The sequence below is a fragment of the Streptomyces sp. S.PNR 29 genome (genome assembly GCF_030386795.1).
Taxonomy (GTDB): domain Bacteria; phylum Actinomycetota; class Actinomycetes; order Streptomycetales; family Streptomycetaceae; genus Streptomyces.
This window is the reverse complement of the sequence record NZ_JANUQM010000003.1, coordinates 512660-570330: the sequence shown is the minus strand read 5'-3', so window position 1 is coordinate 570330 and position 57671 is coordinate 512660. Positions and strand designations below refer to the sequence as shown.

Sequence of the window (57671 nt, the reverse complement as noted above, 5' to 3'; positions counted from 1 at the left end):
CCGTCCGCCGGTGCCACCGCGAGCGGGGACTTCTCGGCCTCGGTCGTGATCACGGAGCAGGTCACCCACCAGGCCTGCGGATGGTCGTCCGGCAGGGTCCTGTCCCGCCAGAACTCGTACAGCCCCGCCATCGCGAACACCGACCCGTCGGCCGGCGTCACGAAGTAGGGCTGCTTCCGGGGCCGCTTCTTCTTCCCCTCGACCTCCAGCTCCCGCTCCTGCGTGCCGGTGACCCACTCGAAGTAGCCGTCGGCGGGCAGGATGCAGCGCCGGGCGGCGAAGGCGCGCCGGTACGACGGCTTCTCGTGCACGGTCTCCGCCCGCGCGTTGATCATCCGGGCGCCGCCCTCCGGGGTCTTGGCCCAGGACGGCACCAGCCCCCACTTCAGCTTCCGCAGCTGCCGAACCGGCCGCGGGTCGTCCGCGTCCTTCAGAGGGCGGTCGAGGACGGCGTAGACCTCCTTGGTGGGGGCCACGTTGTAGTCGGGCGCCAGGGTCTCCTTCGGGTCCCACTTCTCGATCTCAAAGATTCCTGCGAGATCCTCGGGCCTACGACTCGCTGCATACCGTCCGCACATACGTGCCACACTGCCAGACTCCGCGCGACCACGAGGAGCCCTCACTGAACATGGACCACCTCGCATCGGCCTCCCTCGCCTCCCTCTGGGACGAGGTCTCCGGCACCCAGCCCGACCCCGACCTGTGGGTGGTGATCGCGACCCTGGTCGCCGCACTCGCCGTCGTCGTACCGCACGGCCTGTGGCGCATAGCGCGCAACGCCATCACCATCGCCCACGAGGGCGGCCACGGGCTCGTGGCGCTGCTCACCGGCCGCACCCTGACCGGCATCCGCCTCCACTCGGACACCAGCGGCCTGACCGTCAGCCGCGGCAAGCCGTACGGCATCGGCATGATCCTCACCGCGGCCTCCGGCTACACCGCGCCGCCCCTGCTGGGCCTGGGCGGCGCCGCCCTGCTGGCGGCGGGCCGCATCACCCTGCTGCTGTGGGTGGCCACGTTCCTGCTGGTGGCGATGCTGGTGATGATCCGGAACGCGTACGGGGCGCTGACCGTGATCGTCACCGGCGGCACGTTCGTCCTGGTGTCCTGGCTGGCCGGGCCCCAGGTGCAGGCGGCGTTCGCCTACGCGGTGGTGTGGTTCCTGCTGCTGGGCGGGGTGCGCCCGGCGTTCGAGCTGCAGGCGAAGCGGTCACGGGGAGGGGCCGGGGACTCGGACGCGGACCAGTTGTCGCGGCTCACCCATGTCCCGGCGGGGTTGTGGCTGTTCCTGTTCCATGCCGTGTCGCTGTGTTCGCTGATCGGTGGAGGCAGGTGGCTGCTGGAGATATGACGCGCCCGCAGCGGCGCAGTCGCGGGGCGCGGGGCAGTATCGATATGCGGCTTCGCCGGGTGGCGCGACCAGCTCCGAAGGCGCCGCACCCGAACGACGGCCGGCACACCCCCCTCCTTATAAAGTGGGGCCATGGCCCCGAACGACGCACACACCGCCCTCTGGCCCGCCCCGCACGCGAGCGGAGCCGTCGACGCGACGGTCCACGTGCCCGGGTCCAAGTCGGTCACCAACCGCGCCCTGGTTCTCGCCGCCCTCGCGTCCGAGCCCGGTTGGCTGCGCCGTCCGCTGCGCTCCCGCGACACCCTGCTGATGGCCGGCGCCCTGCGTGCGATGGGCGTCGAGATCGAGGAAGGGGTCGGCCCGGACGGCACCGGCGAAGCCTGGCGGGTGTTCCCCACGGACCTGCGCGGCCCCGCCACGGTCGACGTCGGCAACGCCGGCACGGTGATGCGCTTCCTGCCGCCGGTCGCCGCGCTCGCCGACGGCCCCGTCCGCTTCGACGGGGACCCGCGCTCCTACGAGCGTCCCCTGCACGGCGTGATCGACGCGCTGCGCCGGCTCGGCGCCCGCATCGACGACGACGGGCGCGGCGCGCTGCCGATGACCGTGCACGGCGGCGGCGCCCTGGAGGGCGGGCCGGTCGCGATCGACGCGTCCTCGTCGTCGCAGTTCGTCAGCGCCCTGCTGCTGTCCGGTCCGCGCTTCAACCAGGGCGTCGAGGTGCGCCACACCGGTTCGGCGCTGCCCTCCATGCCGCACATCCGCATGACCGTCGACATGCTGCGCGCGGTCGGCGCCCAGGTGGACACCCCGGAGTCGGGCGGCGAGCCCAACGTCTGGCGGGTCACGCCGGGCGCCCTGCTCGGCCGGGACCTGACCATCGAGCCGGACCTGTCCAACGCCCAGCCGTTCCTGGCGGCGGCGCTGGTGACCGGCGGCAAGGTCGTCATCCCGGACTGGCCGGCCCGTACCACCCAGCCGGGTGACCGGCTGCGCGAGATCTTCACCGAGATGGGCGGTTCCTGCGAGCTCACCGACTACGGCCTGGTCTTCACCGGTTCCGGCTCGATCCACGGCATCGACGTCGACCTGGGCGAGGTCGGCGAGCTCACCCCGGGCATCGCGGCCGTCGCCGCCCTCGCGGACTCCCCCTCGACCCTGCGCGGGGTGGCGCATCTGCGCCTGCACGAGACGGACCGCCTGGCCGCGCTCACCAAGGAGATCAACGAGCTCGGCGGCGACGTCACCGAGACCGCGGACGGCCTGCACATCCGCCCGCGCCCGCTGCACGGCGGGACCTTCCACACCTACGAGGACCACCGCATGGCCACGGCGGGCGCGATCATCGGCCTCGCGGTCGACGGGGTGCGGATCGAGAACGTGGCGACGACGGCGAAGACCCTGCCGGACTTCCCCGAGCTGTGGGCCGGGATGCTCGGGGCATAGGGGTCTCGCCATGCGCCGCTACGGCAAGCACACCGACGAGGACGACATCCGCACGCGCCCCAACCGCAAGGGCAACCGGCCCCGGACGAACATCCGGCCGAAGCACGAGGACGCCGCCGAGGGCATGGTCCTCACCGTGGACCGGGGCCGGCTGACCTGCCTCGTCGACGGCCGGGTCGTCATGGCGATGAAGGCACGGGAACTGGGCCGCAAGGCGGCGGTCGTCGGCGACCAGGTGGCGCTGGTCGGCGATCTGTCCGGCACGAAGGACACGCTCGCGAGGATCGTCCGCATCGAGGAGCGCACATCGGTACTGCGCCGGACGGCGGACGACGACGATCCGTACGAGCGTGTGGTCGTCGCCAACGCCGACCAACTCGCCATCGTCACCGCCCTCGCCGACCCCGAGCCGCGCCCCCGCCTGATCGACCGCTGTCTGGTCGCGGCGTACGACGGCGGTCTGGAACCGCTGCTGGTGATGACGAAGTCGGACCTCGCCCCGCCGGACAAACTCCTGGAGCTGTACGGGGACTTGGACATCCCGTATGTCGTCACCAGCCGCGGGGAGCTGGAGAACGGCGACGCGGCGGACCGGGTGCGCGAGCATCTGGACGGCAAGATCACGGCCTTCGTGGGCCACTCCGGCGTCGGCAAGACGACCCTGGTCAACGCACTGGTTCCGGAGGACCGCCGCCGACTGACCGGCCATGTGAACGCGGTGACGGGCCGCGGCCGCCACACGACGACCTCGGCTCTCGCGCTGCCCCTGGCCGGCGACGACGGGTGGGTCATCGACACCCCGGGCATCCGGTCGTTCGGCCTCAACCACGTCGACCCGTCCCGAGTGATCCACGCCTTCCCCGACCTGGAACCCGGCACCGAGGGCTGCCCGCGCGCGTGCAGTCACGACGAGCCGGACTGCGCGCTGGACGAGTGGGTGGCCGAGGGGCACGCCGATCCGGCGCGGCTGTACTCGCTGCGCAGACTGCTGGCGACCCGGGAGCGCCGCGAAGGCGACTGACCTCCGCGTTGTTTGTCTCCGCGTGAGATCGGTAAGTGCATAATCGCACCGAGCCGGAGCCCGACGACGCGGTCACAGAACGTGGGGACACAGGAGGACGACACATGGCGTGGCTGCTGGTCATCGTGGCCGGGTTCCTCGAAACCGGCTTCGCCGTGTGCCTGAAGCTGTCACACGGCTTCACCCGCCTCTGGCCGACCGTGGCCTTCTGCATATTCGCGCTCGGCAGCTTCGGCCTGCTGACCCTGTCCCTGAAGAAGCTCGACGTCGGCCCCGCCTACGCCGTGTGGACCGGCATCGGTGCGGCGGGCACGGCGGTCTACGGCATGGTGTTCCTCGGCGACCTTGTGTCGACCCTGAAGATCGTCTCGATCAGCCTGGTGATCATCGGCGTGATCGGGCTGCAGCTGTCGGGGTCGGCGCACTAGGGTCTGTCAGACAGGCCCTAGGACGCGCGGGCCTGGTTCTGGGTCGCGTGCGGCTGTCCCGGCGTCAGCTGGCGGTGCAGGGCATTGCGTACGAGGTCCGCCACGCCGCCCTCACCCGGGGGTGCCGCCACGCAGGACAGGGCGAGACGGACCGCCAGTTCGCAGGAGCGGGCCAGGTCGGCGGTGTCCGACTTGGGCGTGCCGGACCCGGACAGGACGGCCACGGCGCGGTCGCGAACGAGGGCCACGAGGTCGCCGGGCGAGGGCAGCGGGCCGTCGGCCCGGCGTTGTGCCGGTACGGCGCTCGACGACGGGACCGCCTTCAGTGTCGGGGAGGGCAGCCGTTCGCTCCAGCAGCCGGTGAGCATGGCGCGCACTAACACGTTCTCGCGGGCCGCCGACGTGGTCCACTCCGCGGTCGCGGTCAGCCGTTCTCGGGGGTCGCTGTGGGTGGCGAGCGCCCGCTCGACGCCGGCGAGGTAACCGTCGGCCTCCCTCCGCACCAGCGCCCGAGCAAGCCCGTCCTTGCTTCCGAACTCGTTGTACAGCGTCTGCCGGGACACTCCGGCCGTCGCGGCCACGTCCACCATCCGCACAGCGGACCACGGCCGACGCGCCAGCGCCGCGTAGGCGGCGTCGAGCAGGGACTCCCGCGCTGCAGGCATCATCGCCTCCCTCGGGGCGAGCGGCTCTGCGCCCAGATTTGACGCGCTCGGAAGCACTGTCAAGGGTTCGCGAGCGCACGCGTGGGCTCCCTTCACCCACCATGAGCCACTCAGCCGACTGCGGTCGTGTATCCCGAGTGACTGCTGGCAGTCATGGGACGCCTGTGGCTGCTGCTGAGATGGTGCGCCGACATGGAGCGTCGCGGGTGGCTGCGCGGGGTCGGCACATGCGGGACGAGGCGGCCGGCCTGCCACCGTGACTGCGGCCGGCGGTGCCCATGGGCGGCGTCGCGGGTGGCAGCGGCGATCGCAGCGTGCACAGCAGCCGACCTCGGCACCCCGAAGGCGGTGCCGACGCAGTGGGCGGTACTCGCACCCGCGTGCCCGGCCGCGGGCAGTGTCGCCGCTGAGGCGGCGGGCACAGCGGCACCGTGTCGCGCCGGGACGCGCAACCCGCGCGGCCACCGCCGCGCCGTGCACGGCGTGCCGGGGCGCGGACGGACTCGCACCGTGCACGCCACAGGCGCCGCGCCGCACGCCCACGCCCCGGCACGCCGTGCACTCCGCAGGCGCCGCCCCCGTACGCCTCGCCCCCCACCACGCGCCCCCGGGGCGCCTACTGATCACAGCCCCCCATAGCCCCACCCCGACCACGGCAGATACCGTTCCTTGCATGCCCGACTACCTCGACGACCTCCGCTTCGCCCACGTCCTCGCGGACGCCGCCGACGCGGCGACGATGGACCGCTTCAAGGCCCTCGACCTCAAGGTGGAGACCAAGCCGGACATGACCCCGGTGAGCGAGGCGGACAAGGCCGCCGAAGAACTCATCCGCGGCCACCTCCAGCGCGCCCGCCCCCGCGACGCGATCCTCGGCGAGGAGTACGGCATCGAGGGCACCGGCCCCCGCCGCTGGGTGATCGACCCGATCGACGGCACCAAGAACTACGTACGGGGCGTCCCCGTCTGGGCCACCCTCATCGCCCTGATGGAGGCCGGCGAGGGCGGCTACCAGCCCGTCGTGGGCGTCGTCTCCGCCCCCGCCCTCGGCCGCCGCTGGTGGGCCGCGAAGGACCACGGCGCCTTCTCCGGCCGCAATCTGACCTCTGCCTCCCGGCTGCACGTCTCCCGCGTCTCGAAGCTCTCCGACGCCTCCTTCGCGTACTCCTCGCTCAGCGGCTGGGAGGAGCAGGGCCGCCTGGACGGTTTCCTGGATCTGACCCGCGAAGTGTGGCGCACGCGCGCGTACGGCGACTTCTGGCCGTACATGATGGTCGCCGAGGGCTCGGTCGACTTCTGCGCCGAGCCGGAGCTGTCCCTGTGGGACATGGCCGCGAACGCGATCATCGTGACGGAGGCCGGCGGCACCTTCACCGGCCTCGACGGCCGCCCCGGCCCGCACAGCGGCAACGCGGCGGCGTCCAACGGCCTGCTGCACGACGAGTTGCTGGGGTATCTCAACCAGCGCTACTGAAAAGCCCAGGGCGTAGGGATACGCCCCCTCCCGGCCGCAGGCGCCCCCTTGTTGACCCGCGCTTTACCTGCCACCCTGAGGGTCCGCCCACTTGTGAATTTGTGAATCCCTGAACGAACCGAACGACCGGAGTTCGGTGAGCCGCGGGGATTCCGAGGAGGTGGCTCCACCCATGCTCGTCCGTGACGCCATGAGCACCGTGGTCCTCACCATCGGCCCCGCCCACACCCTCCGCCAGGCCGCCGCGCTGATGTCCGCCCGCCGTGTCGGCGCGGCCGTGGTCCTCGACCCCGACGCCGGCGGCATCGGCATCCTCACCGAACGCGACATCCTCAACTCCGTCGGCCTGGGCCAGGACCCCGACTCCGAGCACGCCCACGCCCACACCACCACGGACGTCGTGTTCGCCGCCCCGTCCTGGACCCTGGAGGAGGCGGCCCACGCCATGGCGCACGGCGGCTTCCGCCACCTCATCGTCCTGGACCGGGGCGGGCCCGCCGGCATCGTCTCGGTCCGCGACATCATCCGCTGCTGGGTCCCCGTACGGCCGGAGGTCCGGCAGGCCCAGCAGGTACCCGCCTGAGCAGCCGACGTACGGGCCGAGCACGCGAAACGAACGGGCCGGACCCCCTTGTCCGGGGAGTCCGGCCCGCCGCTACCTCGCGATCAGCCGCTTCGTCGTGATCAGACGAGGTCGAACCGGTCGAGGTTCATGACCTTGACCCAGGCCTCGACGAAGTCGGTCACGAACTTCTCCTTCGCGTCGTCGCTCGCGTAGACCTCCGCGAGCGCGCGCAGCTCGGAGTTCGAGCCGAAGACCAGGTCGGCACGGCTGCCGGCCCACTTGACCTCGCCCGTGGCGGCGTCGCGGCCCTCGAAGGCGGTCTGGTCCTCGGAGGTCGCCTTCCACGTCGTGCCCAGGTCGAGCAGGTTGACGAAGAAGTCGTTGGTCAGCACACCCGGGGTCCTGGTGAAGACGCCGAGCTGCGACTGCTGGTGGTTCGCGCCCAGGACCCGCAGGCCACCGACGAGAACCGTCATCTCGGGAGCGCTCAGGGTCAGCAGGTTCGCCCTGTCGAGCAGCAGGTACTCGGCGGGCAGACGGTTGCCCTTGCCGAGGTAGTTGCGGAACCCGTCGGCGGCCGGCTCCAGCGCGGCGAACGACTCGGCGTCGGTGTGCTCCTCCGTCGCGTCCACACGACCCGGGGTGAAGGGAACCTCGATCTCGAAGCCCGCTTCCTTGGCGGCCTTCTCGACGGCGGCGGCGCCACCGAGCACGATCAGGTCGGCCAGGGAGACCTTCTTGGCGCCGGAGTTGAACTCCTGCTGGATGCCCTCCAGGACCCGCAGCACCTGAGCCAGCTGGTCCGGGTCGTTGACCTCCCAGCTGCGCTGCGGCTCCAGGCGGATACGGGCGCCGTTGGCGCCGCCGCGCTTGTCGCTGCCGCGGAAGGTGGAGGCCGAGGCCCACGCGGTGGACACGAGCTGCGAGACGCTCAGACCCGACTCCAGGACCTTGGTCTTGAGGGTCGCGATGTCCTCGGCGTCGATGACCTCGCCCTCGGCCTCCGGCAGCGGGTCCTGCCACAGCAGGGTCTCCTCCGGGACCTCAGGACCGAGGTACAGCGACTTCGGGCCCATGTCGCGGTGGGTCAGCTTGTACCAGGCACGGGCGAAGGCGTCCGCGAACTGGTCGGGGTTCTCGTAGAAGCGACGCGAGATCTGCTCGTAGATCGGGTCGAAGCGCAGCGACAGGTCGGTGGTGAGCATCGTCGGGCGGTGCTTCTTCGACGGGTCGTGCGCGTCCGGGATGATCTCCGGGGCGTCCTTCGCCACCCACTGGTGGGCGCCGGCCGGGCTCTTGGTGAGCTCGTACTCGTACTCGAAGAGGTTCTTGAAGAACCCGTTGCTCCACTGGGTCGGGGTCGTGGTCCAGGTGACCTCCAGGCCGGACGTGATGGCGTCCGCGCCCTTGCCCGTGCCGTAGGTGCTCTTCCAGCCCAGGCCCTGCTCCTCCATGGAGGCGGCCTCGGGGTCGGGGCCCACGTGATCGGCCGGGCCGGCACCGTGGGTCTTGCCGAAGGTGTGACCACCGGCGATCAGGGCGACGGTCTCCTCGTCGTTCATCGCCATGCGGCGGAACGTCTCACGGATGTCGCGGGCCGCGGCGATCGGGTCCGGGTTGCCGTTCGGACCCTCCGGGTTGACGTAGATCAGACCCATCTGGACCGCGCCGAGCGGGTTCTCCAGCTCGCGGTCGCCGGTGTAGCGCTGGTCGTCGAGCCAGGTGGTCTCGGGACCCCAGTAGACGTCCTCCTCGGGCTCCCAGACGTCCTCGCGGCCGCCGCCGAAGCCGAAGGTCTGGAAGCCCATCTGCTCCAGTGCGACGTTGCCGGTGAGGATCAGGAGGTCGGCCCAGGAGATGCTCTGGCCGTACTTCTTCTTGACCGGCCACAGCAGACGGCGGGCCTTGTCGAGGTTGCCGTTGTCGGGCCAGCTGTTGAGCGGGGCGAAGCGCTGCTGGCCGGCGCCGGCGCCGCCACGGCCGTCGCTGATCCGGTAGGTACCGGCGCTGTGCCAGGCCATGCGGACCATCAGCGGGCCGTAGTGGCCGAAGTCGGCGGGCCACCAGTCCTGCGAGGTGGTCAGCACCTCGGCGATGTCCCGTTTCACGGCCGCGAGGTCGAGGTTCTTGAAGGCCTCGGCGTAGTCGAACTCCTCGCCGAGCGGGTTGGCCACGGCCGGGTTCTTGGCGAGGATCTTCAGGTTGAGCCGTTCCGGCCACCACTGGCGGTTTCCGCCGCCCTGAGTCGGGTGCGGGGCGCGCCCGTGCGCGACCGGGCAGCCACCTGCGCCCTCCGTCTTCGCGTCAGTGACGATTGCGTCGTGGTTCTCGGACATGGAAATCCTTCCAGACTGGGCGGATCACGGTGCTCAGGAACTGCGGGCGGGGAAACAGTCGCGGCGCAGGCCACGAGCGCGGCCGGCACCGGCGACGACACCGGACGACCAGCGCACGACGGCCTCATCCACGGAGGGACGGAAGACACTGCCCAGGCGATCACGCATCACCGCCACCCCCGGGCCGGTCCACCGCGAGCCTTCGGTGTTGGTCGGGGTTCCGGGATGCGGTCATGGCGTCAACGTCACTTCTGCCTGTTCCTGTGGCTTGGCCAACGGCGATGCCGATCCTACAATGGACATTGTCTAAGTCAAGTGACGCTCCAAAGTCACACCCACTCGGGACCTGGTCCCCATGCTGTTAGGCTGATTTGTATGAGTGACCTTCTGGAACGGCTGCGCGGACGCGGATGGCGGATGACCGCGCAGCGGCGCGTCGTGGCAGAGGTCCTCGACGGCGAACACGTCCACCTGACAGCCGACGAGGTCCATGCGCGGGCCGTCGCCAAGCTGCCCGAGATCTCCCGGGCGACCGTCTACAACACGCTGGGCGAGCTGGTCTCGCTCGGCGAGGTGCTGGAGGTCGCCACGGACAAGCGCGCCAAGCGGTACGACCCGAACGCGCACCGTCCGCACCACCACCTGGTCTGCGCCCAGTGCGGCGCGATCCGCGACGTCCACCCGATGGGCAACCCGCTGGCCGATCTCCCCGACTCGGAGCGCTTCGGCTTCACGGTCTCGGACGTCGAGGTGACGTACCGCGGCATCTGCCCGAACTGCGCATCGGCGTAGCAGCGCATGCGAAGGCCCCGGCACCGATGCGGTGCCGGGGCCTTCCGCTGCCCGCGCTTGCTGCCACCGTCAGATACGACGCCGTTCGGGCCTCGACGCCCGAACGCACCGAGGGCCGGAGTCCTTTCGGACTCCGGCCCTCGGCCTTCAGTAGCGGGGACAGGATTTGAACCTGCGACCTCTGGGTTATGAGCCCAGCGAGCTACCGAGCTGCTCCACCCCGCGTCGGTGAATGCAACGTTACGTCAAGGACGCGGACAGAAGCAAATCAATGGGCGACCGCCTGTCCGGGCAGGTCAGCACGCTCAGCCCGGCGCGCCCATCGACGCCGGTCCGATCGTCGGCCCGTCCGAAGCCGGCCCCGACGGCAACGTCGGCGGCGGGGCAGTCCCGCGCCCGGCCCCCGCACAGCCCCCGTCAAGCCGTCAGCTCCTGCCGCAGCGCGTCCCGCAGCCGAGCCGCCCGCTCCGCCACCTCCTTCGGCCCGAGCGACACCGCCCGGTCGGCCCACCGCTGCCCTTCCGCCAGCTCACCCCGACGCGCGTAGACGAGAGCCAGCCGCAAGGCTGCCCGTCCATGCCCCGCGTCAGCCGCCCGCCGCCACCACACGACGGCCTCCGGCTCGCTCCCCTCACGAGCCAGCAGCAGCCCCAGATTGAACGCCCCGTTCCGCGAGCCGGACTCGGCCGCCTCCCGGTACCACCGCGCGGCCTCGACGACATCGCCCCGCGCGGCGGCCAGCATCCCGACCCGCACCTGCGCCCGCCGGTGCCCCTGAGAGGCCGCCCGCTCGTACCACTCCTCGCACTCAGTCTTCGCATGCACCGGCTCCCCCAGTTCATGCGTGGGCGCCGGCGGCCGGCGCGCGTCGAGCACCGTCGCCAGCCGGTACGCGGCCTCGGCGCTCCCGCCACCCGCCGCACACCGCAGATACCGCTCCGCCTCCTGCTCGTCCCCGTCCCGCAGCCGCGCCATCCCGACCTGCAGTGCCGCCTCCGTGTGCCCGGCACCCGCAGCCCGCTCGTACCACCGCAGTGCGGACGCCTCCTCCCCCCGTCCGGCGTACAGGATCCCGAGGTTGAACGCGGCGTCCACGCTCCCCGCCTCGGCGGCCTTGGAGAACCACGGCTCCGCACCCGTCTCGTCCCCGCCCTGCAGCAGCAGGATCGCCAGTGCGTTCGCCGCCTCCCGGTGCCCGGCGTACGCCGCGCGCCGGTACCACTGCTCGGCCTGCGCCGTCCGCCCCTGCTCGGCACAGAGCAGTCCGAGGTTGTACGCGCCGTTCACATCGCCCGCGTCCATCGCCGCCCGGTACCAGCGCTCGGCGGTCTGCGTCTCGCCGCGCTCGGCGTGCAGCGCGCCCAGGGCGTTGGCGGCGTTGCCGTCCCCGTCCTGCGCGGCTCTGAGCCACCACACGGCGGCGCTCTCGGTGTCACCGGCGTCCCGCAGCAGGAACCCGAGCGCGCAGGCGGCCCGCGCCTCTCCGTCCTTGGCGGACGTCAGGTACCAGCGCCCGGCCTCCTTGAGCTCGCCCCGCTTCTCCAGGATCGCCCCGAGGTGCAGCGCCGCACGCCGGTGCCCCCGCGCGGCGGCCTGCCGGTACCACTGCTCGGCCTCCTCGACGGCGCCACTGTCGTCCTCGGTCTCGCCCTCACGCCCGGCCTTGAGGTCGAGCGAGCGCGCCAGCCGGTAGGCGGCCTCCCGGTGCCCCCGCTCCGCCGCGGCCCGCATCCACCGCTCGGCCGCGTCGTCGCCGCGGTGCTCCAGCAGGTCGGCGAGTGCGTACGCACCGAGGGCGTGGCCCTGTTCTGCGGCCTGGCGCAGCCAGTACTCGGCGGCGGGCTCGTCGCCCCGCTCGCGGTGATGACGGCCCAGCGCGTGCGCGGCCGCGGCGGATCCGGCGACGGCGGCGATCCGCCACCACCCGGCGGCCTCCTCGGCGTACCCGCGCTGATGCAGCAGCACGCCCAGGTTGTTGGCGGCGGCCCGGTCACCGGCTGCGGTGGCGGCACGCAGATGGGGCTCGGCTCCGTCGAGATCTCCGCGGCGCAGCAGCATGGCGCCGAGGACGCTCATCGCTTCGACGTCACCGGCTTCGGCGGCGAGCCGCCGACGCATCTCCTCGGCGACCTCGCCGGCCTCCTCGACCTCGTCTCCGGTCTCGTTCCGACCGGAAGACTGCACAAAACGCCCTGTCTCGAACAGAGATGCCTTGTCCCCCATAACGTCCATCGTCGCACCACCTGCAACCTGGGTACACCTGGTATACCGCAGCCATTGAGGTCACTTCAGCGTTTTGTCGACATGCCCACAGAGAGACAAGTCAAACACAGAATCCCCAACTGCCCACATCGGCGCGTCCAACACCCGTATCGGCACATGCGTTCGCACAGCACGAAGGCCCGAATCCCTTTCGGGATCCGGGCCTTCGCCGTCGTTCGCCTCAGTGGCGTGACTCCAGTAGCGGGGACAGGATTTGAACCTGCGACCTCTGGGTTATGAGCCCAGCGAGCTACCGAGCTGCTCCACCCCGCGCCGTTGCGTCAGTAACCGTATCACGGCGCGGGGCGGACCACTTGAGCCGGCTGTCAGCCGCTGTCCGTGTTCCCGCCGGGACTGCTGCTCGGACTTGGGCTGGGACTGCCGCCGTTCTTGCCGCCACTGCTCTGATCGGCCTTGGCCTGCGCTTCCTCGGCCCGCTGCAACGCGTCCTCAAGGTCCTGCTGCGCCTTGCCGTAGGCCTCCCAGTCGTTCTTCTTCAGGGCTTCCTGTCCGGCCTCGAAGGCCTTCTGGGCATCGCTCAGCGCCTCTTGGACCGTTGCGTCACCGGACGTCGGCGGCGGGGTGGTCGTGCCCTCGTCCGGCGGCTCGGTGGTCGTCCCCTTCGTGCCGAAGACCTTGTCGAGGGCCTCGCCGAGCGTGTTCTCGAAGGCGGTCTGACCTCCGTAGGTCACCAGAACCTTCCGCAGCAGCGGGTACTTGAGTCCACCACCGCGTACGTAGACCGGCTCCACGTAAAGCAGTCCTCCGTCGAGCGGCACCGTCAGCAGGTTGCCGTACTCGACCTCGGAGTCGCCGCCTCTCAGCAGCCTGATGGACTCGGCGATGTCCTGTTCGGAGTTGAACTGGCTCTGGACCTGTTTCGGTCCGTCGACCGTCGTGCTCGTCGGCAGCTTCAGGATTCTGATCTTGCCGTAGTCCGGTGTGCCCGCCTCGGCGTCGACCGACATGAACGCGCTCAGGTTGTCCCGTCCGTTGGGCGTGAAGGTCGTCGTCAGCGAGAACGCCTGGGCCTGCTGGTCGGGCATCTTCATGCTCAGGTAGTACGGCGGTACCGCGTTGCCCGACTTGTTGGTCGGGTCGTCCGGCACCTGCCACACCTCGCTGCCGCTGAGGAACGTCGTCGCGTCCTTGACGTGGTAGCGGGTGAGCAGCTCGCGCTGGACCTTGAACAGGTCCTGCGGGTACCGGAGATGGGCCATCAGCGAGTCCGAGATGTCGGCCCTCGGCTCCACCGTGCCCGGGAACGCCTTCATCCAGGTCTTCAGGACCGGGTCCTTGGTGTCCCACTGGTAGAGCTTGACCTCGCCGGTGTACGCGTCGACGGTCGCCTTCACCGAGTTGCGGATGTAGTTGACCTGGTTCTGCTGGGCCACCACCGTGCGCGAGTTGTTGGTCGCGGTCAGCGAGTCGGCCGTCGTGTCGCCGAGCGTCGTACGCGAGGAGTACGGGTATCCGTTCGTCGTCGTGTACGCGTCGACGATCCACTGGATACGGCCGTCCACCACCGCGGGGTAGGCGTCGCCGTCGATGGTCAGCCATGGGGCGACCGCCTCGACGCGATCCTTCGGTGTGCGGTTGTACAGGATCCGCGAACCCTCGCCGATCGCGCCCGAGTACAGGATCTGCGGCTCGCTGAACGCCGCCGCGTACGCGGCCCGGTTGACCGGGTTGGAGAGGCTGACCCCGCTGTCGCCCTTGTAGCTGGTGGTCTTCTCGCCGTTGTCGTCGGAGTAGTCGATCTCCTTCTGCGGACCGCCGACGATCGAGTACGTGTCGGTCTTCTCGCCGTAGTAGATCCGCTGCTCGTACGTCCCGAGGTCGCCCTTGGACGGCAGGTCGGACTCGGTGAACTCCGGGCGGCCCTCGGAGTCGGCGCTGGTGCCCTCGGCGGCGACCACGCCGTAGCCGTGGGTGTAGCGGAAGTGGTTGTTGATCCAGTTCTTCTTCGGAATGCCGGCCAGGTTCAGCTCGCGCAGACCGATGACCGTGTCCTGGTCCTTGCCGTCCTTGGAGTAGCGGTCGACGTCCAGGTTGTTCGGGAACGCGTAGTAGTTCCGCATCTGCTGGAGCTGCTGGAACGTCGGCGAGACGATGTTCGGGTCCATGATCCGGATGCTCGCCGCGGAGTCGACGTCGTCGCGCAGCTTGGTCTTGTCCTCGGTGGTGCTGCGGCCCGCGTAGTCGCTGACCTTGGCGCCGTCGATGCCGTACGCCTCACGCGTCGCCTTGAGGTTCTTCTCGACGTACGGCGCCTCCTTGGCCTGCTCGTTCGGCTGGACCTGGAACTTCTGCACGATCGCCGGGTACAGCCCGCCGATGAGGATCGCCGACAGCACCATGAGGCCGAAGCCGATCACGGGCAGCTGCCAGGTGCGCCGCCACAGGGTGGCGAAGAACAGCAACGCGCAGATCACGGCGATGCAGAACAGGATCGTCTTGGCCGGCAGGTAGGCGTTGGCGTCGACGTACCTCAGGCCCGTCCAGTTGTCGGTCGCCTTGAAGTCGCTGGACTTGACCGCGAGTCCGTACCGGTCGAGCCAGTACGCGACCGCCTTCAGGGCCACGAAGATACCGATGAGCACCGACAGATGCCCGGTGGCAGCGGCCGTGGCACGAGCGCCCGGGCTGGTGATGCGCAGCCCGCCGTACAGGTAGTGGGTGAGCGCGGCGGCGATCAGGGAGAGGATCGCCGCGGCGAAGCCGAAGCCGAGCAGGAAGCGGTACCAGGGCAGGTCGAAGGCGTAGAAGGAGACGTCCAGATGGAACTGGGGGTCCTTCTCCCCGAAGGGCACGCCGTTGACCCACATCAGCCAGGTCCGCCACTGGCCGGACGCCGAGGCGCCGGCGACCAGGCCCACCAGGGCGGTGATCCCGAGCAGCAGCCACTTCTTGTACGGGGCGATGCCCATCCGGTAGCGGTCGAGGTTCTGCTGCTCCATCGACATGGCGCTCAGTGGCGGCCGCAGCCGGTGCGCCAGCCAGATGTTGAGGCCGACCGCGAGAGCCATCAGCAGACCGAAGACGAAGAAGAGCCCGATCTTGGTCCACAGAGTGGTGGTGAAGACGGACGAGTAGTTCACCGACCGGTACCAGAGCCAGTCCGTCCAGAAGCCCGCGAACATGGTGAACGCCATGCCGAGGACAGCCAGGACGCCCAGTGTCATGAGCAGGGTCCGGACACGCCGGGACGGGCGGCCGACTCTGATCCGTGGCCCCGTCGGGCCTCCGCCGCGGTCCGGCATCTGGAAAGCCAAGGTGCGCACCTCGAAGTTCGCTGTTGATTCGTCAGGCCCCCGGGTCGGTGGGCCCTCCGTGGCCCCCGGTGATCGCGGGCCCCCATCTATGCAACTTACTCATCGTTTACTCGGTTCCCGATCCGGGCCAGGAACGAGGCAGGATTGTGACCATGTCCAACACTCCCATGGCGGCGAGCCCGCTCACCCGGGCCGTGCTAGAGATCGACGAGTACGTCTCCGGCCTCGGCTGGGATCAGCCCGCCCGCCTTTTCGCCCTCGTAGACACCGCACAGCTGCGGGCCGAACAACCCTCGCTCGCGGACCGGCTCGGTCTGGAGGGCGGGCAGGAGACCTCCGGCCTCACCCCGATCGAGCAGGACGAGATTCCAACGGACAAGCCGCTCGACGAGTTCCTGGGCAGGATCGCCTGGCCCGACGCGGTGGTCGGCTGCGCGCTCAGCGTGGAGCGGCTGATGCTGCCGCCGTCCGCCGAGGCCCAGGTGCCCCAGGGCCTCGACGAGGCGAAGTTGTCGAAGTGGGTGGCGGAGCACCCGGAGCGCCAGGAGGTCCGTATGACGGTCGCCGTCCTGCGCGACGGCGCCCGTGAGTCGGCGCTCCGTCTGCGGGAGAAGGACTCCCCCACGGAGGTCCTCACCGGCTCGGACCTGGTGCCGGGCCTGGCGGAGGCGCTGGCGGCGACCTTCGAGGAGTAGAACGCAGGGCTAGGCCCTGTCGTGTGGATCAGGCCGGCCGTGAGGTGCGGTGCGTTGCAGCCGAGCCGAGCGGGGTCCGGTGCGTGCAGCTGCAAGGCGGAGGAGGGCGCCAACGCGGAGCGTCGGCAACCGACGACAACGCCGCAGATGTGCGTGCCGGACCCCGCGACGCCGGGATGATCCACACGACAGGGCCTAGCCTGCCGCGCACTTCGGCAGGTCGGCGGTGTCGCCGCTGCGGATGTCCTTGAGGGCGCCGAGGGCGTCGTCGATGGTGCCCACCTTGACGAGGGTGAGGCCCTTCGGGGTGTCCTTGGTGGCCGCCGAGCAGTTGTCGGCGGGCGTCAGGAAGTACTTGGCGCCCTTGCTGCTCGCTCCGACGATCTTCATCTCGATGCCGCCGATGGGTCCGACCTTGCCGTCGTCGTCGATGGTTCCCGTCCCGGCGACGAACTTGCCGCCGGTGAGACTGCCCGGGGTGAGCTTGTCGTAGATGCCGAGCGCGAACATCAGACCCGCGCTCGGCCCGCCGACGTCGGCCAGCTTGATGTCGATGGTGAACGGGAAGGTGTGATCGGTCCCGGCGGAGATGCCGACGATGGCGCGCTTGGCCCCGCTGTCGTCGGAGGTCGTGGTGGTGATCGTGACCTTCTCGGTCCTGGTGGCCGTCCGCTTCTCCTTCTCCGCGGCGGCCTGCTCCTTGGCGGGCACGATCGTGAAGACGACATCCTGACCGGGCTTGTGCTTGGTCACCAGTTCCGCGACGTCGGCCGGCTGCTTCACCGCCGTCCCGTCGACCGCCTTGATCACGTCCCCGGCGTGCAGCTTGCCCTCCGCCGGGGCCCCCTTCGCCACCGTGGAGACGATCACCCAGGACCTCACCGGGATGTCCAGCTCCTTCAGGGCGGCGACCTTGGCGCTCTCCTGGGACTGGCTGAACTCCTCGGCGTTCTCCTGGCTGGACTGCTCCTCGGTCTTGCCGTCCGGGTAGAGGGTGTCGTGCGGCAGGACCTTGTTGTCATGCGCCAGCCAGCCGTAGACGGCCTCGACGAGGTTCATCCTGTATTCGGCGCTGGTGACCCGCACGGTGGTCATGTTCAGATGCCCGCTCGTGGCGTACGTCTTGCGCCCTGCGATGTGCAGCACCGGCTCGCCGTCGTGATCGCCGAGGGTGTTCACCGTCGGTCCCGGGTACATCTCCGAGTACGGCACGGGGATGAACACTCCCGCGCACAGGAGCGCGATCAGCATCAGGGTGGAAGCGAGCATCGTCGCGGTGCGGCGTGGCATGCCACGACAGTACGTGACGTGTCTGTCAGCGCACCGTCAGGGCCGCCCGTCCGGGGCGGCCCCGTGGTGCCAGGCGCCGGTGACCTGCTGTTTCGTGAGCGTCAGCTGCTCGACCGGCTCTTCTCCATGGCCTCGCAGAAGCGGGCGTAACCGATGAGCTCGGGGCCGTCACCTCGGACCTTGCGGGTCCGGTTGGCCCAACTGCCCCATACCCCCGCGCCGATCGCAGCCACCAGCGGAATCAGCAACCAGGCGAGCGCCGCCATGCCGACCTCCAACCCCAATGAGCGTCCGCGACTGAACGAACTGGCTGATCAGCAGATTAACCATCAGCACTGACAACGCTCACGCCAGGGGTGCGGTTACGCAACCGGACGGCCGCAGAAGGACGCACCGGCGTTTCAGCAGGCGCCGACCCATTCCTCGGTCCCGTCGGAGAACCGCTGGTGCTTCCAGATCGGCACCTCGTGCTTGAGGTCGTCGATCAGCTTCCGGCAGGCGGCGAAGGCGTCTCCCCGATGCGGGCAGGACACCCCCACGACGACGGCGAGGTCCCCGACCTTCAGGTCCCCCACCCGATGCACGGCCGCCAGCGCCCGCACCGGAAACTCCGCGACGACCTTCTCGGCGATCCGCCGCATCTCGGCCTCGGCACTGGGGTGGCAGGAATACCCGAGCTCGTCGACGTCCGCACCACCGTCATGATTCCGCACGGTCCCCACGAACAGCGCGGTCCCTCCGGCCGCGTCGTCCCCGACGGCCCGGAAAACCTCGTCCACGGACAGAGGCGTCTCCCGGATCCCGATCACCTTGATGGGATCCTGCGCCGCCTGCTCACCGGGGTGATCGTTCGTGACTGCCATGCGTCCATCGTGCCCCACACCACGGACAACACGGAACACCGTTCCGCAGGAGCACGCACGCGTGCCTGTCGGGGGGCTTCTGTGGACGGGCCTGCTCGGTGGGGGGCTGGCGGTTACGGATGGGCCTGCCCGGAGAGGGTCCGGGGGGTCACGGACGGGCCTGCCCGGAGGGGGTCCGGGGGGTCACGGACGGGCCTGCCCGGTGGGGGCACAGGGCTACGGACCGGCCTGCTCGGAGGGACCCGGGGCACGGACGGACCTGCTCGAAGGAGGCCCGGCGGCACGGACGAGCCTGGTCGGAGGGGCGCAGGGGCGAAGCCCTGCCTGTGCGGAGAGACACAGCAGCCCAGGGGGCGTAGCACGGCTCCCGGGGGGAGGGTGCAGTCCCTGCCATGGGTGCCGGGGCGCAGTTCAGTCCCGGCCAGGGGCGGTCCCACCCAGGGTGCAGCCCCGCAGCGGGTGCAGGGCACGCACGCCCAGGGACGTAGCCCCCGCCGGGTTCAGAGGCGCAGCCCCCGCCGGGGCCAGGGGCGCAAGGGAGGCAAGTCCCCGCCGAGGCCCAAAGCCCGAGCAACCCCACCAGGGGCGGAGGGGACGCAGTCCCCGCCGGGGTCCCAGGGGCGGAGCCCCTGGTGGGGTCGAAGGGGCGGAGCCCCTGGGGATGGGACGGGTAGGGGCGGCGGGGGCGAGAAAACCCCGCCGTACGCGGCCGGCACGGGGCACCCCTCCGGCCCCCCTCAGATCCGCCGCCGAGCCTTCCGAGCCCGCCGCACGACCGCCGCCGCACCCAGCAGAGCCACCGTCGCCCCCGCGGCCCCCGCCGCAGTCGCGTCCTTCCGCCCCAGCCGCCGCCCGGCGACGGTGTGCCTCCCGGAAACCTCCTCCAGCAGCTCGGCCAGCACCTCCTCGTTGGTGTACTTCGGCCGCCACCCCGCGTCATGCAGCCGGCTCCCACTCACCACCCAGGGGTACATCGTGTACGCCAGATCCCCAGCCGGAGACGGCGTCAGCCCGATCCGGTGCAACCGCGCCGCAGCCCCCAACGCCACCGCGGACGGCAACTCCATCCGCCGAATCCCGCTGAGCTCCTCGACCTCCTCCTGCTCCAGCCATCCGTCACACCCGACGGCCAGCTCCCCCTCCACCTTCTCCAGCACCGCGTACTCCAGCGCACTGCACAGATCCTCGACGTGACAGAACTGCCAGGCCGGCCGCGACCCGGCGACGACCAACAGCCGAGGTGACTCGAAGTACCTGGTCAGCGCGGTATCCGTACCCCCGACCAGCACAGCCGGCCGCACCACGGTGACATTGAGCCCCGGATGCGCCCGCGGAGCCCTCCGCGCCAGCCGCTCGATCTCCAGCAGATCCCCCACCCCGGTGGCCTCCGCCGTCGCCCGCAACTCGGCGTCCTCGGACAACGGCAGCTCGTTGTCCGGCAGCGCCCCGTAGACCATCGACGAGGTGCACAGCACCACCCGATGCACCCCGGCCGCCGCGGCCGCGGTCAGCACGGTCTGCGTCCCCCGGACGTTGTAGGCCGTACGGGCGGCGGCATCGGTCTCCAGGTCGAGGTCGAGCGCCAGATGCACGACCACGTCCGCCCCGCGCAGCTTGTCGGCGATGGCCGGATCCCGCACATCCAGAATCTGCCACCGCGCCGCCGCGCACTCACCACGCCGCTCGTCGATGGCGACGACCTGCTTGACCTCCTCCGAGGCGGCAAGCCGTTCGGTGAGCAGCGCGCCTACGCCGGACGCGGCACCGGTGACCGCGACGACGGGCCCGCGCCCTGCCGAACTGGTTGACTGGTTTCGCGCTGCGCGAACCTGCGGATCTGGGGAACTCACCGGGCGTCTCCAGCGGTTGTCTTCAGTACGAGCGCGAGTGACGCGTGCGTACCAGGTGGCATCCATCCTGCCGCAGGCCGTCAGTCGGCGAAGCACCGAGGCCCGAACCGCCCCAGGTGTCTACGCTGGGTGGTGTTGTCGGGCAGCCGTGCCGTCGGAGAAGACCGGCGGCCTAACCAGCCGAGGAATCCCGTGAGTGACACCCCATTCGGATTCGGCCTTCCGCCGGAGGAGCCGGACGACGGCGACGAGGGCAAGAAGAAGGACCAGCAGAGCGGTGGTGGCGGTCAGGGACCGGCCAACCCGTTCGGTTTCGGCAGCCTGCCCGGAGCCGGAGGCTTTGGTGGCGGCCCCGGTGCGGACAATCCGTTCGCTGCCATGTTCGGTTCACTGGACCCCACCGACCTGGGCGCCGCGTTCCAGCAGCTTGGCCAGATGCTCTCCTACGAGGGCGGCCCGGTGAACTGGGACATGGCCAAGCAGATCGCCCGCCAGACCGTCTCCCAGGGCACCCCTGACGGCACGAAGGACACCAGCATCGGCCCCGCCGAGCGCAATGCCGTCCAGGAGGCCGTCCGCCTCGCCGACCTGTGGCTGGACGACGCGACCGCCCTGCCCTCCGGCGCGGGCTCCGCTGTGGCCTGGAGCCGCGCGGAGTGGGTCGAGGCGACGCTGCCGGCCTGGCAGGAGCTCGTCGACCCGGTCGCCGAGCGCGTCGGCACCGCCATGGGCGACGTCCTGCCGGAGGAGATGCAGGCCATGGCCGGCCCGCTGATCGGCATGATGCGCTCCATGGGCGGCGCCATGTTCGGCACGCAGATCGGTCAGGCCGTCGGCGTGCTCGCCGGCGAGGTCGTCGGCTCGTCCGACATCGGCCTGCCGCTCGGCCCGGCCGGCAAGGCCGCGCTGCTGCCGGTGAACATCGAGACGTTCGGCAAGGACCTGAGCGTGCCGCAGGAGGAGGTGCGGCTGTATCTCGCCCTGCGCGAGGCCGCCCACCAGCGCCTCTTCGCGCACGTGCCCTGGCTGCGCTCCCACCTGTTCGGCGCAGTCGACGGCTACGCGCGCGGCATCAAGGTCGACACGGCCAAGCTGGAGGACGTGGTCGGCCAGTTCGACCCGCAGAACCCCGAGCAGCTGCAGGAGGCACTCCAGCAGGGCATGTTCCAGCCGGAGGACACGCCGGAGCAGAAGGCCGCCCTGGCCCGTCTGGAGACGGCTCTGGCGCTCGTCGAGGGCTGGGTGGACGCGGTGGTCCACGCGGCCGCCAAGCCGCGCCTGGGCTCTGCGGACGCGCTGCGTGAGACGCTGCGCCGCCGCCGTGCCTCGGGTGGCCCGGCGGAGCAGACGTTCGCCACGCTGATCGGCCTGGAGCTGCGCCCGCGCCGTCTGCGCGACGCCTCCCGCCTGTGGGCGTCCCTGACGGACGCGCGCGGGGTCGACGGCCGGGACGCCCTGTGGGCCCACCCGGACATGCTGCCGACGGCCACCGACCTGGACGACCCGGACGGCTTCGTGCACCGCGAGCAGATCGACTTCTCCGAGCTCGACAAGATGCTCGGCGAGGCGGCGGACGGGGGCTCCACCGGAAAGCCGAACCTGAAGAAGGACGACGACTCCGAGGGCGACGGCACCGAGTGAGCCTGTACGACGACACGGTTCTCGTGCTGAAGGAGTACGAGAGCCAGGGAGAGCTGCGCCAGGCCTACCTGGACCACCTGGCGTCCCACCCGGACGGGGTGTGGAAGTCCTGTCAGGCGGGCCATGTCACGGCGAGCGCCCTGGTGATCGACCCCGAGGGCGGCCGGGTGCTGCTGACCCTGCACAAGAAGTTGCGCAGGTGGCTGCAGATGGGCGGCCACTGCGAGCCGGGCGACGCGTCCCTGTCGGCCGCGGCTCTGCGTGAGGCGACGGAGGAGTCGGGCGTCGCCGGGCTGTCGTTGCTTCCGGGCGGCCCGGTGCGCCTCGACCGGCACCCGATCCCGCCACCCTGCCACTGCCACTTCGACGTCCAGTACGCGGTGCTGGCACCACCGGACGCGGCGCACGCGGTCAGCGACGAGTCCCTCGACGTGCGCTGGTTCCCGTACGACGAGGTGGCGGCCGTGGCGGACGACTCGGTCGTACGTCTGCTGGGGGCGACGCGTGCGAGGCTCGGATCCTGAGCCGTGTGTAAGGGGCGGTCGCCATGGCGGCCGCCCCTTACATCTGCCTCTGGCCGGGATCAGCTCCAGACGTTGCCCTGGTTCTGCCCGCGGGCCCCGTGCTGCCCCATGCCGTACTGCGCGGCGAGGCCCGAGCCGATCTGGGCGTTCTGCGGCGGCAGCAGCTCGCTGGGCTGGACCAGCGCGAAGCCGGAGCCCATGAAGCTGAGCTCCCAGCCCTCGCCGGTGCTGCCGCGGCGCCGCCACACCCCGGAGGAGTGCGTCTGGGCCTGCATCTGCACCCGCAGCGCGGTGGACCAGGCCACGATCGCGTCGGCGTCGCAGTTGACGTACTTGTCGGGCGTCACATGCATCAGCAGCGGCGCGCCCGAGGTCATCAGGGCGACCTTGCCGCGACCGGTGATGTTGAGCTGGTACTTCCCGGAGCCGGAGATGCCGTACAGGCTGTCGACGGCGATGACCTCGTGGTGCAGGGAGGAGTCCATCGCCAGGACGTAGCTGCTGTCGACGGTGAGACCGTCCTGCTCCACCTCCATGATGTGGACGTGCTGCTTGAGGTTGGCGAGGTAGACCGTGCCCTGCCCGTGACAGCGCATCAGGTCCAGGCCCTCGCCGGTGTGTGCACGCGCGCGTGCCTGCTGATTGCTCTGGAACTCGGCGTCGAACTCGACGAGGCCCTGGTAGGCGACCATGGTCCCCTTGCGGGCGAGGATGTCGTCGTGGCCCTCCAGGACGACACGGAGCATCTGCTTGTTCTGCAGGCTCCAGCGCTCCTGGGTCTGCTGGTCGTTGTAGGCGAAAATCGGGCTCTGCATGGCTCTCTGGCTCCCCCTCAGCCCCGGACCCGGAGACGGTCGGTGCTGTCCTCGCTGGGCTGGACGACGACGATGCCCTGACCGGAGAAGGCCATCTGGTAGGCCTCGCCGCTGCCGCGGCCGATCAGTGACTGCGCCTTGAAGCTCCGCTTGCCCTTCACCTTGAGGTTCGGGGACCAGGCGACGAGCGCGTCCGGGTCGACGTACGTCTCGTCCTCCCCGCCGCCGCAGTCGACGACGATCGGCTTGCCCCGGGAGGTCAGCGCCACCCAGCCCTGCCCGGAGATCCTGGTGTTCCACAGGCCCTGTCCGGCGAACTTCGCCAGCCCCTTGACCCGTTCGACGCCCCATGTGAGGTGTGCGTCGAAGGCGAGCAGGTTGGTGGCGTTGACGGAGATGCCGTCGCCGTTCAGGTTGATGACGACGACGTTCGCGCCGTAGTCGGCGAGGTACAGCAGTCCGTCGCCGGAGCACTTCATCAGGGGCGCGCCCTCGCCGGTGATCCAGTCCTTCGCGATCTGGCGCACGGCAGGCGGGTTGGGCTCGTACTGGACGAACCCTTCGTAGGCGACCATCGACCCCACGCGCGCGAGAAGGTCGTTTCCGGTCTGCATGGCGACCTTCAGCATGTGGTTGCCGTGGTTCTCCATGCGGGCGGTGACAGGTGCGGGGGCGAAGCCCGCGAGCGGCTGGTTCATGTCGGGCTCTCCCTCAGATCTCGTACGGCTGGACGACGATGAAGTTGCCGGGCGCTCCCCTGAACTGGAGGTTGACGCTCTCTCCGGTGTCGCCGGGGTAGGCGTTGCGGCGCATCCGCACCTGGCTGGACACGACCACCTGGGAGGCGGCCGACCACGCGACGACGGCGTTGCAGTCGGCGAACGTGGTGGGCGTGACCGGCAGCACCACGGGCGTGCCGTGCGTCTTCACCACGAGCGTGCCGGTGCCCTGGAACTGCATCGTGAACAGCGCGCCGCCGGGGATGCCGTGTCCCTCGATGCGGCGGACCTCGTACTGGAGGCTCTCGTCGAAGGCGAGGACGTTCTCGGCGGAGACACACACGGCGTCGCCCTGGAGCTCGATGGGGTGCAGCATCGTGGAGTTCTCGGCGAGGAACACCTGCCCCTGGCCCGTACAGCGCATCAGCTGCATCTCCTGGCCGGTCGCGTTGCCCACGATCCGGCCGGCGAACCCGGCGCCCTTGTAGCTGAAGTCGACCTTGCCCTGGTAGAGCACCATGCTGCCCTGCCGGGCCAGCACGGGCTGGCCGCCGATGCCGAGGTCCACGCGGACGAGCTTCTTGTTCTGCTGCGTCCAGCGCTGCCCGGTGGGCGTCTCCTTGAACTGCTGGAGTGCGGCGGAGACCCCGGGGCCCTGTGGTGCTCCCTGAGGAGCGCCCTGCGGCGCTGCGTAGGGGGCCTGCTGCTGGCCGAACGGGGGCTGCTGGCCGTAGCCCGGAGGCGGGGTCGGCTGCCCGTGGCCGGGCGGTGGGGTGGGGGCCTGTGGCTGGGGGTGGCCGGGCGGCGGAGCGGTCTGGCCGGGGGCGGCCTGGCCGTACGAGGGCTGCTGGGGCGGCTGACCGTACGGGGGCTGCTGGCCGGGCCGGCCGTAGGGCGCGGGCGCCGGTGCCGGGGGCGGCACGGTGCCGCCGGGCGGGGTGTGCATGGGCGCGACGATGGTGGGCGCGGCGTGCACCGAGGGCGCCGGAGCCGAAGGCGCAGTGGCTCCCGGAGGGGGCGCGAAGCCCTGGGCCGCGGGCTGCGGAGTGGGTTCCGGAGCAGGGGCAGGGGCCGGTTCGGGTGCCGGGGCGGCCGGGACACCGAACGCGGGCGGGGCGAAACCGGGGGCGGCGCCGGTCTGCGGCTGCTGCGGGGCGGGCGTCTCCTCCTCGGCCACCTCGCCGCCGAAGTTCTTCAGCAGTGCTTCGAGGCCGCCGTCGAAGCCCTGTCCGACCGCGGCGAACCGCCACACGTCCTTCAGGTAGAAGTCGCCCAGCATCACGGCCCGTTCGGTGGAGAACTCCGAGCCGTTGAAGGGGTAGCGGGCCACCTCCTCGCCGCCCGCGACGATGCGGATGTACCCGGGGCTGATCTGCGACATCTGACCGGCGCCGTCCAGCGTCGCCGTGAAGGACAGCTTCTGGATCTGCGGCGGGATCCTGTCCAACGTGACCCGGAAGGACTCCGTGTCGCCCGCCTGGGCGCCCAGGAGCTGAATGGCCTCCTCGGGGGACTTCGGCTGGTTGTAGAACACGAAGTACCGGTCGTCCGAGAGCCGTTCGTCGGCGTCCAGACCGAAGCAGCTGATGTCGAAGGTCAGTCCGGGGCCGGAGATCTGCACGCCTACGTACAGATCCGTGCCCGCGGTGAGGTCACTGATCCTGGCCTTGTGGCCGCGTTGGAATTCCCTGGCCATGCGTAACGACCGTCCCCCATCCAGAACGTGAGTGCGTCGCGCCAGGCTAACGGCAAACTCGGACACCGGACGAAGTCGGTACAGACCCGGTACAGAACCCGCGCTCGGGCGTATTGGCTGCTCGGTCGCGGAAAGCGGTCACTCACCCCGCGCGCCGGGCACATGGGGCAACCGGTCGGCGGCGACCACGCCTTCGAGGTAGCCCCGGGCCCGCTCGGTCCGCGGATACGCCTCCAGCAGCCGCCAGAATCGGGGCCCGTGTCCGGGTACGAGCAGATGCGCCAACTCGTGGACGAGGACGTAGTCGATGACGTACTCGGGCATGCCCTGCAGACGGTGCGACAGGCGGATGCTGCCCTCGGCCGGGGTGCACGAACCCCAGCGTGTGTTCTGGTTGGTGACCCATCGGACCGATGCCGGCCGGGCGCGTCCGTCGAAGTACTGGGCCGACAGCCGCTCGGCGCGCTCGGTCAGTTCGGCGTCGCCGAGGACTCGCTTGCTCTCCTGGGCGGCCAGTTTGTCGAGCATGACGCTCACCCAGCGCTGTTCCTCCGCCTGGGACATCCGGGCGGGGATGAGTACGACGGTGCGATCACCCTCGCGGTACGCGGAGACCGTCCTGCGTCGACGGGTGCTCCTGCGGACCTCGATCGCGCTCGGCGGCGGGCTCGTCGGCTTGCGCTGCGGCGTTCCGGCGCGGTGCAGTGGGTCGGCGGACACGCCCCGACGTTACCCGCTGCACTCGGGGAAGTCCCGACTCCTGGACGGTTCGCTGCCGATCCCCCACGAAGCGCTTGATTCATACGACTAATACCCACCACCTGTGGACAACTTTCGGCACCCGGTCGCGCCGCGAGGCATGCTGGCTGTCGTCGGCGGAGCTGTGACCGACCACCGCCGCACATGGGGACGTTCCACGAGGGCTACGGGGGCCTGTCATGCATCCGATGGTGAAGCCCGCGCTCAGGCGCGGCTGGCGCGATCTGAACACCGTGCAGTTCGGGATGACGCCGGCGCACGCGATGACGCTCGGCCCGATGGACCTGGCGACGGGCAGCTTCCTCGACCTGCTCAACGGCACCCGCGGGCTCACGCTCCTGCGCGAGGAGGGACGCCGTACGGGCCTGCCGGACGGCCATGTCGACGGGCTGGTGGAGCGGCTGGCCGGGGCGGGACTGCTCGACGACGCCAAGGGCGGCGGGCCGGCGGCCGACGTCCTGCGCGGGAAGAAGGACGTCCTCGACCGGCTGCGCCCCGACCTGGCCTCGCTCTCCCTGACGACGTCCGCACCGGGCGACGCGATCAGGCACCTGGCCGCCCGCCGCTCCCTGCGCGTGCAGGTCAGGGGCGCGGGCCGGGTGGGCGCGGTCCTGGCCTCGCTGCTGTCGGGCGCGGGCGTCGGCGAGGTCGATGTGCTGGACGGCGGCTGTGTCGAGCCGTGGGACGTCGCCCCGGGGGGACTGCCCGCCGAGGCCGTCGGCGACCGCCGGGACGAGGCGGCCCGCCGGGCCGTACGCCGGGCGGCGCCGGACAGCCCCCCGCGCCGCGGCCCCACAGCACCGCCCGAGGCAGACGGCCCGGGTTTCTCCCTGGTGATCCTGGCCCCGCGCGACGACGTCGCCGTCCACGCACCCGACCCGTCCACCGCGGACTCCTTCGTGGCCTCCGGCACTCCCCATCTGTATGCCGGCGTCGTGGAGGGAACGGGTATCGTCGGCCCTCTCGTCCTGCCCGGCGAGACAGGCTGCGCGGGCTGTCTGCAGGAGGATCGCACCGACCGGGACCCGGCCTGGCCCCGCCTGGTCGCGCAGTGGCGCTCCGGCAGACCACGCCAGGTACGGGCCTGCGACCTCACGCTGGCCACGACCGTCGCCGGGCTGGCGGCCGCCCACGCGCTCGCCTTCCTGGACGGCCAGGTGCCGTCGAGCGCAGGCGCGCGCTGGGAGGTCTCGCTGCCCGGGCTGAACTGGCACGCGCGGCCGGTCTGGGCGCATCCCGCATGCCCGTGCGGAGCGGCGGAGAAAGCTATGAGGGACCACACCTCCGAGGACGGGGGGTCCCGCGAGACAATGGCGGAGCAACGGTCGTCGGACGAACGCCGTAAGGCAGACGCGGCACGGCTGGCTGGGACTTGGAGGGCGCATGTCTGATCTTCCGCGTAAGGCGGTCACCCGGACCGCCAAGCTCGCCGCGCTCCCGCTCGGCTTCGCCGGGCGGGCGACCTGGGGACTCGGCAAGCGGATCGTCGGCGAGTCCGCGGAACTCGTCGGCCGCGAGCTGCAGCAGCGCACGGCGGATCAGCTGTTCAAGGTGCTCGGTGAGCTCAAGGGCGGCGCGATGAAGTTCGGCCAGGCGCTGTCCGTGTTCGAGTCGGCGCTGCCCGAGGAGGTCGCCGGGCCGTACCGGGCGGCCCTGACGAAGCTGCAGGAGGCGGCGCCGCCGATGCCGACGCGTACGGTGCACTCCGTTCTCGCGGAGCGGCTCGGTGAGGACTGGCACGAGCTGTTCCTGGAGTTCGAGGACAAGCCCGCCGCGGCGGCCTCGATCGGCCAGGTGCACCGGGGGGTGTGGCACGACGGCCGTGAGGTGGCGGTCAAGGTGCAGTACCCGGGTGCCGGCGAGGCCCTCCTGTCTGATTTGAACCAACTCGCCCGATTTTCTCGCCTATTGGGCCCTCTGATCCCCGGCATGGACATCAAGCCGCTGATCGCGGAGCTCAAGGACCGGGTCTCGGAGGAGCTGGACTACGGCCTGGAGGCACAGGCCCAGCAGGCCCACGCCGAGGAGTTCGCGGACGACCCGGACGTCTTGGTCCCGGACGTGGTCCACCAGTGCGACCAGATCCTGATCACCGAGTGGATCGACGGCATCCCGCTGTCGGAGATCATCTCGGACGGCACCCAGGAGCAGCGCGACCGGGCCGGCCAGCTCCTGGCCCGCTTCCTCTTCTCCGGCCCGGCCCGCACCGGCCTGCTGCACGCCGACCCGCACCCCGGCAACTTCCGTCTGCTGCCCGGCGGCCCGAACGGCGAGGACGACTGGCGCCTGGGTGTCCTGGACTTCGGCACGGTCGACCGCCTGCCGGGCGGCCTGCCGACGCCCATCGGCGAGTCCCTCAGGATGACCCTGGACGGCGAGGCCGAGGCCGTCTACGAACTCCTCTGCACGGAGGGCTTCGTCAAGGAATCCATAGAGCTGGACCCCGACGCCGTCCTCGACTACCTCCTGCCGATCATCGAGCCGGCCCGGGTCGACGAGTTCACCTTCACCCGCGGCTGGATGCGCAGCCAGGCGGCCCGGATCGCCGATCCCCGCTCTCCCGCCTACCAGCTGGGCAAGCAGCTCAACCTGCCCCCGGCCTACCTGCTGATCCACCGCGTCACCCTGAGCACCATCGGCGTGCTGTGCCAGCTGGGGTCGACGGTACGGCTGCGGGACGAGTTGGAGGAGTGGCTGCCGGGGTTCGCCCTGGAGGAAACGGTGGCCGAGGTGGAAGAGGTGGACGAGGAGGAGCCGGCGGCGGAGGCCTGAGGCCTGAGCCGGCGGGAAGCGGGCGGTCAACGCACCACGGGGCCGGTCCGTTCGCAACGGACCGGCCCCGCAAGGAGCGTTCCGCCTCCCGGTCCGGGAGGCCACCGCTTGGCGGTGTGATCGGTTACTGCATGACCGCCATGGCGAGCGCGCGCCGGGCGCGCATCGAGGCACGCTCGGCTCGGCGCTGCATCCGGCGGGCCGCCACCAGGCGCACGGCCTGGCGTTCCCGCTCGGCCTCGTGCAGGCGCTCGTGCATATGCGCACGGGCCATGGCTTCTGGGATGAGTTGCATCTCTCGGGTCCTGTTCTGACGCGAGTCGTTCGCGCCGCTCGTGGAGAAGTCTTCGGTCGCGCAGCCTGCGGGCTCGTGGGTGGACGGCTTCATCGGGGCCTGCTTCTTGGGGTCGTGCGTGAGGGGGCGGTCGATCGTTCCTGCGGTGTTCATGCCGTGACCGGGTTCTTGCGCGGGCGGCCACGCGGCCGCTTCCGGGCGACGACGACACCCTGGACGAACAGCTCGCCACCCCAGACGCCCCAGGGCTCACGCCGCTCCTTGGCGCCGGCGAGGCAGGCCTCGATCAGCGGGCAGGTGCGGCAGAGGGCCTTGGCGTACTCGACGTCCGCAGGCGACTCGGCGAAGAAGACCTCCGGGTCGTTGGCACGGCAGGGGACGGGTACACCGAGGTTCTCGATGGCGTCGTCGAGCGCGGTGAGCGCGGTGAGCGGGGTCAAGGTGGGGTCCTCCGTGGGGCCGGGCTTGGGGATCGTGTCGGAAGGCGGTACGGACGGGGCGTGCGCTTCGAGTTGCACGGTTCGTCTTCCTCGTCTGGTCGTTCCGGCCTGTTGGCCGGGGGGCGGCTGGTACCGGGTTCTTTTCTTGTCCCGAGGCTCCTTCGCTCCGCCGCCCACGATCGTGGGCAAACAGAAGGGCCGCGGATCCCGGATGGGGTTCCGCGGCCCTGAAGGCGCCGGCCTGATCGGCGATCAGGCTGGATCACTCCAGGGTTCTGGCCCACGGAAGGCCCACATCAGGTGGTGCTGCGTCGTCTGCTTCCGGAATCCGGCACCGGTCGCCGCAAAGGCATAGGCCTGCGCCTGTGCCACTACCGCTTCCAGTGCCTTGGTCGGTCGCTCATTGCGCTCACGGACGGGAAGACCCGTGAGAGCAATGGAGGACGCCGGACGCGCGGCACGAATGCCGGACAGACCGGTGCCCAGGTTGGAAACGCCGAGCATGCACACGGAGACGGCCGAGCGATCGGTCATTTTGACGGTGGAGCTGCTGTTGATGCTGATCACTGGACTCGCCTCCTCTCGGCGTCTCGGGGGACTGGGGTGAACCAGTCCGCGGATATGCAAGTACAACACGGAATCAGGGCCTCTGAGAAGGCCGCTGTCCCCGTGTCCAAGAACCTATGGGGATTGCTGGGGCATGCGCAAACTATTTTTTCGACGAGTTGGCATCAGTCGCCTTCGTCAACCCCGTCGACGTCCTGGCCTGCACAGATGGCCAAAACGTCGGTTCCGTACCGGTTGAGCTTGCGTATTCCGACTCCTGGGATCCGCGCCAGTTCGTGCTCGTCCTCGGGAGCGGTCTCGGCGATCGCCATCAGCGTCTTGTCGGTGAAGACGCAGAAGGCCGGCTGTCCACTGCGCCGCGCCTGGGTCGCGCGCCAGGCGCGCAACCGCTCGTAGAGGCCCTCGTCCATGTCGGAGGGGCAGTCCTCACAGCGCATCAGCTTCATCTCGCCAGCGTCGGTCAGGGTGCGGCCACAGACCCGGCAGCGGGCCGGAGTGCGCTGCGTCCGTCGTGGAGCGGCGCCCAGGGGGCGGCTCACGCCGCCGAAGCCGCGCTCCACTCCTCCGGAGCCGGCCGCGGAGCCGCGACCGGCAGTGGCGGCCGAACCGGGGCGCAGGCCGTCCAGGAAGCGGCTGGGCCGGCGGCTCGGTCGTCCGCCGGGCGAGCGGGCGAGCGCCCAGGAGACGTACAGGCGTTCGCGCGCGCGGGTGACGCCGACGTAGAGGAGGCGGCGCTCCTCCTCGATCTGCTCGTCGGTCTTTGCGTAGGTGATCGGCATCATGCCCTCGGCGACGCCGACCAGAAAGACGGCGTCCCACTCAAGGCCCTTGGCCGAGTGCAGGGAGGCGAGGGTGACGCCCTGCACGGTCGGGGCGTGCTGCGCGCCCGCCCGTTCGTCGAGCTCCGCGACGAGATCGCTCAGCGTGGCGTCGGGTTTGACCGCGGCGAAGTCCTGCGCGAGGTTCACCAGGGCGGCCAGCGACTCCCAGCGCTCCCGGACCGCGCCGGAGCCCGCCGGGGGCTCGGGCGTCCAGCCCTCGCCCGACAGCACGGCACGCACCTGGGACGGCAGGTCGACGGCGTCGTCGAGGAGGGAGTCGTTTCCACCGAAGCGGGCCGCGCCACGCAGGGCGATGCCCGCCTTGCGCACCTCGGGGCGGTCGAAGAACCGCTCGGCGCCACGCAATTGGTAGGGAACGCCGGCGTCGGCGAGGGCCTGTTCGTAGGTCTCCGACTGGGCGTTCGTACGGAAGAGGATGGCGATCTCACCGGCCGGGACGCCCGAGTCGATGAGTTCGCGGATGCGGCGGGCGGCGCCCTCGGCCTCGGCTGGCTCGTCGGTGTACTCGGTGTAGACGGGTTCGGGTCCCGGCGGACGCTGGGAGATCAGCTCCAGCCGGTGGTCGGCGGCCCGGCCCCGGGCCTGGGCGAGCAGGCCGTTGGCGAGGTGGACGATCTGAGGGCTGGAGCGGTAGTCGCGGACCAGCTTGACGACGGTGGCGCCCGGGTGGCGGGTGCGAAAGTCGAGCAGATGGTCGGGAGTTGCTCCCGTGAACGAGTAGATCGTCTGGCTGGCGTCGCCGACCACGCACAGGCTGTCGCGGTCGCCGAGCCACAGTTCGAGCAGGCGCTGCTGGAGGGGGCTGACGTCCTGGTACTCGTCGACCACGAAGTGCTGGTACTGGGCGCGGACCTGGTCGGCGATGTCGTGCCGGTCCTGGAGGATGGCCACGGTCAGCAGCAGCACGTCTTCGAAGTCGATGACGGTGCGCTCGCGCTTGAGGTCCTCGTAGGCGGAGTAGAGCTGGGCGATCTCGGCCGGGTCGCGAGGCGCCTCACGGCCGGCCTTGGCGGCTGCGAGGGCGTAGTCGGCGGGGACGGTCTGGGTGACCTTGGACCACTCGATCTCGGCGGTGACGTCCCGCAGCTCGCCCCGGTCGAGGCGGATACGGCAGGCGGCTGCCGCGTCGGCCACGAGCTGGATCTTGCGGTCGACGAGCCGGGGCATGGAGCCACCGATCGCTTTCGGCCAGAAGTACTGGAGCTGACGCAGCGCCGCAGAGTGGAACGTGCGGGCCTGGACGCCGACGGCACCGAGCTGGCGCAGACGGCCGCGCATCTCTCCGGCGGCGCGGTTGGTGAAGGTGACGGCGAGCACGCTGGAGGGCTGAAGGACACCGGCACGCACCCCGTAGGCGATGCGGTGGGTGATCGCCCGGGTCTTGCCGGTACCGGCGCCTGCCAGCACGCACACCGGACCGTGCAGGGCGGTGGCCACTTCGCGCTGCTCGGGGTCGAGCCCTTCGAGCACCGCGTCGGCGGAGTCCGGTACCTGCGGGAAGAGTGTGGAGTGCGTTGCTGCTGTCACACGGCCATGCTGCCAGGTCGTCGGAGACGGGTGAGTCGGTTGTCCACAGGCAGGCACCGATTGTCGTACTGATGCGGCAGGCATCACCCGCGCCCGGGACCGCCCGCGGGAATGGCGGTGCCGCCAAGTACGTTCCATCCCCTGCGAGCACACATCCCCGAGCCGCCGAAGGAGCACGAGAGACATGCCGGGAACTGTGACGATGTACAGCACCACGTGGTGCGGCTACTGCCGTCGGCTGAAGAGCCAGCTGGACCGCGAGGGCATCGCGTACACCGAGATCAACATCGAGCAGGACCCGGAGTCCGCGGCTTTCGTGGAGAAGGCGAATGGCGGAAACCAGACGGTGCCGACCGTGCTCTTCCCGGACGGCTCGACGCTCACGAACCCGTCGCTGGCGCAGGTGAAGCAGAAGATCGGCGCGTAAGGCACGCTGCCGCGGCATTGCTGAAGGCGGTCCCTGGATGGTCTCAGGGGCCGCCTTCGCGCGGTCAGAGGAAGCTGCGCGTCGGCAGCGGCTTGCCGTACCAGAGTTCGATCAGGCGGGCCGCGATCGAGATGCCGTACGGCGGGAGGACCTCGCCGGATGCGAAGGCGGCGTCGAGTTCGTCGCGGGAGAACCAGCGGGCTTCGTGGATCTCGTCGCCGTCCACGTCGATGTCCGTGGAGGTGGCGCGGGCCATGAAGCCCAGCATGAGGCTGGACGGGAAGGGCCAGGGCTGGCTGGCGACATACTCGACCTGCCCGATGCTGATGCCGACCTCCTCGTGGACCTCGCGGCGCACCGACTGCTCGATGGACTCGCCGGGCTCCACGAAGCCGGCGAGCGTCGAGAAACGGCCCTCGGGCCAGTGGACCTGGCGGCCGAGCAGGATGCGGTCGTCCGCGTCGGTGACCGCCATGATCACGGCCGGGTCGGTGCGCGGGTAGTGCTCGGCGCCGCAGGCGGGGCAGCGGCGGATGTGGCCGGCCGCGGCGATGACGGTGCGCTCACCGCAGCGGGAGCAGAAGCGGTGGGTGCGCTGCCAGTTCTCCAGGCCGACCGCGTGCACCATGAGACCCACGTCCCGGGGCGACAGCAGCAGGCCCGCCTCGCGGAGGCCGGCCGGGCGCGCGGACTGGTCCATGCGGCCGGGCAAGGAGTCCTTCTGGAGGGCGAAGTAGCTCACGCCGTCCTCGTCGATGCCGAGGAAGTAGCGGTGTGCCTCGGTGAGCGGGGCCTCGAAGGAGGGGGTCATGACGAGTTCGGTGCGCCCGTCCGCCGTCTCGTCGATGAGGACCTGGCCGCCGGAGACCACGAAGCAACGCGTCGAGGGGTGGCTCCACGCCGCCGCGAGCCAGGCCTCGTCGAGCCGGTGGTGCGCGGACCGGTCGATGCCGCTCGGGGCGGTGAGTGAGATGGGGCGGTCGGCGGTGTTGTCGGTCCAGGTGGTCACGGGTGCTTCCAACTCCCCCGGTGGAACGGATTGTGTCGGCGGGCGGTTCAGCGGGACGTACGGCGGGAGGCGACCGGGGCCGGGAGGGCTCGGCGGTGCGGGGCGGCCTTTCCAGTGTGCCCCGCGCGGGATGCCGGTCCGGACGGCGTGGAACGCTCAGGGCGCATGGCGCCAGTGTGCTGCGAGGTCGCCCCACAGGTACGCGGTCGTCTCGACGCCCTTGAGGAGCAGGTCCAGCTCGACCTTCTCGTTCGGGGCGTGCCAGCCGTCGGACGGGACGGAGATGCCGAGGAAGAGCACCGGGGCGGCGAGGACGTCCTGAAGGTCGGCGGCCGGTCCCGAGCCGCCCTCGCGGGTGAAGCGGACCGGTCTTTCGAAGGCGCGGCCCATGGCGCGGACCACGGACTGCAGCGCCGGGTGGTCCAGCGGCGTCAGGCACGGGCGTGTGGCCGAGCCGAACGTGATCTCACAGCGCAGTCCCGCGGGCACCTGCTCGGCGGCCCAGTCGCGGACGGCCTTCTCGATGTGGTCGGGGTCCTGTCCCGCGACCAGCCGGAAGGACAGCTTCACCATGGCGGAGGACGGGATGATCGTCTTGCTGCCGGGGCCCTGGTAGCCACCGCCGATGCCGTTGACCTCGGCGGTGGGGCGGGCCCAGAGGCGCTCCAGGGTGGTGTACCCGCTCTCCCCATGGGGGGCGTAGGACTTGGCGGTGCTCAGCCACTGCTGCTCGTCGAAGGGGAGCTCCGCGAAGAGTGCGCGCTCGCGGTCGGTGAGCTCGATCACACCGTCGTAGAAGCCGGGGATCGCCACGCGCGCGTGGTCGTCGTGCAGAGCGGCGACCAGCCGGGCGGCCGCGGTGGCCGGGTTGGGCACGGCTCCCCCGAAGGAGCCGGAGTGGATGTCCTGGTCGGGGCCGTACAGCCGGATCTCGCACTCGGCGAGGCCGCGCATGCCCGTGCACACCGTGGGGGTGTCCTTGGACCACATGCCGGTGTCGGAGACGATCACGGCATCGGCGGCGAGCCGCTCGGCGTGCTGCTCCACGAGTGCGCGGAAGTGTGGTGAGCCGGACTCCTCCTCGCCCTCGATGAGCAGCTTGAGGTGCACGGCGGGGGCGGTGCGGCCGCTGGTGGCGAGGTGGGCGCGGACGCCGAGTGTGTGGAAGAACACCTGGCCCTTGTCGTCGGCCGCCCCGCGCGCGTAGAGGCGGTTCTCGCGGACGACGGGCTCGAAGGGGTCGCTGTCCCAGCCGTCCTCAAGGGCGGCGGGCTGCACGTCGTGGTGGCCGTAGACGAGGACCGTGGGCGCCTCCGGATCGTCGGAGGGCCACTCGGCGAAGACGGCCGGGGCGCCGGGGGTCTCCCACACTTCGGCGGCCGGGAAGCCGGTCTCCCTGAGCTTGGCAGCGAGCCAGTCGGCGCTGCGCCGTACGTCGGGCGCGTGGTCGGGCTGGGCAGACACCGACGGTATGCGCAGCCACTCGGCGAGGTCGTCGAGGAAGGCGGCGCGGTGCTGCTCGATGTACGCGCGGACGGCGCTGTCCGGGGTGTGGCTCATGGTCACGAGCCTATCGGCCGACGGTGGCGTCCTCGTCGTGCGGTTCATCACCGGCCGGCTCTTCCAGGAGCAGCCGTTCCAGTGCCGCGCGGTCCGGGAGGTCGTCCGGCCGTACGACCTCCCCGCTGCGCACGTACAGGAACGCTGCGGTGACGGACTCCAGCGGCACACCCTGTTGCTCGGCCCAGGCCAGTCTGTACACCGCGAGCTGGAGTGGGTCGGCGGTGCGGCCGCGTCCGGTCTTCCAGTCGACGATCTCGTACGTCGCCCTGTCTCCCTCGCCCTCCCGGTAGACGGCGTCGATGCGGCCCCGGACGACGCGGCCGGCGATGGCGAGCTGGAAGGGGGCTTCCACGCGGTAGGGCGTGCGGTGGGCGTAGTCGGTCCGTTCGAAGGCGTCCTTGAGGGCCTCCAGGTCGCGTTCGTCGGCGATCTCGGCCTCGCTGCCGGGCAGTTCGTCCGGTTCCAGCATGGGCAGGGTCAGCTCTTCGAAGCGGGCCTCGACCCACGCGTGGAAGCGGGTGCCGCGGCGGGCGGCGGGCTGGGGCGGGCGGGGCATGGGGCGGGCGAGCTCCTGTGCGAAGCCGTCCGGGTCGGCGGCGAGGCGCAGCAGCTGCGAGGCGGTCAGGGACGCCGGGAGGGGCACCTCGGTGACGCTCTCGCGGGTGCGCAGCAGCTCTCCGGTGAGGGCGTCGAGATCGCGGTCCCAGGAGGCGACGGTGCGGGCCTCCTCCGGGGTGAGGAGGTCCGGCCGGGCGGGACGGGGGCGGGCCTGCGGAGGTGTGGCGGGGGGTTCCGGGGCCGTCGCCTGATGCGGGACGGTCGGGCGGTTTGTGGTCCAGGAGTCCCAGTCGGCCGGGTCCTCGCCGAGAAGCAGGTCCTCTTCGAAGGGGGCTTCGCCGTAAGGGTCTTCGTCGTCCGGTGGCGGAGGCCAGTCCGGGTCGTCGTAGCGGTCCGGGTCGTGCGCTGCCGCGGGGTGACCGTCGTGGTGGGAGGCCAGGTCCTCCAGGTGGGCGAGGACCGTCTCGGCGGCCGCCCGCCGTCGGGCGAGGGCGGCCTCGTCGAGGGGCAGCGGCCACACCTGGTCGGCGGTCGCCCGGTGCAGGGCGGGGTTCTCCTCGTCCTCGGCGGGCTCGTCCGCCCACGCCTCGATCTCGCCGTACCCGGCGGCGCAGTGGTCGTACAGGGCCTGGAGGAAGTCGGACGGTCCGCGGGGCTTCTTCTGGGTGGGGCCCCACCAGTGGCCGGAGCCCAGCAGCAGGGAGCGGGGGCGGGTGAAGGTGACGTAGCCGAGGCGGAGTTCCTCGGTGTGCTGATGGTCCTTCATGGCCTCGTGGAAGGCCTTCAGGCCGCGCGAGTCCCATGACTCGACCTCGGGCAGGGTGTCGGAGTCGCCGCGCAGTTCGTGCGGCAGCACCTTGCCCTGGGCGGTCCACTTCTCGCGGCCCTGTGTGCTGGGGAAGGTCCCGGTGACCAGGCCGGGGACGGCCACGACGTCCCACTCCAGGCCCTTGGACTTGTGCGCGGTGAGCACCTTGACGGTGTTCTCGCCGCCGGGAAGGGCGTTGTCGAGGCCCTTCTCGTACTGGGCTGCGGTGCGCAGGAAGCCGAGGAAGGCGAGCAGGGTGGCCTCGCCGTCGCCCGCGGCGAAGGAGGCGGCGATGTCCAGGAAGTTGGACAGGGTCTCGCGGCGACGGGCGGCCAAGGCGTGCGGGGACGCCGACAGTTCGACTTCCAGGCCGGTGACGGCGAGGACCCGGTGCAGGACGTCCATCAGTGGGTCGGCGAGGGAGCGGCGCAGGTCGCGCAGTTCGGCGGCCAGGCGCGCGAACCGCACGCGCGCGTCCGGCGAGAACGGCAGTCCGTCGTCCTCCACCGTGCCCTCCAGCGGCGTCTCCAGGAACGTGTCGAGGGCGTCCGCGAGCGAGATCACCTCGGCCGGGTCGACTCCTTCGACGGCTTCGGCGAGCCGGCGATCGGGGTCGTCGTCGCCGTCCACGCGCGCGTGGGCCACGAGCAGCCGGGCGCGGCGGCCCAGGAGGGCGAGGTCGCGCGGCCCGATGCGCCAGCGGGGGCCGGTCAGCAGCCGGACGAGGGAGGCGTTGGCGCCGGGGTCCTGGAGGACCTCGCAGACGGCGACGAGGTCGGCCACCTCGGGCAGGTGCAGCAGCCCCGACAGGCCCACGACCTCCACCGGGACGTCCCGGGCGACCAGCGCGCCCTGGATGTCGGCGAAGTCGGTCGCCGTACGGCACAGGACGGCGATCTCGCCGGGCGCCTTTCCGGTCCGTACGAGGTGGGCGATGGAGTCGGCGACCCAGTCGATCTCCTCGGCCTGGGTGCGCAGGAGGGCGCAGCGCACCAGGCCGTCGCGTTCGGCGCCGGGGGCCGGGCGCAGGGCCTCCACGCCCGCGTGCATGGCGCGCAACGGCTCGGCGAGGCCGTTGGCGAGGTCGAGGAGGCGGCCGCCGCTGCGGCGGTTCTCGCTGAGCGCCTGGCGGGTGGCGGGGCGGCCGTCGGCGTGGGCGAAGTGCTCGGGGAAGTCGTCGAGGTTGGCGACCGATGCGCCGCGCCAGCCGTAGATCGCCTGGCAGGGGTCGCCGACGGCCGTCACCGGGTGGCCGGTGCCGCCTCCGAACAGGCCCGCCAGGAGGATGCGCTGGGCCACCGAGGTGTCCTGGTACTCGTCGAGGAGGACCACGCGGAACTCGTCGCGCAGGATGCGGCCCACGTCGGGGAGGGCGGCCAGCTGGGCCGACAGGGCGATCTGGTCACCGAAGTCCAGCAGGTCACGCTCGCGTTTGGCGGCCCGGTAGCGGACCACCAGGTCGGCGAGCTCCCTGCGCGCGGCGGCCGCCTTGGGAACCTTCCGCAGGTCGTCGTTGGTGAGCTTGGCGCCCTCCAGAGTGCGCAGCAGTTCGGCGTCCCATGCGCGCAGGTCCTCCGGCCGTACGAGGTGTTCGGCGAGCTCGGCGTCGAGGGCGAGGAGGTCGCCGACCAGGTCCGGGAAGGAGCGGATCAGCGCCGGGTAGGGGCCGGGAGCCTCGCGCAGCACCCGCGCGGCGAGCTGGTAGCGGGTGGCGTCGGCGAGCAGACGGGACGTCGGTTCGAGGCCGATGCGCAGGCCGTGGTCGGTCAGGAGACGGCCCGCGAAGGCGTGGTACGTGGAGATCACCGGCTCGCCCGGGGGGTTGTCCGGGTCGATGACGTCGGGGTCCGTGACACCGGCCTTGACCAGGGCCTTGCGGACGCGTTCGGCGAGTTCGCCGGCGGCCTTGTTGGTGAACGTGAGCCCGAGCACCTGTTCGGGGGCGACCTGACCGGTGCCGACCAGCCACACCACGCGTGCCGCCATCACCGTCGTCTTGCCCGACCCGGCTCCGGCCACGATCACCTGCGGGGCGGGCGGCGCGGTGATGCAGGCCGTCTGCTCCGGGGTGAAGGGGATGCCGAGGAGCTCTTTGAGCTGATCGGGATCGGTGATACGCGCGGACACCTCAGAGAGGCTAGCGGCGGGCACCGACAGTGGGTGCGGTGATCCCCCTACGATCCGGAAGAAGTGCAGGTCAGCACGTGTGGTTCATGAGATCACTCACGTTTACTCGACCACGTGCCGCCCCTCGGGCCGCGCGCTGCACGACGCCCGGAACGCACAGTGCGTGCAGTGCTGGCCCGCGGTCGGCGTGAACCGCTCGTCGAGGACCTTGCCGGCGGCCGTGGCCAGCAACTCGCCGACCCACTCCCCCTCCAGGGGCTCCTGGGCCTGCACCTTGGGCAGCGTCTCGCCGCCGTCCCGTTTGGCCGCGCCCTGGCGCAGCTGGACGAGCTCGGCACCACCCGGCTCGGGGCGCACCCCGTCGAAGGCCTCGTCGACGGCGCCCTCACGGACGGCGAGCTGGTAGACGGCGAGCTGGGGGTGGCGGGCCACCTCCTTGGTGCTGGGCGCCTGTTTGCCGGTCTTGAAGTCGACGACGTAGGCGCGGCCCTCCCCGTCGGCCTCCACGCGGTCCATCTGGCCGCGGATGCGCACCTCGTAGTCGCCCGCCTCCAGGGTCACGTCGAAGTCGTGCTCACTGGCGACCGGCGTGCGGCCCGCGCGGTCCATGACGTGCCACTGCAGGAAGCGTTCGAGCGCCACGCGTGCGTTGTCCTTCTCCTGCTGCGACTTCCACGGCGCGTCGAAGGCGAGGGCGTTCCACACGGAGTCGAGGCGCTCCATGAGAACGGCGAGGTCGGCCGGTGTGTGTCCGGAGGCGACCTCGTCGGCGAGGGCGTGCACCACGTTGCCGAAGCCCTGGGCGGCGGTGGCGGGTGCGTCGGCCTTCACCTCGCGGCCCAGGAACCACTGCAGGGCGCAGGTGTTGGCGAGCTGGTCGAGGGCGCTGCCGGAGAGCACGACGGGCTGGTCGCGGTTGCGCAGGGGCACCTTGCTCTCGGTCGGCTCGAACATGCCCCACCAGCGGTAGGGGTGTGCGGAGGGCACCAGCGGGCGGCCGTCCTCGTCGGCGAGTGCGGCGAGTCTGGCCAGCCGGCGGGCGGCGGCCTCCCTCAGGGCGTCGGAGACACGCGGGTCGACGGTCGTCGCGCGCAGTTCGGCGACGAGGGCGGCGACGTTCAGCGGGCGGCGGGGGCGGCCGGTGACGTCCCGGGGTTCGACCCCGAGTTCGGTCAGGAAGCGGGACGGCTGGTCGCCGTCGTCCGCGGGAGCCTTCACCGCCGTCACGACCAGGCGTTCACGCGCGCGCGTGGCGGCCACGTAGAACAGGCGGCGCTCCTCCGCGAGCAGGGCCCCGGGGGTGAGGGGTTCGGCGAGTCCGTCGCGGCCGATGCGGTCGGCCTCCAGGAGGGAGCCGCGGCGGCGCAGGTCCGGCCACAGGCCCTCCTGGACGCCCGCGACGACCACCAGGCGCCACTGCAGGCCCTTGGAGCGGTGCGCGGTCATCAGGCGCACGGCGTCGGGGCGGACGGCACGCCGTGTGAGGGTGTCGGCGGCGATGTCCTCGGCCTCGATCTGTTCCAGGAAGTTCAGGGCGCCCCGGCCGCCCGTGCGCTCCTCCGCGCGGGCCGCGGTCGCGAACAGCGCGCAGACGGCGTCCAGATCGCGGTCGGCGTTGCGCCCGGCAGCGCCGCCGCGCCGGGCTGCCCGCTCCAGCCGTGCGGGCCAGGGGGTGCCGTCCCAGAGGTCCCACAGCGCCTCCTCGGCCGTACCGCCGCCCGCGAGGCGTTCCCGGGCCTTGCGGAGCAACGCGCCGAGGCGCTGGGCGCCACGCGCGTACGTGGGGTCGTGCACGGCCAGGCGCTCCGGCTCGGCGAGCGCCCGCGCCAGCAACTCGTCCGAGGGCGCCGGCAGGGGGTTGCCCGCCGCCCGCTCCTCGTCGCGCAGGGCGCGGCCGAGGCGGCGCAGGTCGGCGGCGTCCATGCCCGCGAGGGGGGAGGCGAGCAGGGTGAGGGCGGTTTCGGTGTCGAGCCAGCAGGTGTTCTCCTCGCCGGGGACCGCTTCCGCCGTCGCCACCGCTCGCAGCGCCGTCAGCAGTGGCGCCACCGCTGGCTCGTGACGCAGGGGCAGGTCGTCGCCGTCGACGTCCAGGGGCACGCCCGCCGACGTGAGGGCGCGGCGGACCGTCGGGATGCTGCGGGATCCGGCGCGCACCAGGACGGCCATCTCGCCCCAGGGGACGCCGTCCTCCAGGTGTGCCCTGCGGAGGATGTCGGCGATGTTGTCCAGCTCGGTTCCGGGCGTCGGGTACGTGTACACCTCGACGCTGCCTCCGTCCCGTACCGGGGTGAGTTCCCGGTGGGCGCGTGCCTTGTCGGCGGGGAGGCGGGGCAGCGGCATGCGCTGGGTCAGCAGCCGGGTGGCGGCCAGCAGGGCGGCGCCGGAGCGACGGGAGGTGCGCAGCACCTCGACGGGCGCCGGGCGGCCCTCCGCGCGCGGGAAGGCGTACGGGAAGTCCAGGATGCCGTTCACGTCCGCGCCCCGGAACGCGTAGATCGACTGGTCGGGGTCGCCGAAGGCGACGAGGGTGCGGCCGTCGCCGGCCAGGGCGCGCAGCAGCCGTACCTGCGCCGGGTCGGTGTCCTGGTACTCGTCCACGTACACGGCGTCGTACCGCGCGGCGAGCCGCCCGGCGGCCTGGTGGCGGCGGGCGAGGAGTACCGCGCGGTGGACCAGTTCGGCGTAGTCGAGCACACCCTGGAGGTCGAGCACGTCGAGGTACTCGGCGAGGAAGGTGGCCGCGGCGCGCCAGTCGGGGCGGCCGATGCGCCGGGCGAAGGCCTCCAGGGCGTCGGGGCCCAGGCCCAGTTCGCGGCTGCGGGCGAGGACCGCGCGGACCTCGTCGGCGAAACCGCGAGTGGTCAGGCAGGCACGCAGTTCGTCGGGCCAGCGCACATGCGCGAGGCCGAGCCGCTCCAGGTCCACCTGGCCCGCGAGCAGCTCCCGGACGGTGACGTCCTGTTCGGGGCCGGACAGCAGCCGCAGCGGCTCCACGAACAGGTCGCTGTCCTGGTGGGCGCGGACCAGCGCGTAGCTGAACGAGTGGAAGGTGGTCGCCTGGGGGGCGCGCGCCGCCCCTATGCGCAGTGCCATGCGGTCGCGCAACTCGACGGCGGCCTTGCGGCTGAAGGTCAGTACCAGGATCCGCTCCGGGTCCCCGCCCCGGGCGATCCGCGCCGCCACGGACTCGACCAGCGTGGTGGTCTTTCCGGTACCCGGACCCGCGAGGACGAGCAGCGGACCCGTCCGGTGGTCAACCACGGCACGCTGCGCGGCGTCCAGAAGAGGAGGGTCCACCTGTGCCGGCGGGGTACGCACCAGTCGGTAAGCGCCACGGGCCCCCCGCCGCACCTGGGGGTGCGACGGGTGCCTGAGGGAGGAAGAGGAGCTCACGTGGTTCGCCGGTCCTGGTGGGTGTGCTGATGGGGGCTCCGCCACGCGGGGAGGGCGGTGGCCGCGGGGTGAGGGGGACGCGCGCAGCCGACGCTACGCCGACGGACAGGACGGAAGCAGGGCTTCCGCTTCTTCCCATCGGTAACTCATGTCACGCGAGTCCCTCATCTCACGAACGTACGTCATGCCACGCATGTGCCCGCATTCCCCCGAAGGGATCACCGGTCACACCGCGGCCCGTCCGATGGCGGAAGCTGTCAGGTGTGACCCTCCGCACGTTCGCCGCCGTCCCACCGCGCCCGCTTCATGTCGAGGCGCGGCAGGTGGCCCTCGGCGGCCCTGCTCGCCTCCTTCAGGGGTGTGCTCTCCGCCCGGTAGTGGCCGAGCGCGGCCAGCTCATGGCCGGGAAGCAGCGCTCCGTCCGCGCGGACGACCCGCCACCACGGAACGGCTCCTCCATAGAGGGCCATCACGCGGCCCACCTGACGGGGGCCGCCCTCGCCCAGCCACTCTGCGACGTCCCCGTACGTCATGACGCGCCCCGGCGGAATCAGTTCGGTGACCTCAAGGACCCGCTCGGCGTACTCCGGCAGCGCGTCCGCGTACTCCGGGTGAGCGTCATCCGGAAGGTTCTCCTGGCTCATCCGCCCCATCCTGCCGTACCCCACCGACAGCGCCACACGCTCGCGGCCGCGCGCATTTCTCGCCCGGGAGCGGGGCTTCGGGCAGACTGTGCGCCCCCGCATGTGCACCCTGATGCCCCCGTGTGTCGGTGCGGCATGCCACCATCGTGCGGGCGGTGACCGGTGATACGAGACCAAGAAGAGACGATGAAGCAGCAGGGTGTGCAACCCGAGAACGCGGAGAGTTCCTCTGCCGCTTCGTCGCGCCCGGGCACCGCGAACAGCGACAAGAGCGACAAGAGCGACAAGAAGGACACCGGCCGGCGGAGGGCCGAGCCCGTGGACGAGGCGCACATCGACGAGGTGGAGGGCGACGAACCGCTGCTCCCCGCGCGCGTGCACCGTCCGTCCGACCTGATGCGGCTCCTGGTGGGCGTGCTCGCCGTGGCCGTGCTGATCGGGATCGCCGCCTTCGCCCACGGCACCACCTCGGGCCTCGAACAGGACATCAACAAGGGCACCGGTCAGGCACCCGATCTGCTGATCAAGATCGCGGGCCTGGCCTCCAGCATCGCGATCCTGCTGGTGCCCGTGGCGTTCGCGATCGAGCGTTTGATCAAGCGGGACGGGCTGCGGATCGCCGACGGCGTACTGGCGGCGGTCCTCGCGCACGGTGTGACCCTCGCCACCGACCTGTGGGTCGCCAAAGCCGCCCCCGACTCGATCCAGGAGGCGCTCACCCAGCCGTCGCCGGGTGACATCCACGCCCTCACCGATCCCGTGCACGGGTATTTGGCGCCCGTCATCGCGTACATGACGGCCGTCGGCATGTCGCGCAGGCCGCGGTGGCGAGCGGTGCTGTGGATCGTGCTGCTTCTCGACGCCTTCTCGATGCTGGTCACCGGCTACACGACACCCTTCTCGATCATCCTCACGGTGCTGATCGGCTGGACCGTGGCCTACGGCACCCTGTACGCGGTCGGCTCGCCCAACGTCCGTCCCACCGGACGGACCCTGATGGCGGGCCTGCGCACCGTCGGGTTCCACCCGGTGACGGCGTCCCGCGAGGAGCAGGCGGAAACGCCGGAGACCGGCGACCGCGGCCGACGCTACTTCGTCACCCTGGAGGACGGTCCGCCGCTGGACGTGACGGTGGTCGACCGTGAGCAGCAGGCCCAGGGCTTCTTCTACCGCGCGTGGCGTCAGCTGACGCTGCGCGGCTTCGCCACCCGCAGCAGCCTCCAGTCGCTGCGGCAGGCCCTGGAGCAGGAGGCCCTCCTCGCGTACGCGGCCATCGCGGCCGGCGCCAACGCGCCCAAGCTGATCGCCACCTCCGAGCTGGGGCCCGACGCGGTGATACTGGTCTACGAGCACACCGGCGGGCGCACCCTCGACTCGCTGCCGGACGAGGAGATCACCGACGAGCTGCTGCGCGACACCTGGGACCAGGTACGGGCCCTGCAGTCCCGGCGCATCGCGCACCGCAGGCTGGTGGGTGACGCGATCCTGGTGGATCGTTCCGGCACGGTGATCCTCACCGACCTGCGGGTCGGCGAGATCGCGGCGGGCGACCTGCTGCTGCGCATGGACATCTCCCAGCTGCTGGTGACGCTGGGGCTGCGGGTGGGCGCCGAGCGGGCGGTGGAGTCGGCGGTCGGCGTGCTCGGCCCCGACGCGGTGGCGGACTGTCTGCCGATGCTGCAGCCCATCGCGCTCAGCCGTTCCACGCGCGCGACCCTGCGCAAGCTGGCCCGGGAGCGGGCGGAGCGCGAGCGCGAGGCGGTCCTGGAAGCGTCCCGGCAGGCCAAGCAGGCCCGCCTGGAAGCGGCCGGGGAGGACGCCGCGCCCGTACTGGAGAAGCCCGACAAGAAGGCCGTACGCGCGGAACAGCGGGCGGAGAAACGGGCCATCGACGAGGCCCTGGAGGAGGCGCGCGAGGAGGACCTGCTCACGCAGATCCGGTACGAGGTGCTGCGGATCAGGCCCCAGGCACCGGTGGAGCCTGCCCGGCTGGAGCGGGTGCGGCCGCGCACACTGATCAGCTTCATCGCCGGTGCCATCGGCGCCTACTTCCTGCTGACGCAGCTCACGCACATCGAGTTCGGGCCGCTCATCGCCAACGCCGAGTGGGGATGGGTCGCCGCGGCCGTGCTGTTCTCGGCGGGGAGCTACTTCGCGGCGGCCATGGCCCTGCTGGGATTCGTGCCCGAGCGGGTGCCGTTCCTGCGGACCGTGGCGGCACAGGTCGCCGGGTCGTTCGTGAAGATCGTCGCCCCGGCGGCGGTCGGCGGCGTCGCCCTGAACACGCGCTTCCTGCAGCGCGCGGGAGTACGGCCGGGGCTCGCGGTGGCAAGCGTCGGCGCGTCGCAGCTGTTCGGGCTCGGCTGCCACATCCTGATGCTGCTGTCCTTCGGCTACCTGACCGGCACGGAGAAGACGCCGTCGCTGTCGCCGTCCCGCACGGTCATCGCGGGTCTGCTGACCGTGGCGGTGCTCGTGCTCGTGGTGACCTCGGTGCCGTTCCTGCGGAAATTCGTCGTCACGCGCGTGCGGTCGCTTTTCGCGGGTGTCGTGCCGCGCATGCTCGATGTGCTGCAGAGGCCGCAGAAGCTGGTCACCGGCATCGGCGGCATGCTGCTGCTGACCGCCTGCTTCGTGATGTGCCTGGACGCCTCGATCCGGGCGTTCGGCGACGAGTCGGCCTCGATCAGCATCGCCAGCGTCGCCGTCGTCTTCCTCGCGGGCAACGCGCTGGGATCCGCGGCGCCGACGCCGGGCGGCGTGGGCGCGGTGGAGGCGACCCTGACCGTCGGTCTGATCGCGGTCGGGCTCCCCAAGGAGGTCGCGGCACCCGCGGTACTGCTGTTCCGGCTCCTGACGTTGTGGCTGCCGGTGCTGCCGGGATGGCTGGCCTTCAACCACCTGACGCGCAAGGAAGCACTCTGAGACGAGGAGGTGCTGCGACGCACCGGTACCCCTGGTGCGCGGGTACCTCGTACGCCCCACGTCCCGAGCGTCCGGCCACGGACGGCCGCACGATGGGAGCATGCCGAATCCGATACGGCTGCGCGCCGCTGTCCTGACCGCCGTCGCCGTGCTGCTGGCCTCCCTGCTGGCGAGCTGCGGTGACGACCCCGGCGACGAGAACCTGGCGGAGCAGGAGCTGAGCTGGCAGGACTGCCCGGCCCCCTCCCAGGCGCAGGGCGGCGGCGGCTCGCCGTCGCCCCTGCCGAGAGGCGGCGAGTGGCAGTGCGCCACGATGAAGGCACCCCTCGACTGGGACGACCCCAAGGGTGACACGATCGACCTTCAGCTGATCCGGGTGAAGTCGACCGGCGGCGAGAGCAGGCGCATCGGCTCGCTCGTCTTCAACTTCGGTGGCCCCGGCGTCTCCGGCGTCACCACGCTGCCCTCCTTCGGCGCGGACTACGGGAAGCTGCGCACCCGCTACGACCTGGTGAGCTTCGACCCGCGCGGGGTCGGCCGCAGCGCGCCGGTGCTGTGCGAGAACGACCAGCAGCTCGACGCCTACTTCCAGCAGGACGCGACGCCCGACAACGCCGCCGAGCGCACGGAACTGCTGGACAGCACCAAGGAGTTCAACGAGGCCTGCGAAGAGCGCTCCGAGCGGATGCTGCCGCATGTCCGCACGACCGACGCGGCGCGGGACGTGGACTTGATGCGGCAGGTCCTCGGCGACAGCAAGCTGTACTACTTCGGCTTCTCCTACGGCACCGAACTCGGCGGCGTCTACGCGCACCTGTTCCCCGAGCGGGTGGGGCGCGCCGTCTTCGACGCGGTGGTCGATCCGACCCGGACCGCCGAACAGGGAGCGCTCGGGCAGGCCAAGGGCTTTCAGCGGGCGCTCGACAACTTCGCCGAGGACTGCGCGGGGAAGGCAGGGAACTGCCCCATCGGCGACAGCGCCGAGGACGTCAAGAACCGCATCGCCAAGCTGCTGCGGGACCTCGACAGCAAGCCCATCCCCGGTGTCTTCCCCCGCGAGGTGACCCAGACCGTCGCGGCCAACGGCATCGCGCAGGCGCTGTACTCCCAGGACCTCTGGGAGTACCTCGTCGAAGGCCTTCAACAGGCGTACGACGGCGACGGCAGCATCCTCATGGTGCTGTCCGACTCGCTGAACGGGCGCAGCGAGAACGGCGAGTACAGCAACATCGCCGCGGCCAACGTCTCCATCAACTGCGCCGACAACCGGCCCCGGTACGACACGGCGTACGTGGAGCGGAAGCTGCCCGAGTTCAAGGCCGCGTCGGCGCTGTTCGGCGACTCCTTCGCGTGGTCGATGCTGACCTGCACCGACTGGCCCGTGGCGGGCGCCGCCGATCACCCCGACGTCAGCGCTCCCGGCGCGCCACCGATCCTGGTGGTCGGCAACACCGGAGACCCGGCCACGCCGTACGAGGGCGCGCGGAAGATGGCCGAGTCCCTGGGCAAGGGCGTCGGTGTCGAGCTGACGTACAAGGGTCAGGGGCATGGTGCGTACGACAGCAAGAACAAGTGCGTGCTGGACGCGGTGAACGGCTATCTGCTGGACGGCAAGGTGCCGGCCGCCGGGACCGTCTGCTCCTGACAATGCCGGTAAAGGCGCTGGTCAGAGGGTTATCCACAGGCTTCCGCAGGCTCTGCGCGATCTGCCTACCATGGCAGGACCGCCATCCGCGGCACGGTGCGGACGGCCTGTGAGGGGGGAATGGGCATGAGTCGTTTCGCACGGTGGACAGCCGGGGCGGCCGCCGCTGCACTGCTGGTGGCGGGCTGCAGCGGTGGCTCGCCCGACGACGAGCCCACGTCGTTGACCTCGCAGAAGCTCGACTGGGGGCGGTGCAAGGCGACCGGGGGCTCGCCCGCGCCGAGCAGCGACTGGCAGTGCGCCACGCTCAAGGCGCCGCTGGACTGGGCGAAGCCGGACGGCGAGACCATAGACCTGGCTCTGATCCGCGCCAAGGCCCGGGGCGGCAAGCGCGTCGGCTCGCTGCTGTTCAACTTCGGGGGCCCCGGCGGCTCGGGCATGTCCATGATGCCGTCGTTCGCTCCCACGGTCTCCCAGCTGCGCGAGCGGTACGACCTGGTGAGCTGGGACCCGCGCGGAGTGGGCGCCAGCGAGGGCGTCCGCTGCCGCGGCGACAAGGAGATCCAGGCAGCCGAGGCGGCGGTGGACGCCACCCCGGACACCCCGGCCGAGGAGACGGCGTACCTGAAGGACGCCGCCGACTTCGGCACGGGCTGCGCGAAGGACGCCGGGAAACTGCTGGGGCATGTCTCGACCACCGACACCGCCCGCGACATGGACCTGATGCGACAGGTCCTCGGCGATCGGAAGACGCACTACTTCGGCATCTCGTACGGCACCGAACTCGGCGGGGTGTACGCCCACCTGTTCCCGAAGAACGTGGGGCGGATGGTCCTGGACGCGGTCGTCGACCCGACCGCCGGCACGGTGGGCCATGCCGAGAACCAGACCAGGGGCTTCCAGCGCGCGCTGAACGCCTACCTCGTGTCGACGGGCCAGGACCCGGAACAGGGCTCCCGGAAGATCGCGGACCTGCTGAAGAGGATCGACGCCGAGCCGCTGCCGACCTCGTCCCCCGGGCGGAAGCTGACGCAGACGCTCGCGCTCACCGGCATCATCCTGCCGCTGTACAGCGAGGACAGCTGGCCGACGCTGACCAGCGCCCTGGAGTCCGCAGAACAGGGCGACGGATCGGAGCTGCTGGCACTCGCCGACGGCTACAACGAGCGTGGCGCCTCGGGGCGATACGGCACGGGGTCCCACTCGCAGCGGGTCATATCGTGCCTGGACGACAGGCAGCGGCCGACCGTCGAGGAGACGAAGAAGCTGCTGCCCCGCTTCGAGCGGATCTCGCCCGTCTTCGGGGACTTCATGGGCTGGGACACGGCCGGCTGGTGCCACGACTGGCCCGTCCCCGGACAGCACGACACCCCGGAGGTGAGCGCACCAGGTGCGGCGCCGATCCTGGTGGTCGGCACCACCGGCGACCCGGCCACGCCGTACGAGGGCGCGAGGAAGATGGCGGACGAGCTGGGCAGGGGCGTCGGCGTGATGCTCACCTGGAAGGGCGAGGGGCACGGTGCCTACGGCAGCGGGAGCGACTGTGTCGACTCCACGGTCAACGCGTACCTGCTGAACGGGACGGTGCCGAAGGACGGCAAGGTCTGCTCATGACGGCGGCGGGGGCTCCGGGCACCTGCGGTGCGCGAAACCCCCGCCGCTCGGGACGCGAGGCCGGGTACGGCTCAGTACACCGGCTTGTCCGGCTCGATCTGGTTGACCCAGCCGATCACGCCGCCGCCGACGTGGACGGCGTCGGAGAAGCCGGCGGACTTCAGGACCGCGAGGACTTCCGCACTGCGGACACCCGTCTTGCAGTGCAGGACGATCTTCTTGTCCTGGGGCAGGCCCTCCAGGGCGGTGCCCATGAGGAACTCGTTCTTCGGGATCAGCCGGGCGCCGGGGATGGAGACGATCTCGTACTCGTTCGGCTCGCGGACGTCGATGATCTCGATGTTCTCGCCGTCGTCGATCCACTCCTTGAGCTGCTTGGGAGTGATCGTCGAGTCGGCGGCCGCCGCCTGGGCCTCCTCGGAGACGACGCCGCAGAAGGCCTCGTAGTCGATGAGCTCGGTGACGGTGGGGTTCTCGCCGCAGACCGCGCAGTTCGGGTCCTTGCGGACCTTGACCTGGCGGTACTGCATCTCCAGGGCGTCGTAGATCATCAGACGGCCGACCAGCGGCTCGCCCGTGCCGGTGAGGACCTTGATGGCCTCGGTGACCTGGATGGAGCCGATGGACGCGCACAGCACGCCCAGGACGCCGCCCTCGGCGCAGGAGGGGACCATGCCGGGGGGCGGGGGCTCCGGGTAGAGGCAGCGGTAGCAGGGACCGTGCTCGGACCAGAAGACGGAGGCCTGGCCGTCGAAGCGGTAGATCGAACCCCAGACGTACGGCTTGTTCAGCAGCACGCAGGCGTCGTTGACCAGGTAGCGGGTCGCGAAGTTGTCCGTGCCGTCGACGATCAGGTCGTACTGGCTGAAGATGTCCATCACGTTGTCGGCCTCAAGCCGCTCCTCGTGAAGGATCACGTTCACGTACGGGTTGATGCCGAGGACGGAGTCGCGGGCGGACTCGGCCTTCGAGCGGCCGATGTCGGACTGGCTGTGGATGATCTGGCGCTGCAGGTTCGACTCGTCGACCTCGTCGAACTCCACGATGCCGAGCGTGCCCACGCCCGCGGCGGCCAGGTACATCAGCGCCGGCGAGCCCAGGCCGCCGGCGCCCACACAGAGCACCTTGGCGTTCTTCAGCCGCTTCTGCCCGTCCATCCCGACGTCGGGGATGATCAGGTGGCGGGAGTACCTGCGGACCTCGTCTACGGTGAGCTCGGGGGCCGGCTCGACCAGGGGTGGCAGCGACACGGGGACTCCGTTGGTCGGTCAATCACTACAGTTGTTCTTCCTGTAACAGTGCCATGGCCTTTTTCATTCCGAGACACCCGTTCCGATACGCGAGACGATGTCGTCCCAGTAGCCGGGCAGGCTCTCCCAGGGGCCGGTGCGGCCGCCGCGGTCCGTGCGGTCGGTGAGGTAGATCGTCGCGGCGCCCTGCCAGCGGGCGATCCGCAACGCCTCGTCGAGGTGGCGGTGGGGCACGCCGTGGACGAAGTGGCAGAAGCGTCCGGGGGGATGGTCCGCGGTCCACTGGGCCGCCTGCGAGAAGCGGTAGTCGCTCCACGGGCCGGAGAAAGTGACCAGTTGGTCGGCGATCTCCGCGTAACCGGCGTGGGGGTGCATGCCGTGGCCGAGGACGATGTGGGCGTCCTCACGGGTCACGCGGAGCGCACTGACGGTCCGGCGGATGGCGGCGAGCGCGGCGTGGTCGGTGGGGCAGCGGTCCAGGAGGAAACCGTCGGCCTGGTACCAGTCGGTGTACCGGTGGGCGTCGGAGATGAGTTCGCCGACGCTGCGGGTGCCGTGTCCGGTGGCGAGGTGCCCGAGGACGCCGATGCCCGCGTTGCGGAGTCGTCCGGCCGCCTCCAGGCAGTGCGGGTCTGGCTGGGTACCGGGGCCGTCGGAGACATTGAGGACGACCCAGTGCAGGGGTGTGCCCGGGCGGGTGAGTGCGCTCCACTCGGCTGGGGCGAGGAGGGGGTGGGCCAAGCCGGGGACGCCGAAAGCGGTGCGGAGGGCGGTGCTCGTGGCACCCGGCCATGTGCTGGTCGGATACGGCGTGCCGCCTCCCTCCCTCAGATCCGGCATGCCGCCTCCATCCAGATGTCGGCGAGGGACTCCTCCAGGTTGATCCGGGGCCGCCAGCCGAGCCGGTCGCGGGCGGTGCGTACGTCGGCCTGTTGCCAGCTGCCGCAGCCGTCCGGGTACGGGTACGCGATCGGTGCCGCGTGGTCCGGGTCGGTGCGGGGGTGCCCGATGGCCGGACGCAGGGCGCCGGGGGGGCCGTCCAGCTCGTGCAGGGCGCCGCCGTAGCCGGCCACGCGGGCGAGGGTGGCGGCGGCGTCGCGGAGGCGGACGGCGCGGCCCGAGCCGATGTTGATGACGCCCTGCGCGGCGGAGAGGGAGGCCGCGTGGACGGCGCGGGCCACGTCGCGGACGTCGACGAAGTCGCGCTGGGCGCCGAGGCCGCTGAGTTTCAGCTCGCCGTCGCCGGACTGCATGGCGCGGCGCATGGCCTCGGCGAGGCGGCCGAGCGGGGAGCCGGCGGGGGTGCCGGGACCGGCGGGTGAGAAGACGCGGAGGACCACGGCGTCCAGGCCGGAGCCGAGCACGAGTTCGGTGGCGGCGAGTTTGCTGACGCCGTAGGGGCCGCCGGGACGTGGGACGGCGTCCTCCGCGGTGGAGGAGCCGGGCTGGCTGGGGCCGTACTCCGCGCTGCAGCCGATCTGGACCAGGCGGGCACCGCAGCCGCTGCGGCGCAGGGCCTCGCAGACGGTGGCGACGGCGACGGTGTTGTGCCGGGTGAGTTCGCGGGCGCCGCCTCGGGTGGCACCGGCGCAGTTGATGACGACACCGGGGTGGACGGCGTCGAGGAAACGGGTGAGGGCGCCGGGGCTGCCGGTGGCGAGGTCGAAGCGGACGTCGGCGTCGTCGCCGCGGCCGAGGGCGGTGAGCTGGACGGCCGGGTCGGCGAGCAGGCGCTCGGCTACGAAGCGGCCGATGTAGCCGTTGGCGCCGATCAGCAGGACTCTCATCGGGCGGCTCCCGGGGCCGAGGGGGCGGCGGGTCGGGAGGTGGTCATGGGGTGTCTCCTTTGCGGGAATTGCGTGGTGGGTGCGGGTGCCTTCGGCGGTCGGGCGGATGGGAGTGGGGGGTCGCGCCCATGCCTGCGGCAGCCCGTGCGGGTGGTGCGCGGTGCGCCTACGGGTCGTTGTGGGTCGGGCCCGGGGGCGGGTGCGTGGGTGTGCCCGGGGTCACCATCGCCGCTCCCGCTGCGCGTGGGCCGACGCCTTCGTCAGCCTGCGGGTCGTGTGGAGCAGCAAGGCGGTGGCTCCCAGGCCGCAGGTCAGGGCCGGGATGCTGCCTGGGCCCCAGGTCGCTGCGAGGGCCTCCACCGGAGTGGCCAGGAAGGCGCAGCCGGGCAGGCGCGCCACGAAGACCGTGGCCAGGGCTGTTGCCGTGGCCGTGGTCGTGGCGGTGAGGAGCAGCGCCGGGGCGTGCGTGAAGCCGTGGGTGGTGAGGAGGCGGGCCAGGAAGAGGAGGGCGCCCAGGGTGAGGGTCTGAGGATGGGTGGCGGGTTGGCCGAGGACGGTCGCGCAGAGGGTGAGCAGGGCCGTCAGGGCGGCCAGATACAAGGCGAAGGTGCCGAAGAGGAGGGGGCGTACGGAGGCGGCGAAGTCCTCCAGGCCGCGGCTTGCCGTGAGCCTGCGACGGGCTCCTGCGGCGAGCAGGTGGGCGCTCCAGGCCGCAGGGGCGCAGGACAGGGCCAGCGCCAGGACGGAGGCGGTGGCCGTGGGCCAGGGGCCGTCGGGGGCGCCCGTGGGGAGCGTGTCCGGGCCCCCGGTGATGGCTGCGCCCAGTGCTCCGTCGCCCAGGGCGGCGTAGGCGAGCAGGGAGCAGGCCCAGGGGGCGGTGGCCGGTGAGGGGTGGCCGGGGACGCTCAGCGGGCCTCGGCGGAGGGCGGCGCGCAGGGCCAGGACGAAGGTGAGGGTGCCCACGGCGACTGCGATCAGGCGGGTTTGTCCCTGGGTGAGGCGCAGGGCGGTCAGGGTCGCCGCGCACAGGGCGCCGGGCAGGAGGGTGAGGAGAATCCAGTCGGCACTCCGGCGGGCGGCCGCCGGGTTCCGGGGGCGTTGGGGCGAGTCGCCGTTGCGGGGTGCGCGGGCGTACATCTCCTCCGCGAGGGAGAAGACGTCCCGGTGGCGGAAGCGTGCGGCGGTCCGGTCGGTGACGCCGTGGGCCTCCAGGCCCGCCGCGATCTCCAGCGGGTCCACGGCACGTTCGCACAGGTCGCGGTGACGGTGCATCAGCGCCTTGACGGGGTCCGCGGCGGTGCGGTGGGCGGGCGGTGCCGGAGTGCGGCCGGCGGTCGGCTCCTTGTCGCCCGGCGCCCGGTCCAGTTCGCCGAGGTCGCTCATCGCGCTCCCTCCGCAGCGGGTACCGGAGTCTCCGCCCGGCCCGGGCCGCCCCTGCCCACGGCACTGGCGGTCGGCTGGGCCCAGCGGCCGGGGACGTAGGCCTCGGCGGGGACGGCGAACGGGAGGGGTTCGCCGGTGTCGTCGAGGACGACGCGGCGGACCGGGGTGTGCGAAACGATCTCCAGGTAAATGCCGTGAAATGCCGCGATGTTCTGCTCGACGGTGAACAGTTCGAGCGCGCGGGCGCGTGCGGCGGCTCCGAGGCGTTCACGGCGCTCGGGGTCGCGCAGCAGCGTGACGCACGCCTCGGCGAGCGCCCGCGGATTGCGCGGGGGTACGACGAGTCCCGTGCCGCCGATGGCCTCCACCACCGCGCCGACGTCCGTGGACACCGTCGCGCACCCGGAGAACATGGCCTCGACCAGGCTGACCGGGAAGCCCTCGACGACGCTCGACAGGACCACCACGGCACCCGAGGCGTAGGCGTGGGCCGGGGACGGGGCATCCGGGCCGCCGATCTCCTCGAAGGACACCGGGTTGTCGCCGACGGCGTGCGGGCCCTCCGCCTCGTCCGGGAAGAGCTGCGCGGCCAGCGCCCTGCAGTGGCCGAGGTAGGCCGCGCCCTCGGGGCCCGTCGGGGCGCCCAGGATGCGCAGGCGCGTCCCGGGTTCCTTCCGGCGGATCTCCGCGAAGGCGTGCAGGAGGGAGATCAGGTCCTTGGCGGGTTCGACACGGCCGACCCAGACCAGTGTGTCCGGGGCCGCGCACCGAGGTGACTCCCCGACTTCCGCGAAGGGGGCCGCGTCCATGCCCGGGTAGACCGTGCGGAGCTTGGCGCGGTCGGCCCCGCAGCGCTCCTGCCAGCGGCGGGCGTGTGCGTTGCCGGATGTGATCATGGCGGCCTGCCGGTAGGTCTCGGCGGCGAGGCGGCCGTGGAAGGCGGCGAGCAGGGACCGTACCGGAGGTGAGGACTCCGTGTCGGTCAGATACCGCGTCCGCAGCCGCACCCCGTACTCGGTCACCAGCAGAGGTACGCCCGAGAAGTGCCGGGCGAGCAGTCCGGGCAGGGCCGCGGTGCCACCGGACGCCGCGTGGCACAGGTCGACCGCGCCGAGGCCGTCGTCCTCGTACCAGTCGAGCGAGAGAGGGCGCAGGGCGTGTTCCAGGTGTGCGGCGGCGGTGAGCAGATCGGGGACACGCGCCTCGCGCGCCGGGCGTAACGCGCCGGGCGCGCGACAGGCGCGTTCCAGGACGCGTACGGCGGTCTCGGAGCGGAGCGCTCCCACCAGACCGCCCTCGTCGCGGGCGAGCTCCGCGAGGCCGTACAGCGCGTAGCCGAAACGGTCCGCCTCCGTGGCAGACGCCTCGCCGAAGGCGCCCGCGCACAGGGCAGCCACCAACTCCCCGTAGCACTCGGCGAAGCGCCGGCGCGCACGACGCCCGTAGCGGACGCCGTCGTCCGCCGCCGTCCACACCGGTGCCGTACGCACCCGGCTGACCTGCGGTGGCAGGGCGACCCAGCCCTCGTCCTCCTGGTCCTCGCTGCGGCTGAGCGCGTAGACGTCGAACTCGTACTGCCCGAGCCCGCGCACAAGCCGGTCGCACCAGAGCCTGGCGTCACCGCTCACATACGGATAGCCACCCTCCGTAAGCAGTCCGATGCGCACGCGTGCACCCCCGATCTCCCGTTTGGAGAGCCGCCGTTGGTCCAGCGGCTCGCAGCGGGACGAACGTATGCGGACAAGGTGGTGGCGCGACGGACGGTTGTCCGTCGCGCCACCAAAAGGGGTGAACGGTCGTAACTTTCGCGTGCAGGTCGCGTTCCGTCGCGCTAGGAGAGCGAACGGTCACCGATCGTCATACCGCGGCCGGCTCCCGTCGGGCCGCCCTGCGCCGGGCCGCGTCCTCAGGGTCGAGGGCCGGCACGGCGGCCAGGAGCTGCTGGGTGTAGGGGTCCTGCGGCGACCCGTAGACCGCGTCGGCGGGGCCCTCCTCGACGATCCGGCCGCGGCGCATCACCGCGACCCGGTCGCTGACCTGGCGTACGACGGCCAGGTCGTGCGCGATGAAGACGAGCGCGAGTCCGAGTTCGCGCCGCAACTCGCCGAGCAGGGCGACCACCTGGGCCTGGGTGGTGACGTCGAGTGCGGAGACGGGCTCGTCGCAGACGATGACGCGCGGGTCGGCCGCGAGCGCACGCGCGATGCCGACGCGTTGACGTTGTCCGCCGCTGAACTCGTGCGGATAGCGGTCGTAGTGCGCCGCTTCCAGCCCCACACGCTCCAGCAGCTCCCGTACGCGCCCCCGGATGCGTCCCTCGTCCTGTTCTCCACGCGCCCGCAGCGGGTCGGCGATCGACTCGCCCACGGTGCGGCGGGGGTTGAGGGAGGAGACGGGGTCCTGGAAGACCATCTGGACGTCGGGGCGTACGCCGCCGCCCGGCTCGATCTCCCCCGCCGACGGCGCGAGCAGTCCGACCAGCATGCGTCCGAGGGTCGTCTTGCCGCTGCCGCTCTCGCCGACGATCCCGAGGGTCTCGCCCCGGCGCAGCGTCAGCGACACGTCGTTCACGGCTGTGAACGCCCGCTTCCCACGGCCGAAATCGCGCCTCAGTCCCTTCGCCTCCAGCACTGTCTCTCCGGACACCTGCGAGGGAGCACGCGGCGCGTCCACGCGAGGGACCGCGGCGAGCAGTTCCCGCGTGTACGCCTGCCCGGGCGAGCCCAGCACGGCACCGACCGGTCCGTGCTCCACCGCCCGCCCGCGCCGCATGACGAGGACCTCGTCGACGCTCTCGGCGGCCACGCCCACGTCGTGCGTGACCAGCAGCAGCCCCATGCCGGTCTCCTCGCGCAGCGTGTGCAGCAGGTCGAGGATCTGGGCCTGCACGGTCACGTCCAGCGCGGTCGTCGGCTCGTCGGCGATCAGCAGGTCGGGGGCGCAGGCGAGAGCCATGGCGATCAGGGCGCGCTGCCGCATGCCGCCGCTGAACTCGTGCGGGCGGGAACGGGACCGGCGCTGAGCGTCCGGAATGCCGACCCGGTCGAGCACCTCCACCGCACGCGCGCGTGCCGCCCGCCGCGACGCACGCGTGTGTGCGCGGTACACCTCGGCGATCTGGTCGCCGATCGCGTAGTACGGGTCCAGGGAGGACAGCGGGTCCTGGAAGACCATCGCGGCCTTCCCGCCGCGCAGCCGCCGCAGTTCGTCGTCCGCCGCCCGCTGTACGTCGACACCGGCGACCTCGACCGAGCCGTCGACCCGCGCACCCGTGCCGCGGTGCAGGCCGAGCAAGGCCGAGGCGACCGTGGACTTGCCGGAGCCGGACTCGCCGACGAGTGCCAGGGCCGCGCCCTCTTCCAGACGGAAGGACAGCCCGTCGACGGCGCGCAGCTCGCCGAACTCCACGGACAGGTCCGTCACTTCGACGAGACTCATGTCAGCACCACCCGTCGGTCGGCCACCGCGTACAGCACGTCCGCGACGGCGTTGGCCAGCACCACGAAGAAGCCGGTCACCAGGACCATGCCGACGACCACCGGCAGGTCGACGACCTTCACCGCCTGCACCAGTTCCTGGCCGATGCCGGGCAGTCCGAAGAGGGTCTCGGTGAGCACGGCACCGC

The 57671-nt window shown here is 71.4% G+C and carries 46 protein-coding genes and 2 tRNA genes (2 of these 48 running past the window's edge); 16 read left to right on the top strand and 32 right to left on the bottom strand.

Going from position 1 to position 57671, the window contains the following annotated elements:
- Positions 1 to 578 carry the 5' portion of an SOS response-associated peptidase gene (locus NW895_RS11420; protein ID WP_289935304.1) on the bottom strand. It extends 238 nt beyond the left edge of the window, so only the first 578 of its 816 coding nucleotides appear in the window; its start codon is at positions 576 to 578; its stop codon lies beyond the left edge, outside the window.
- Between the two features lie 50 nt (positions 579 to 628).
- On the opposite strand from NW895_RS11420, the gene NW895_RS11415 reads away from it, so the two are divergent.
- The 4 genes from NW895_RS11415 to NW895_RS11400 all read left to right on the top strand — a co-directional run bounded on the left by NW895_RS11415 (position 629) and on the right by NW895_RS11400 (position 4249).
- Entirely contained in the window at positions 629 to 1351 is a 723-nt protein-coding gene (locus tag NW895_RS11415) for a M50 family metallopeptidase (protein ID WP_289935303.1), read from the top strand.
- Between the two features lie 132 nt (positions 1352 to 1483).
- On the top strand, positions 1484 to 2800 hold the full coding sequence (gene aroA, locus NW895_RS11410; protein ID WP_289935302.1) for a 3-phosphoshikimate 1-carboxyvinyltransferase: 1317 nt from the start codon (positions 1484 to 1486) through the stop codon (positions 2798 to 2800).
- 10 nt (positions 2801 to 2810) lie between these two features.
- The gene (gene rsgA / locus NW895_RS11405; protein WP_289935301.1) at positions 2811 to 3821 is read left to right on the top strand and encodes a ribosome small subunit-dependent GTPase A; all 1011 of its coding nucleotides are present in this window, start codon (positions 2811 to 2813) and stop codon (positions 3819 to 3821) included.
- Between the two features lie 104 nt (positions 3822 to 3925).
- Positions 3926 to 4249 carry a multidrug efflux SMR transporter gene (locus NW895_RS11400; protein WP_289935300.1) on the top strand — a complete coding sequence of 108 codons (324 nt, stop codon included), beginning with the start codon at positions 3926 to 3928 and terminating at the stop codon, positions 4247 to 4249.
- Positions 4250 to 4266: 17 nt separating this feature from the next.
- Here NW895_RS11400 and NW895_RS11395 read toward each other — a convergent pair whose 3' ends face one another.
- Positions 4267 to 4917, bottom strand: a complete 651-nt coding sequence (locus NW895_RS11395) for a TetR/AcrR family transcriptional regulator (RefSeq protein ID WP_289935299.1) — start codon at positions 4915 to 4917, stop codon at positions 4267 to 4269.
- A 670-nt stretch (positions 4918 to 5587) separates the two neighbouring features.
- Here NW895_RS11395 and hisN point away from each other — a divergent pair.
- Positions 5588 to 6388 (top strand): histidinol-phosphatase, encoded by an 801-nt coding sequence (hisN, locus tag NW895_RS11390; RefSeq protein WP_289935298.1) that lies wholly within the window; start codon positions 5588 to 5590, stop codon positions 6386 to 6388.
- A gap of 172 nt (positions 6389 to 6560) precedes the next feature.
- Positions 6561 to 6971, top strand: coding sequence for a CBS domain-containing protein (locus NW895_RS11385; protein WP_289935297.1), 411 nt, complete (start codon positions 6561 to 6563; stop codon positions 6969 to 6971).
- 101 nt (positions 6972 to 7072) lie between these two features.
- On the opposite strand, the gene katG is transcribed toward NW895_RS11385, so the two are convergent.
- Positions 7073 to 9289, bottom strand: coding sequence for a catalase/peroxidase HPI (gene katG / locus NW895_RS11380; RefSeq protein WP_289935296.1), 2217 nt, complete (start codon positions 9287 to 9289; stop codon positions 7073 to 7075).
- A gap of 33 nt (positions 9290 to 9322) precedes the next feature.
- Positions 9323 to 9457 carry a hypothetical protein gene (locus NW895_RS11375; RefSeq protein WP_289935295.1) on the bottom strand — a complete coding sequence of 45 codons (135 nt, stop codon included), beginning with the start codon at positions 9455 to 9457 and terminating at the stop codon, positions 9323 to 9325.
- A 207-nt stretch (positions 9458 to 9664) separates the two neighbouring features.
- On the opposite strand from NW895_RS11375, the gene NW895_RS11370 reads away from it, so the two are divergent.
- The gene (locus NW895_RS11370) at positions 9665 to 10081 is read left to right on the top strand and encodes a Fur family transcriptional regulator (protein WP_289935294.1); all 417 of its coding nucleotides are present in this window, start codon (positions 9665 to 9667) and stop codon (positions 10079 to 10081) included.
- 151 nt (positions 10082 to 10232) lie between these two features.
- Here NW895_RS11370 and NW895_RS11365 read toward each other — a convergent pair.
- The 4 genes from NW895_RS11365 to NW895_RS11350 all read right to left on the bottom strand — a co-directional run bounded on the left by NW895_RS11365 (position 10233) and on the right by NW895_RS11350 (position 15606).
- Positions 10233 to 10306 (bottom strand) — tRNA-Met (locus tag NW895_RS11365).
- Positions 10307 to 10498: 192 nt separating this feature from the next.
- Positions 10499 to 12313: a tetratricopeptide repeat protein gene (locus NW895_RS11360; RefSeq protein WP_289935292.1), complete on the bottom strand. Its 1815-nt coding sequence runs from the start codon at positions 12311 to 12313 to the stop codon at positions 10499 to 10501.
- Positions 12314 to 12542: 229 nt separating this feature from the next.
- Positions 12543 to 12616, bottom strand: a tRNA-Met gene (locus NW895_RS11355).
- Between the two features lie 53 nt (positions 12617 to 12669).
- Complete coding sequence (locus NW895_RS11350) at positions 12670 to 15606, bottom strand: UPF0182 family protein (protein ID WP_289935521.1); 2937 nt, start codon at positions 15604 to 15606, stop codon at positions 12670 to 12672.
- A gap of 164 nt (positions 15607 to 15770) precedes the next feature.
- Between NW895_RS11350 and NW895_RS11345 the strand changes: the two genes are divergently transcribed.
- Positions 15771 to 16313 (top strand): PPA1309 family protein, encoded by a 543-nt coding sequence (locus NW895_RS11345; protein WP_289935291.1) that lies wholly within the window; start codon positions 15771 to 15773, stop codon positions 16311 to 16313.
- A gap of 195 nt (positions 16314 to 16508) precedes the next feature.
- On the opposite strand, the gene NW895_RS11340 is transcribed toward NW895_RS11345, so the two are convergent.
- The 4 genes from NW895_RS11340 to NW895_RS11325 form a co-directional block, all read right to left on the bottom strand.
- Positions 16509 to 17603, bottom strand: a complete 1095-nt coding sequence (locus NW895_RS11340) for a PDZ domain-containing protein (RefSeq protein WP_289935290.1) — start codon at positions 17601 to 17603, stop codon at positions 16509 to 16511.
- 101 nt (positions 17604 to 17704) lie between these two features.
- Entirely contained in the window at positions 17705 to 17869 is a 165-nt protein-coding gene (locus tag NW895_RS11335; protein WP_289935289.1) for a hypothetical protein, read from the bottom strand.
- A gap of 135 nt (positions 17870 to 18004) precedes the next feature.
- Entirely contained in the window at positions 18005 to 18466 is a 462-nt protein-coding gene (locus tag NW895_RS11330) for a molybdenum cofactor biosynthesis protein MoaE (protein WP_289935288.1), read from the bottom strand.
- 737 nt (positions 18467 to 19203) lie between these two features.
- Positions 19204 to 20316 carry an SDR family oxidoreductase gene (locus NW895_RS11325; protein WP_289935286.1) on the bottom strand — a complete coding sequence of 371 codons (1113 nt, stop codon included), beginning with the start codon at positions 20314 to 20316 and terminating at the stop codon, positions 19204 to 19206.
- A 192-nt stretch (positions 20317 to 20508) separates the two neighbouring features.
- On the opposite strand from NW895_RS11325, the gene NW895_RS11320 reads away from it, so the two are divergent.
- Positions 20509 to 21957 carry a zinc-dependent metalloprotease gene (locus tag NW895_RS11320; protein WP_289935285.1) on the top strand — a complete coding sequence of 483 codons (1449 nt, stop codon included), beginning with the start codon at positions 20509 to 20511 and terminating at the stop codon, positions 21955 to 21957.
- A complete protein-coding gene (locus NW895_RS11315) occupies positions 21954 to 22481 on the top strand; it encodes an NUDIX hydrolase (RefSeq protein WP_289935284.1) in 528 nt (175 codons plus the stop codon). The genes NW895_RS11320 and NW895_RS11315 overlap by 4 nt, the downstream gene beginning before the upstream one ends.
- Positions 22482 to 22540: 59 nt before the next feature.
- On the opposite strand, the gene NW895_RS11310 is transcribed toward NW895_RS11315, so the two are convergent.
- The 4 genes from NW895_RS11310 to NW895_RS11295 all read right to left on the bottom strand — a co-directional run bounded on the left by NW895_RS11310 (position 22541) and on the right by NW895_RS11295 (position 26431).
- Positions 22541 to 23296, bottom strand: coding sequence for an AIM24 family protein (locus tag NW895_RS11310; RefSeq protein WP_289935283.1), 756 nt, complete (start codon positions 23294 to 23296; stop codon positions 22541 to 22543).
- A 17-nt stretch (positions 23297 to 23313) separates the two neighbouring features.
- On the bottom strand, positions 23314 to 23994 hold the full coding sequence (locus tag NW895_RS11305) for an AIM24 family protein (protein WP_289935282.1): 681 nt from the start codon (positions 23992 to 23994) through the stop codon (positions 23314 to 23316).
- Between the two features lie 13 nt (positions 23995 to 24007).
- Positions 24008 to 25711 (bottom strand): TerD family protein, encoded by a 1704-nt coding sequence (locus tag NW895_RS11300; RefSeq protein WP_289935280.1) that lies wholly within the window; start codon positions 25709 to 25711, stop codon positions 24008 to 24010.
- Between the two features lie 138 nt (positions 25712 to 25849).
- Positions 25850 to 26431, bottom strand: a complete 582-nt coding sequence (locus NW895_RS11295) for a M48 family metallopeptidase (protein WP_289935279.1) — start codon at positions 26429 to 26431, stop codon at positions 25850 to 25852.
- A gap of 218 nt (positions 26432 to 26649) precedes the next feature.
- On the opposite strand from NW895_RS11295, the gene NW895_RS11290 reads away from it, so the two are divergent.
- Together NW895_RS11290 and NW895_RS11285 are read left to right on the top strand one after the other, a co-directional pair.
- On the top strand, positions 26650 to 27861 hold the full coding sequence (locus NW895_RS11290) for a TOMM precursor leader peptide-binding protein (RefSeq protein ID WP_289935278.1): 1212 nt from the start codon (positions 26650 to 26652) through the stop codon (positions 27859 to 27861).
- Positions 27854 to 29242, top strand: a complete 1389-nt coding sequence (locus NW895_RS11285) for an AarF/ABC1/UbiB kinase family protein (RefSeq protein ID WP_289935277.1) — start codon at positions 27854 to 27856, stop codon at positions 29240 to 29242. The genes NW895_RS11290 and NW895_RS11285 overlap by 8 nt, the downstream gene beginning before the upstream one ends.
- Before the next feature lie 124 nt (positions 29243 to 29366).
- Here the strand turns inward: NW895_RS11285 and NW895_RS11280 are convergent, their stop codons facing one another.
- The 4 genes from NW895_RS11280 to NW895_RS11265 all read right to left on the bottom strand — a co-directional run bounded on the left by NW895_RS11280 (position 29367) and on the right by NW895_RS11265 (position 32997).
- Positions 29367 to 29690 (bottom strand): hypothetical protein, encoded by a 324-nt coding sequence (locus tag NW895_RS11280; protein ID WP_289935276.1) that lies wholly within the window; start codon positions 29688 to 29690, stop codon positions 29367 to 29369.
- A complete protein-coding gene (locus tag NW895_RS11275; protein WP_289935275.1) occupies positions 29687 to 30055 on the bottom strand; it encodes a WhiB family transcriptional regulator in 369 nt (122 codons plus the stop codon). The genes NW895_RS11280 and NW895_RS11275 overlap by 4 nt, the downstream gene beginning before the upstream one ends.
- Positions 30056 to 30229: 174 nt before the next feature.
- Positions 30230 to 30544, bottom strand: a complete 315-nt coding sequence (locus tag NW895_RS11270; RefSeq protein WP_289935274.1) for a hypothetical protein — start codon at positions 30542 to 30544, stop codon at positions 30230 to 30232.
- Between the two features lie 164 nt (positions 30545 to 30708).
- On the bottom strand, positions 30709 to 32997 hold the full coding sequence (locus NW895_RS11265; RefSeq protein WP_289935273.1) for an ATP-dependent DNA helicase UvrD2: 2289 nt from the start codon (positions 32995 to 32997) through the stop codon (positions 30709 to 30711).
- Positions 32998 to 33097: 100 nt separating this feature from the next.
- On the opposite strand from NW895_RS11265, the gene NW895_RS11260 reads away from it, so the two are divergent.
- Positions 33098 to 33340, top strand: a complete 243-nt coding sequence (locus NW895_RS11260) for a mycoredoxin (RefSeq protein ID WP_110630344.1) — start codon at positions 33098 to 33100, stop codon at positions 33338 to 33340.
- Between the two features lie 64 nt (positions 33341 to 33404).
- Here the strand turns inward: NW895_RS11260 and nudC are convergent, their stop codons facing one another.
- From nudC to NW895_RS11235, 5 genes are all read right to left on the bottom strand, one after another.
- Positions 33405 to 34349, bottom strand: coding sequence for an NAD(+) diphosphatase (gene nudC / locus NW895_RS11255; protein ID WP_289935272.1), 945 nt, complete (start codon positions 34347 to 34349; stop codon positions 33405 to 33407).
- A 156-nt stretch (positions 34350 to 34505) separates the two neighbouring features.
- On the bottom strand, positions 34506 to 35909 hold the full coding sequence (locus tag NW895_RS11250; protein WP_289935271.1) for a dipeptidase: 1404 nt from the start codon (positions 35907 to 35909) through the stop codon (positions 34506 to 34508).
- A gap of 10 nt (positions 35910 to 35919) precedes the next feature.
- Positions 35920 to 39405, bottom strand: a complete 3486-nt coding sequence (locus NW895_RS11245) for an ATP-dependent DNA helicase (protein WP_289935270.1) — start codon at positions 39403 to 39405, stop codon at positions 35920 to 35922.
- Between the two features lie 102 nt (positions 39406 to 39507).
- Positions 39508 to 42798 (bottom strand): ATP-dependent DNA helicase, encoded by a 3291-nt coding sequence (locus NW895_RS11240; protein WP_289935269.1) that lies wholly within the window; start codon positions 42796 to 42798, stop codon positions 39508 to 39510.
- Positions 42799 to 43055: 257 nt separating this feature from the next.
- Positions 43056 to 43442: an MGMT family protein gene (locus NW895_RS11235; RefSeq protein ID WP_289935268.1), complete on the bottom strand. Its 387-nt coding sequence runs from the start codon at positions 43440 to 43442 to the stop codon at positions 43056 to 43058.
- Between the two features lie 186 nt (positions 43443 to 43628).
- Between NW895_RS11235 and NW895_RS11230 the strand changes: the two genes are divergently transcribed.
- The 3 genes from NW895_RS11230 (at position 43629) to NW895_RS11220 (ending at position 49626) form a co-directional block, all read left to right on the top strand.
- The gene (locus tag NW895_RS11230; protein WP_289935267.1) at positions 43629 to 46367 is read left to right on the top strand and encodes a lysylphosphatidylglycerol synthase transmembrane domain-containing protein; all 2739 of its coding nucleotides are present in this window, start codon (positions 43629 to 43631) and stop codon (positions 46365 to 46367) included.
- 100 nt (positions 46368 to 46467) lie between these two features.
- Positions 46468 to 48012 (top strand): alpha/beta hydrolase, encoded by a 1545-nt coding sequence (locus NW895_RS11225; protein WP_289935266.1) that lies wholly within the window; start codon positions 46468 to 46470, stop codon positions 48010 to 48012.
- Positions 48013 to 48138: 126 nt separating this feature from the next.
- A complete protein-coding gene (locus NW895_RS11220) occupies positions 48139 to 49626 on the top strand; it encodes an alpha/beta hydrolase (RefSeq protein ID WP_289935264.1) in 1488 nt (495 codons plus the stop codon).
- 71 nt (positions 49627 to 49697) lie between these two features.
- Here NW895_RS11220 and moeZ read toward each other — a convergent pair whose 3' ends face one another.
- The 7 genes from moeZ to NW895_RS11185 form a co-directional block, all read right to left on the bottom strand.
- Complete coding sequence (gene moeZ / locus NW895_RS11215) at positions 49698 to 50876, bottom strand: adenylyltransferase/sulfurtransferase MoeZ (protein WP_289935263.1); 1179 nt, start codon at positions 50874 to 50876, stop codon at positions 49698 to 49700.
- A 63-nt stretch (positions 50877 to 50939) separates the two neighbouring features.
- Entirely contained in the window at positions 50940 to 51716 is a 777-nt protein-coding gene (locus tag NW895_RS11210; RefSeq protein ID WP_289935262.1) for a spherulation-specific family 4 protein, read from the bottom strand.
- Positions 51704 to 52663, bottom strand: a complete 960-nt coding sequence (locus tag NW895_RS11205) for an NAD-dependent epimerase/dehydratase family protein (RefSeq protein WP_289935261.1) — start codon at positions 52661 to 52663, stop codon at positions 51704 to 51706. Before NW895_RS11205 ends, NW895_RS11210 begins: the two co-directional genes overlap by 13 nt.
- A gap of 219 nt (positions 52664 to 52882) precedes the next feature.
- Complete coding sequence (locus NW895_RS11200) at positions 52883 to 54046, bottom strand: hypothetical protein (protein WP_289935260.1); 1164 nt, start codon at positions 54044 to 54046, stop codon at positions 52883 to 52885.
- Positions 54043 to 55713 (bottom strand): DUF3492 domain-containing protein, encoded by a 1671-nt coding sequence (locus NW895_RS11195; protein ID WP_289935259.1) that lies wholly within the window; start codon positions 55711 to 55713, stop codon positions 54043 to 54045. Before NW895_RS11195 ends, NW895_RS11200 begins: the two co-directional genes overlap by 4 nt.
- 190 nt (positions 55714 to 55903) lie before the next feature.
- The gene (locus NW895_RS11190; protein WP_289935258.1) at positions 55904 to 57484 is read right to left on the bottom strand and encodes an ABC transporter ATP-binding protein; all 1581 of its coding nucleotides are present in this window, start codon (positions 57482 to 57484) and stop codon (positions 55904 to 55906) included.
- A protein-coding gene (locus NW895_RS11185) for an ABC transporter permease (protein ID WP_289935519.1) crosses the window boundary here: on the bottom strand, positions 57481 to 57671 show its 3' portion. The gene runs 808 nt beyond the window's last position; only the last 191 of its 999 coding nucleotides appear in the window; its start codon lies beyond the right edge, outside the window; it ends in the stop codon at positions 57481 to 57483. The genes NW895_RS11190 and NW895_RS11185 overlap by 4 nt, the downstream gene beginning before the upstream one ends.

Bases quoted from the DNA above. Each gene is read 5' to 3' on its own strand.
- NW895_RS11310 (WP_289935283.1), bottom strand. From the start codon at position 23,296: ATGCAGAGCCCGATTTTCGCCTACAACGACCAGCAGACCCAGGAGCGC.
- NW895_RS11335 (WP_289935289.1), bottom strand. From the start codon at position 17,869: ATGGCGGCGCTCGCCTGGTTGCTGATTCCGCTGGTGGCTGCGATCGGC.
- NW895_RS11220 (WP_289935264.1), top strand. From the start codon at position 48,139: ATGAGTCGTTTCGCACGGTGGACAGCCGGGGCGGCCGCCGCTGCACTG.
- NW895_RS11350 (WP_289935521.1), bottom strand. From the start codon at position 15,606: ATGCCGGACCGCGGCGGAGGCCCGACGGGGCCACGGATCAGAGTCGGC.
- NW895_RS11205 (WP_289935261.1), bottom strand. From the start codon at position 52,663: ATGAGAGTCCTGCTGATCGGCGCCAACGGCTACATCGGCCGCTTCGTA.
- NW895_RS11400 (WP_289935300.1), top strand. From the start codon at position 3,926: ATGGCGTGGCTGCTGGTCATCGTGGCCGGGTTCCTCGAAACCGGCTTC.
- NW895_RS11340 (WP_289935290.1), bottom strand. From the start codon at position 17,603: ATGCCACGCCGCACCGCGACGATGCTCGCTTCCACCCTGATGCTGATC.
- NW895_RS11250 (WP_289935271.1), bottom strand. From the start codon at position 35,909: ATGAGCCACACCCCGGACAGCGCCGTCCGCGCGTACATCGAGCAGCAC.
- NW895_RS11230 (WP_289935267.1), top strand. From the start codon at position 43,629: ATGAAGCAGCAGGGTGTGCAACCCGAGAACGCGGAGAGTTCCTCTGCC.
- katG (WP_289935296.1), bottom strand. From the start codon at position 9,289: ATGTCCGAGAACCACGACGCAATCGTCACTGACGCGAAGACGGAGGGC.
- NW895_RS11235 (WP_289935268.1), bottom strand. From the start codon at position 43,442: ATGAGCCAGGAGAACCTTCCGGATGACGCTCACCCGGAGTACGCGGAC.
- NW895_RS11415 (WP_289935303.1), top strand. From the start codon at position 629: ATGGACCACCTCGCATCGGCCTCCCTCGCCTCCCTCTGGGACGAGGTC.
- hisN (WP_289935298.1), top strand. From the start codon at position 5,588: ATGCCCGACTACCTCGACGACCTCCGCTTCGCCCACGTCCTCGCGGAC.
- NW895_RS11385 (WP_289935297.1), top strand. From the start codon at position 6,561: ATGCTCGTCCGTGACGCCATGAGCACCGTGGTCCTCACCATCGGCCCC.
- rsgA (WP_289935301.1), top strand. From the start codon at position 2,811: ATGCGCCGCTACGGCAAGCACACCGACGAGGACGACATCCGCACGCGC.
- NW895_RS11260 (WP_110630344.1), top strand. From the start codon at position 33,098: ATGCCGGGAACTGTGACGATGTACAGCACCACGTGGTGCGGCTACTGC.
- NW895_RS11280 (WP_289935276.1), bottom strand. From the start codon at position 29,690: ATGAACACCGCAGGAACGATCGACCGCCCCCTCACGCACGACCCCAAG.
- NW895_RS11200 (WP_289935260.1), bottom strand. From the start codon at position 54,046: ATGAGCGACCTCGGCGAACTGGACCGGGCGCCGGGCGACAAGGAGCCG.
- NW895_RS11265 (WP_289935273.1), bottom strand. From the start codon at position 32,997: ATGCCTGCCGCATCAGTACGACAATCGGTGCCTGCCTGTGGACAACCG.
- NW895_RS11345 (WP_289935291.1), top strand. From the start codon at position 15,771: ATGTCCAACACTCCCATGGCGGCGAGCCCGCTCACCCGGGCCGTGCTA.
- NW895_RS11210 (WP_289935262.1), bottom strand. From the start codon at position 51,716: ATGCCGGATCTGAGGGAGGGAGGCGGCACGCCGTATCCGACCAGCACA.
- NW895_RS11300 (WP_289935280.1), bottom strand. From the start codon at position 25,711: ATGGCCAGGGAATTCCAACGCGGCCACAAGGCCAGGATCAGTGACCTC.
- aroA (WP_289935302.1), top strand. From the start codon at position 1,484: ATGGCCCCGAACGACGCACACACCGCCCTCTGGCCCGCCCCGCACGCG.
- NW895_RS11330 (WP_289935288.1), bottom strand. From the start codon at position 18,466: ATGGCAGTCACGAACGATCACCCCGGTGAGCAGGCGGCGCAGGATCCC.
- NW895_RS11370 (WP_289935294.1), top strand. From the start codon at position 9,665: ATGAGTGACCTTCTGGAACGGCTGCGCGGACGCGGATGGCGGATGACC.
- NW895_RS11225 (WP_289935266.1), top strand. From the start codon at position 46,468: ATGCCGAATCCGATACGGCTGCGCGCCGCTGTCCTGACCGCCGTCGCC.
- NW895_RS11375 (WP_289935295.1), bottom strand. From the start codon at position 9,457: ATGCGTGATCGCCTGGGCAGTGTCTTCCGTCCCTCCGTGGATGAGGCC.
- NW895_RS11305 (WP_289935282.1), bottom strand. From the start codon at position 23,994: ATGAACCAGCCGCTCGCGGGCTTCGCCCCCGCACCTGTCACCGCCCGC.
- NW895_RS11290 (WP_289935278.1), top strand. From the start codon at position 26,650: ATGCATCCGATGGTGAAGCCCGCGCTCAGGCGCGGCTGGCGCGATCTG.
- NW895_RS11190 (WP_289935258.1), bottom strand. From the start codon at position 57,484: ATGAGTCTCGTCGAAGTGACGGACCTGTCCGTGGAGTTCGGCGAGCTG.
- NW895_RS11285 (WP_289935277.1), top strand. From the start codon at position 27,854: ATGTCTGATCTTCCGCGTAAGGCGGTCACCCGGACCGCCAAGCTCGCC.
- NW895_RS11395 (WP_289935299.1), bottom strand. From the start codon at position 4,917: ATGATGCCTGCAGCGCGGGAGTCCCTGCTCGACGCCGCCTACGCGGCG.
- NW895_RS11360 (WP_289935292.1), bottom strand. From the start codon at position 12,313: ATGGACGTTATGGGGGACAAGGCATCTCTGTTCGAGACAGGGCGTTTT.